Origin of the sequence: Streptomyces sp. NPDC002564, assembly GCF_042889645.1 — a bacterium.
In the GTDB taxonomy this organism is placed as follows: Bacteria; Actinomycetota; Actinomycetes; order Streptomycetales; family Streptomycetaceae; genus Streptomyces.
Map to the genome: position 1 here is coordinate 221,632 of NZ_JBIARE010000006.1, position 55,984 is coordinate 277,615.

49 protein-coding genes and 1 pseudogene (2 of these 50 running past the window's edge) are annotated in these 55,984 nt (G+C 74.2%); 28 read left to right on the forward strand and 22 right to left on the reverse strand.

Translation table 11 applies throughout. From position 1 onward, the window contains the following. The 6 genes in view from ACFYXE_RS22660 to ACFYXE_RS22685 are tightly spaced (each overlapping or abutting the next) and all read right to left on the reverse strand, a layout consistent with a single transcriptional unit that may run on beyond the window. On the reverse strand, positions 1 to 402 hold the 5' portion of the coding sequence (locus ACFYXE_RS22660; protein WP_389315000.1) for a cytochrome P450. It extends 807 nt beyond the left edge of the window; only the first 402 of its 1,209 coding nucleotides appear in the window; its start codon is at positions 400 to 402; its stop codon lies beyond the left edge, outside the window. Then, complete coding sequence (locus tag ACFYXE_RS22665) at positions 399 to 1,658, reverse strand: cytochrome P450 (protein ID WP_361179789.1); 1,260 nt, start codon at positions 1,656 to 1,658, stop codon at positions 399 to 401. Before ACFYXE_RS22665 ends, ACFYXE_RS22660 begins: the two co-directional genes overlap by 4 nt. Further along, a complete protein-coding gene (locus ACFYXE_RS22670) occupies positions 1,655 to 2,308 on the reverse strand; it encodes an ATP/GTP-binding protein (protein ID WP_389315003.1) in 654 nt (217 codons plus the stop codon). The genes ACFYXE_RS22665 and ACFYXE_RS22670 overlap by 4 nt, the downstream gene beginning before the upstream one ends. Next, complete coding sequence (locus ACFYXE_RS22675) at positions 2,289 to 2,645, reverse strand: DUF742 domain-containing protein (protein ID WP_361179787.1); 357 nt, start codon at positions 2,643 to 2,645, stop codon at positions 2,289 to 2,291. Before ACFYXE_RS22675 ends, ACFYXE_RS22670 begins: the two co-directional genes overlap by 20 nt. Beyond that, on the reverse strand, positions 2,642 to 3,088 hold the full coding sequence (locus ACFYXE_RS22680) for a roadblock/LC7 domain-containing protein (RefSeq protein WP_361179785.1): 447 nt from the start codon (positions 3,086 to 3,088) through the stop codon (positions 2,642 to 2,644). Before ACFYXE_RS22680 ends, ACFYXE_RS22675 begins: the two co-directional genes overlap by 4 nt. After that, entirely contained in the window at positions 3,085 to 4,755 is a 1,671-nt protein-coding gene (locus tag ACFYXE_RS22685) for an ATP-binding protein (protein WP_389315006.1), read from the reverse strand. Before ACFYXE_RS22685 ends, ACFYXE_RS22680 begins: the two co-directional genes overlap by 4 nt. A gap of 168 nt (positions 4,756 to 4,923) precedes the next feature. Here ACFYXE_RS22685 and ACFYXE_RS22690 point away from each other — a divergent pair, with 168 nt between their 5' ends. From ACFYXE_RS22690 to ACFYXE_RS22700, 3 genes are all read left to right on the forward strand, one after another. Next, complete coding sequence (locus ACFYXE_RS22690; protein WP_389315008.1) at positions 4,924 to 7,785, forward strand: FAD-binding and (Fe-S)-binding domain-containing protein; 2,862 nt, start codon at positions 4,924 to 4,926, stop codon at positions 7,783 to 7,785. A 917-nt stretch (positions 7,786 to 8,702) separates the two neighbouring features. Then, complete coding sequence (locus tag ACFYXE_RS22695) at positions 8,703 to 9,653, forward strand: SPFH domain-containing protein (protein WP_389315010.1); 951 nt, start codon at positions 8,703 to 8,705, stop codon at positions 9,651 to 9,653. A 25-nt stretch (positions 9,654 to 9,678) separates the two neighbouring features. Next, positions 9,679 to 10,653: a C40 family peptidase gene (locus ACFYXE_RS22700; RefSeq protein WP_389315012.1), complete on the forward strand. Its 975-nt coding sequence runs from the start codon at positions 9,679 to 9,681 to the stop codon at positions 10,651 to 10,653. A 34-nt stretch (positions 10,654 to 10,687) separates the two neighbouring features. On the opposite strand, the gene ACFYXE_RS22705 is transcribed toward ACFYXE_RS22700, so the two are convergent. Then, entirely contained in the window at positions 10,688 to 11,464 is a 777-nt protein-coding gene (locus ACFYXE_RS22705) for a VOC family protein (RefSeq protein WP_389315014.1), read from the reverse strand. A 254-nt stretch (positions 11,465 to 11,718) separates the two neighbouring features. On the opposite strand from ACFYXE_RS22705, the gene ACFYXE_RS22710 reads away from it, so the two are divergent. The 9 genes from ACFYXE_RS22710 (at position 11,719) to ACFYXE_RS22750 (ending at position 21,884) form a co-directional block, all read left to right on the forward strand. Next, positions 11,719 to 12,771 (forward strand): DMT family transporter, encoded by a 1,053-nt coding sequence (locus ACFYXE_RS22710; RefSeq protein ID WP_389315016.1) that lies wholly within the window; start codon positions 11,719 to 11,721, stop codon positions 12,769 to 12,771. Positions 12,772 to 12,785: 14 nt separating this feature from the next. Next, the gene (locus ACFYXE_RS22715) at positions 12,786 to 13,019 is read left to right on the forward strand and encodes a hypothetical protein (RefSeq protein WP_389315018.1); all 234 of its coding nucleotides are present in this window, start codon (positions 12,786 to 12,788) and stop codon (positions 13,017 to 13,019) included. A gap of 309 nt (positions 13,020 to 13,328) precedes the next feature. After that, positions 13,329 to 14,138 carry a TIGR03084 family metal-binding protein gene (locus ACFYXE_RS22720; RefSeq protein ID WP_389315020.1) on the forward strand — a complete coding sequence of 270 codons (810 nt, stop codon included), beginning with the start codon at positions 13,329 to 13,331 and terminating at the stop codon, positions 14,136 to 14,138. 59 nt (positions 14,139 to 14,197) lie between these two features. Then, the gene (locus ACFYXE_RS22725; RefSeq protein ID WP_389315536.1) at positions 14,198 to 15,850 is read left to right on the forward strand and encodes an acyclic terpene utilization AtuA family protein; all 1,653 of its coding nucleotides are present in this window, start codon (positions 14,198 to 14,200) and stop codon (positions 15,848 to 15,850) included. After that, positions 15,847 to 17,451, forward strand: coding sequence for a carboxyl transferase domain-containing protein (locus ACFYXE_RS22730; protein ID WP_361172125.1), 1,605 nt, complete (start codon positions 15,847 to 15,849; stop codon positions 17,449 to 17,451). Before ACFYXE_RS22725 ends, ACFYXE_RS22730 begins: the two co-directional genes overlap by 4 nt. A gap of 32 nt (positions 17,452 to 17,483) precedes the next feature. Next, entirely contained in the window at positions 17,484 to 19,385 is a 1,902-nt protein-coding gene (locus ACFYXE_RS22735; protein ID WP_389315023.1) for an acetyl/propionyl/methylcrotonyl-CoA carboxylase subunit alpha, read from the forward strand. After that, positions 19,382 to 20,560, forward strand: coding sequence for an acyl-CoA dehydrogenase family protein (locus tag ACFYXE_RS22740; protein WP_389315025.1), 1,179 nt, complete (start codon positions 19,382 to 19,384; stop codon positions 20,558 to 20,560). Before ACFYXE_RS22735 ends, ACFYXE_RS22740 begins: the two co-directional genes overlap by 4 nt. Positions 20,561 to 20,571: 11 nt before the next feature. Then, entirely contained in the window at positions 20,572 to 21,306 is a 735-nt protein-coding gene (locus tag ACFYXE_RS22745) for an enoyl-CoA hydratase family protein (protein WP_389315027.1), read from the forward strand. After that, the gene (locus ACFYXE_RS22750) at positions 21,294 to 21,884 is read left to right on the forward strand and encodes a TetR/AcrR family transcriptional regulator (protein WP_361172136.1); all 591 of its coding nucleotides are present in this window, start codon (positions 21,294 to 21,296) and stop codon (positions 21,882 to 21,884) included. Before ACFYXE_RS22745 ends, ACFYXE_RS22750 begins: the two co-directional genes overlap by 13 nt. A gap of 70 nt (positions 21,885 to 21,954) precedes the next feature. On the opposite strand, the gene ACFYXE_RS22755 is transcribed toward ACFYXE_RS22750, so the two are convergent. Next, on the reverse strand, positions 21,955 to 23,055 hold the full coding sequence (locus tag ACFYXE_RS22755) for a citrate synthase 2 (protein WP_389315029.1): 1,101 nt from the start codon (positions 23,053 to 23,055) through the stop codon (positions 21,955 to 21,957). Positions 23,056 to 23,428: 373 nt separating this feature from the next. Here ACFYXE_RS22755 and pdxH point away from each other — a divergent pair, with 373 nt between their 5' ends. Continuing rightward, positions 23,429 to 24,064 carry a pyridoxamine 5'-phosphate oxidase gene (pdxH, locus tag ACFYXE_RS22760; protein WP_389315538.1) on the forward strand — a complete coding sequence of 212 codons (636 nt, stop codon included), beginning with the start codon at positions 23,429 to 23,431 and terminating at the stop codon, positions 24,062 to 24,064. Positions 24,065 to 24,324: 260 nt separating this feature from the next. Here the strand turns inward: pdxH and ACFYXE_RS22765 are convergent, their stop codons facing one another. Both ACFYXE_RS22765 and ACFYXE_RS22770 read right to left on the reverse strand, forming a co-directional pair. Beyond that, on the reverse strand, positions 24,325 to 25,182 hold the full coding sequence (locus tag ACFYXE_RS22765) for an alpha/beta hydrolase (RefSeq protein ID WP_361172142.1): 858 nt from the start codon (positions 25,180 to 25,182) through the stop codon (positions 24,325 to 24,327). Positions 25,183 to 25,801: 619 nt separating this feature from the next. After that, the gene (locus ACFYXE_RS22770; RefSeq protein ID WP_355807864.1) at positions 25,802 to 26,494 is read right to left on the reverse strand and encodes a metal-dependent transcriptional regulator; all 693 of its coding nucleotides are present in this window, start codon (positions 26,492 to 26,494) and stop codon (positions 25,802 to 25,804) included. A 150-nt stretch (positions 26,495 to 26,644) separates the two neighbouring features. Here ACFYXE_RS22770 and ACFYXE_RS22775 point away from each other — a divergent pair, with 150 nt between their 5' ends. Further along, a complete protein-coding gene (locus ACFYXE_RS22775; protein WP_361172146.1) occupies positions 26,645 to 27,409 on the forward strand; it encodes an SIS domain-containing protein in 765 nt (254 codons plus the stop codon). Between the two features lie 14 nt (positions 27,410 to 27,423). Here the strand turns inward: ACFYXE_RS22775 and ACFYXE_RS22780 are convergent, their stop codons facing one another. After that, the gene (locus ACFYXE_RS22780; protein ID WP_389315541.1) at positions 27,424 to 28,680 is read right to left on the reverse strand and encodes a sensor histidine kinase; all 1,257 of its coding nucleotides are present in this window, start codon (positions 28,678 to 28,680) and stop codon (positions 27,424 to 27,426) included. Positions 28,681 to 28,706: 26 nt separating this feature from the next. Further along, complete coding sequence (locus ACFYXE_RS22785) at positions 28,707 to 29,375, reverse strand: response regulator transcription factor (protein ID WP_361172149.1); 669 nt, start codon at positions 29,373 to 29,375, stop codon at positions 28,707 to 28,709. 121 nt (positions 29,376 to 29,496) lie between these two features. Here ACFYXE_RS22785 and ACFYXE_RS22790 point away from each other — a divergent pair, with 121 nt between their 5' ends. Genes ACFYXE_RS22790 through ACFYXE_RS22805 form a run of 4 tightly spaced genes read left to right on the forward strand, consistent with a single transcriptional unit; the run spans position 29,497 to position 33,030 of the window. Continuing rightward, positions 29,497 to 30,003, forward strand: a complete 507-nt coding sequence (locus ACFYXE_RS22790) for a hypothetical protein (RefSeq protein ID WP_389315032.1) — start codon at positions 29,497 to 29,499, stop codon at positions 30,001 to 30,003. Continuing rightward, positions 30,000 to 31,070, forward strand: a complete 1,071-nt coding sequence (locus ACFYXE_RS22795) for a peptidoglycan-binding protein (protein ID WP_389315034.1) — start codon at positions 30,000 to 30,002, stop codon at positions 31,068 to 31,070. Before ACFYXE_RS22790 ends, ACFYXE_RS22795 begins: the two co-directional genes overlap by 4 nt. Next, positions 31,067 to 31,807: an ABC transporter ATP-binding protein gene (locus ACFYXE_RS22800; protein ID WP_361172158.1), complete on the forward strand. Its 741-nt coding sequence runs from the start codon at positions 31,067 to 31,069 to the stop codon at positions 31,805 to 31,807. The genes ACFYXE_RS22795 and ACFYXE_RS22800 overlap by 4 nt, the downstream gene beginning before the upstream one ends. Then, positions 31,804 to 33,030 (forward strand): ABC transporter permease, encoded by a 1,227-nt coding sequence (locus tag ACFYXE_RS22805; RefSeq protein ID WP_389315037.1) that lies wholly within the window; start codon positions 31,804 to 31,806, stop codon positions 33,028 to 33,030. The genes ACFYXE_RS22800 and ACFYXE_RS22805 overlap by 4 nt, the downstream gene beginning before the upstream one ends. A gap of 138 nt (positions 33,031 to 33,168) precedes the next feature. On the opposite strand, the gene ACFYXE_RS22810 is transcribed toward ACFYXE_RS22805, so the two are convergent. From ACFYXE_RS22810 to ACFYXE_RS22825, 4 genes are all read right to left on the reverse strand, one after another. Continuing rightward, on the reverse strand, positions 33,169 to 34,548 hold the full coding sequence (locus tag ACFYXE_RS22810) for a PAS domain-containing protein (protein ID WP_361172163.1): 1,380 nt from the start codon (positions 34,546 to 34,548) through the stop codon (positions 33,169 to 33,171). Between the two features lie 450 nt (positions 34,549 to 34,998). Next, positions 34,999 to 36,615 (reverse strand): transporter, encoded by a 1,617-nt coding sequence (locus ACFYXE_RS22815; RefSeq protein WP_389315040.1) that lies wholly within the window; start codon positions 36,613 to 36,615, stop codon positions 34,999 to 35,001. After that, a complete protein-coding gene (locus ACFYXE_RS22820) occupies positions 36,612 to 37,388 on the reverse strand; it encodes an ABC transporter ATP-binding protein (RefSeq protein WP_361172169.1) in 777 nt (258 codons plus the stop codon). The genes ACFYXE_RS22815 and ACFYXE_RS22820 overlap by 4 nt, the downstream gene beginning before the upstream one ends. A gap of 70 nt (positions 37,389 to 37,458) precedes the next feature. Further along, positions 37,459 to 38,118 carry a bifunctional DNA primase/polymerase gene (locus tag ACFYXE_RS22825; protein ID WP_389315042.1) on the reverse strand — a complete coding sequence of 220 codons (660 nt, stop codon included), beginning with the start codon at positions 38,116 to 38,118 and terminating at the stop codon, positions 37,459 to 37,461. A gap of 339 nt (positions 38,119 to 38,457) precedes the next feature. Here ACFYXE_RS22825 and ACFYXE_RS22830 point away from each other — a divergent pair, with 339 nt between their 5' ends. Then, complete coding sequence (locus ACFYXE_RS22830) at positions 38,458 to 39,846, forward strand: transcriptional regulator (protein WP_361172175.1); 1,389 nt, start codon at positions 38,458 to 38,460, stop codon at positions 39,844 to 39,846. Between the two features lie 159 nt (positions 39,847 to 40,005). Continuing rightward, positions 40,006 to 42,054, forward strand: coding sequence for a hypothetical protein (locus ACFYXE_RS22835; protein WP_389315045.1), 2,049 nt, complete (start codon positions 40,006 to 40,008; stop codon positions 42,052 to 42,054). Between the two features lie 69 nt (positions 42,055 to 42,123). On the opposite strand, the gene ACFYXE_RS22840 is transcribed toward ACFYXE_RS22835, so the two are convergent. Then, complete coding sequence (locus ACFYXE_RS22840; RefSeq protein WP_361172181.1) at positions 42,124 to 43,398, reverse strand: ABC transporter substrate-binding protein; 1,275 nt, start codon at positions 43,396 to 43,398, stop codon at positions 42,124 to 42,126. Positions 43,399 to 43,516: 118 nt separating this feature from the next. Between ACFYXE_RS22840 and ACFYXE_RS22845 the strand changes: the two genes are divergently transcribed. Together ACFYXE_RS22845 and purU are read left to right on the forward strand one after the other, a co-directional pair. Further along, positions 43,517 to 44,017 carry a hypothetical protein gene (locus ACFYXE_RS22845; RefSeq protein WP_361172184.1) on the forward strand — a complete coding sequence of 167 codons (501 nt, stop codon included), beginning with the start codon at positions 43,517 to 43,519 and terminating at the stop codon, positions 44,015 to 44,017. A gap of 57 nt (positions 44,018 to 44,074) precedes the next feature. Then, positions 44,075 to 44,953 (forward strand): formyltetrahydrofolate deformylase, encoded by an 879-nt coding sequence (gene purU, locus ACFYXE_RS22850; protein ID WP_389315048.1) that lies wholly within the window; start codon positions 44,075 to 44,077, stop codon positions 44,951 to 44,953. A 100-nt stretch (positions 44,954 to 45,053) separates the two neighbouring features. On the opposite strand, the gene ACFYXE_RS22855 is transcribed toward purU, so the two are convergent. Together ACFYXE_RS22855 and ACFYXE_RS22860 are read right to left on the reverse strand one after the other, a co-directional pair. Then, entirely contained in the window at positions 45,054 to 46,394 is a 1,341-nt protein-coding gene (locus tag ACFYXE_RS22855) for a zf-HC2 domain-containing protein (RefSeq protein WP_389315050.1), read from the reverse strand. Then, positions 46,391 to 46,972, reverse strand: coding sequence for a sigma-70 family RNA polymerase sigma factor (locus ACFYXE_RS22860; RefSeq protein WP_389315052.1), 582 nt, complete (start codon positions 46,970 to 46,972; stop codon positions 46,391 to 46,393). The genes ACFYXE_RS22855 and ACFYXE_RS22860 overlap by 4 nt, the downstream gene beginning before the upstream one ends. A gap of 269 nt (positions 46,973 to 47,241) precedes the next feature. Here ACFYXE_RS22860 and ACFYXE_RS22865 point away from each other — a divergent pair, with 269 nt between their 5' ends. Next, complete coding sequence (locus ACFYXE_RS22865; RefSeq protein ID WP_361172196.1) at positions 47,242 to 47,616, forward strand: STAS domain-containing protein; 375 nt, start codon at positions 47,242 to 47,244, stop codon at positions 47,614 to 47,616. Positions 47,617 to 47,660: 44 nt separating this feature from the next. Here the strand turns inward: ACFYXE_RS22865 and ACFYXE_RS22870 are convergent, their stop codons facing one another. Then, positions 47,661 to 48,116, reverse strand: a complete 456-nt coding sequence (locus ACFYXE_RS22870; protein WP_389315054.1) for a hypothetical protein — start codon at positions 48,114 to 48,116, stop codon at positions 47,661 to 47,663. Positions 48,117 to 48,299: 183 nt separating this feature from the next. Here ACFYXE_RS22870 and ACFYXE_RS22875 point away from each other — a divergent pair, with 183 nt between their 5' ends. Continuing rightward, entirely contained in the window at positions 48,300 to 48,812 is a 513-nt protein-coding gene (locus tag ACFYXE_RS22875) for an EF-hand domain-containing protein (RefSeq protein WP_361172202.1), read from the forward strand. A 7-nt stretch (positions 48,813 to 48,819) separates the two neighbouring features. Here the strand turns inward: ACFYXE_RS22875 and ACFYXE_RS22880 are convergent, their stop codons facing one another. Further along, positions 48,820 to 50,394 (reverse strand): class I adenylate-forming enzyme family protein, encoded by a 1,575-nt coding sequence (locus ACFYXE_RS22880; RefSeq protein ID WP_389315057.1) that lies wholly within the window; start codon positions 50,392 to 50,394, stop codon positions 48,820 to 48,822. Positions 50,395 to 50,567: 173 nt separating this feature from the next. Between ACFYXE_RS22880 and ACFYXE_RS22885 the strand changes: the two genes are divergently transcribed. The 3 genes and pseudogenes from ACFYXE_RS22885 to ACFYXE_RS22895 all read left to right on the forward strand — a co-directional run. Next, positions 50,568 to 51,710 (forward strand): acyl-CoA dehydrogenase family protein, encoded by a 1,143-nt coding sequence (locus ACFYXE_RS22885; RefSeq protein ID WP_389315059.1) that lies wholly within the window; start codon positions 50,568 to 50,570, stop codon positions 51,708 to 51,710. An 8-nt stretch (positions 51,711 to 51,718) separates the two neighbouring features. After that, the gene (locus ACFYXE_RS22890) at positions 51,719 to 52,558 is read left to right on the forward strand and encodes an acyl-CoA dehydrogenase family protein (RefSeq protein WP_389315061.1); all 840 of its coding nucleotides are present in this window, start codon (positions 51,719 to 51,721) and stop codon (positions 52,556 to 52,558) included. 500 nt (positions 52,559 to 53,058) lie between these two features. Then, positions 53,059 to 53,464 (forward strand): annotated as a pseudogene (locus tag ACFYXE_RS22895) (ATP-binding protein); the annotation flags it as partial. A gap of 616 nt (positions 53,465 to 54,080) precedes the next feature. Here ACFYXE_RS22895 and ACFYXE_RS22900 read toward each other — a convergent pair. Then, the gene (locus tag ACFYXE_RS22900) at positions 54,081 to 55,043 is read right to left on the reverse strand and encodes a cyclase family protein (protein WP_361172214.1); all 963 of its coding nucleotides are present in this window, start codon (positions 55,041 to 55,043) and stop codon (positions 54,081 to 54,083) included. A gap of 84 nt (positions 55,044 to 55,127) precedes the next feature. Between ACFYXE_RS22900 and ACFYXE_RS22905 the strand changes: the two genes are divergently transcribed. Continuing rightward, positions 55,128 to 55,984 carry the 5' portion of an SDR family oxidoreductase gene (locus ACFYXE_RS22905; protein WP_389315063.1) on the forward strand. It continues 55 nt past the right edge of the window, so only the first 857 of its 912 coding nucleotides appear in the window; its start codon is at positions 55,128 to 55,130; its stop codon lies off the right edge, out of view.

A 55,984-nucleotide genomic window follows, 5' to 3' on the forward strand; every position in this document is an offset into this window, starting at 1 on the left:
GACGTCGGCGTCCTTGGGGAGCCGGTCCAGGAGGCCGTCCGTCAGCTCGGCGATGCGCTCGCGCATGCGCTCCACGCGGCGCGGCGTCAGCGCCTGCGCGACCAGCGTGCGCATCCTGCGGTGCTCCTCGCCGTCGACCGTCAGCATGGAGCGGCCGGGGTTGGCGAGGCCGATCAGCGGCCAGTCGGCGGGGATCTCGCCGCGCCGCCAGGCGCCCCAGACCTCGATGTCCTTCACCAGCCGCTTGTCGTTCAGGAGTTGGCGGGCCTCGGCGTGGTGCGTGACCGCCCACACCGGGACGCCGCCGGGCAGCTCCGCCTCCGCGAGCGGGCCCGCCGCGCGCAGCCGGGCGCTCTCGCCGTCGAGGTCGGTGACGAACGGGTCCAGGGCGATGCGCGTCATCTGGATTCTCCAAGGGCTGAGGTCGGGGTCGGGGTGAAGCTCACCGGCAGGTCGGTGAGGCCGCGCAGCCACGGCGAGGGGCGGCGGGTCAGTTCGTGTGCCGGTACCGCGAGGTCGAGGTCGGGCAGCCGGTCGAGGAGGACCTCGATGCCGGTCCGCGCGATGACCTCGGCGACCTCCTGGGCGGGGAAGGGGCAGCGGTGCTCGCCGTGCCCGAAGGAGAAGTGCGCGCCGTTGCCGCCGGTCAGCGCCGAGCCGTCGGTGCGCACCTGCGGGTCGGCGTTGGCGGCGGCGAGGCCGAGCAGCAGCAGGTCGCCCGCGTTGATGCGGCGCCCGCCCAGCTGGGTGTCGCGCGAGGCCCAGCGCCCGGCGACGTTCTGCGTGGGGGTGTCCTCCCACAGGACCTCGTTCATGGCCTCGGCGACGCTGTGCCGGCCGCCGAACAGGGAGGCGGCGAAGCGGTCGTCGGTGAGCATCAGGCGCAGCGAGTTGCCGATCCAGTCGGCGGTCGGCTGGTGGCCCGCGGCCATCATCACCATCAGGTCCTGGGCGATCTCCTCGTCCGAGAAGCCCGAGCCGTCCTCGGCGAGCTGCGTCTCGATCATGTACGAGGCGACGTCCTGGCCGGGCCGGGCGTGCTTGTCGGCGATGAGCCGCATCATCGAACCGCCCAGGTGCTGCTGGCCCGCCAGGGCCCGCTCCCGGCCGTCGATCATGTCGTTCATCGCGGTGACCAGGCCGGGGCCCTGCTCGTCGGAGAAGCCGTAGATGCGGGCTAGGACGCGGACGGGCAGCAGCATCGCGTAGTCGGCGATGATGTCGGTGGCGCCCTTGCCGCAGAACCGGTCGATGAGCTCGTCGGCGAACGCCTCGGCGTGCGCCTTGAGTTCGAAGGCGTCGACCCCCTCCAGGGCGTGCGCGATCATCGCGGCGCGCCGGGTGTGCCGTTCGCCGACGGTGTAGAGGATCGACGGCTGCCGGTGGCCGATCATCGGGAGCAGCGGCCAGTCGGCGGGGATGTTCGGCCACTGGTTCCACAGCTCGGAGTCCCGGCTGTAGAGCACCGGGTCGCCGGTGACCTGGTGCAGTTCGCGGTAGCCGAGCACGAGCCAGGCGGGCACGTCGCCGTCGAGCAGCACGGGGGCGACGGAGCCGTGGTCGCGGCGCATCTCCCGGTAGAGCCGGGTGGGTTCGGTGGCGAACCGCGGTCCGGAGAGCGGTACGGGCGCGGCGGCGCCGGTCACGGGGCAGGTCACTGGGCGGTCTCCTGAGGGGCGCCGCGCTGTGCGGCGTACAGCGACGTGAGGTGTTCCACGAGCGTGATCAGCACGTCCTTGCTGGACTGCCGGGACCGCGCGTCGCAGTCGATGACCGGCACCCCCGGGTCGAGGTCGAGCGCCTCGCGCAGCTGCTCGGGGGTGTGCGCGGGGCCGCCGAAGTCGTTGCGGGCCACGATGAACGGCGTGCCGTGGTGCTCCAAGCGGTCGATCGCGTACCAGGAGTCCTGGATGCGGCGGGCGTCGACGAGGACGACCGCGCCGAGCGTGCCGGAGAAGAGGCGGTCCCACAGGAACCAGAAGCGTTCCTGGCCGGGCGCGCCGAAGAGGTACAGGACGTTGTGGGCGTCCAGCGAGATGCGGCCGAAGTCGAAGGCGACGGTCGTGGAGGTCTTGCCGCCCAGCCCGTCGAGGCCGCCGGTCTCGTCGATGCCCTGGCCGGCCTGCGTCATCGTCTCCTCGGTGGTGAGGGGACGGATCTCGCTGACGGAGCGGACCAGGGTCGTCTTGCCCACGCCGAAGCCGCCGACCACGACGATCTTGAGGCCGTTGTCGGCGGTGGCGGTCAACTCCCGGCGCGCCACGTCGCCTTCCGGTATCTGCGTGCGGTCAGAGATTGCGGAGTCCAACGAGCACCTGCTCCAGGATGTCGGGGTCGGGAAGGCTGTGGTCGGCGGCGGCCCGCGGGTGGCGTGCGCTGATCCGGCCCGCGTCGAGCAGGTCGGACAGCAGGATGCGGGTGATGCTCACCGGCAGGCCGAGCTCGGCGGCGATCTCCACCACGGCGGTCGGCAGGTGGCACAGCCGCAGGATCGCGGTGTGCTCGGACTGCATGCCGGGGACCGGAGCCGACTCGGCGACGACGAGGGTCACCAGGTCGAAGGGGGCGTCGGGCGCCGACCGGCTGCGGCCACCGGTGAGGGTGTACAGCCGGTCGGGGGAGTCGTCCCGGCCGGGGCGGCTCATGAGGCGGGCAGGGGGTGCGGGCCGTCGTCCGCGCGGGGCGCGGCGCGCAGGTGCTCGCCGAGCTGCTCGACCAGCTCGCTCATGGTGTGTCCGACCAGGCCCGCGTCGGCGTCCTCGGCGGCGATGACGGCGAGGTGGGCGCCCTCGCCGGCCTCGACGATGAAGAGGATGCCGCCGTAGAACTCGGCCATGGCGGAGCGGACCCCGCCGCTGCCGTCGCCGAACTCGGCGGACGCGCCGTGCGAGAGGGACTGGATGCCGGCGGCTATCGCGGCCAGCTGGTCGGCCTGGTCGACGGAGAGCTCGGGGGTGCGGCACAGCTTCAGGCCGTCCCGGGAGAGCACGAGGGCGTGCCGGGCGCCGGGGGTGCGCTCCAGGAGGCCCACGAGGAGCCAGGTGAGCTTGTCGTCGGTGGTGCTGCCGGGGGTGGTGCCGGTGGTCATCGGGGGGTGTCGCCTTCCGGGTGCGGGGGAGTTGCGGGGGCGTCCGCGTCCTCGGCCGGACCGGAGGGGTCGGCGGGCGAGGGGCGGACGGCCTGGCGGAAGCTGCTGAAGCGGGCCGCGGTGCTCGCGGCGGTGCCGGCGCGCGGCCGGATGCGGGTCTCGCCCGTGTCGCTGTCGCCGCGGGCCCGTTCGGCGGCGGCGAGGGTCCGGCCGCGGGGGCGCTTGGGCAGGGGCGCCTCGGCGGTGACCGGTGCGGGGGCGGCGGGCGCGGCGGCGGGGGTACCGGGCGCGGTCGTCCCGGGTGCGGGGGTCGTGTGCCGGGCCGGGGCGGGCGCGGGCGTCCCGGGTGCGGGTGACTCGTGCGCGGGCGACTGGTGCGTGGGTACGGGGTCCGGGTCGACGCGGTCGAGGGGTGCCTCGGGGGCGTGCGCGTCCGGGGCCGGCGTGGCGGCCGGTACCGGGACGGGCGGCGGGAGTTCGGCGCCGGGCGGCTCGGGGGCGGCGGGCAGGAGCGGGGCCGGGGCCGGTGCGGCCGGGAGGGTGGCCGGGACCGCCGGGGCCTGCTGCGAGGGGCGGGAGAGCAGCTCCTGGGGTATGAGCAGGAGCACGCCCGTGCCGCCGCGCGCCGAGGGCCGGAACGACACCGTCAGGCCGTGCTTGCGGGCCAGCCTGCCGACCACGGCGAGCCCGAGCCGGGTGCCGGACAGGCCGCCGAGCCCGGTCGCCTCGCCGGACACGGCGTGCTCGGCGCGGCGCTGCTGGACGGTGCCCATCACCAGGCCGCTGTCCTCGACGGAGATGATGACGCCGGCCGCGACCTCCTCGATGTAGACGTGCACTTCGGAGGTGGGCGGCGAGAAGTTCGCGGCGTTGTCCAGGAGTTCGGCCAGGGCGTGCATGACGCCCTCGGCGGCGTGGCCCGCGACGGCGACCTCGCTGGCCGAGTGGACGCGCACGCGCTGGTAGCCGCCGATGCGGCCCATCGCGCCGCGCAGGATCGACTCCATGACGATGGGCCGGGCCCAGCGGCGGCCCGAACGGGCGCCGGTGAGCACGGCCACCGAGTCGGCGATGCGGCCCGCCTGCGCGGTCCTGTGGTCCAGGTGGAGGAGGTCGGTGAGGACGTCCTCGTCGGCGTGCCTGCCCTCCATCTCGCGCAGGTCGGCGAGCATGCCGGTGGCCAGGGCCTGCATGCGGCCCGCGGCGTTGGCGCAGGCGGCGAGGGCGGCGGCGCGCTCGGACTCGGCGGCGCGGGCGCGCACGGTCAGGTCGGTCCGCTCCCGTACGAAGTGCTCGGTCAGGGCGGTCCGCTCGCGGGTGAACTCCTCGGTGCGGGCGGCCTGTTCCCGTACGAGACGTTCGGTGTCCCGGTGCACGGCGGTCACGCCCCGGCGCAGCAGGGCGTTGGCGCGCAGGGTGTGGAAGGCCACCGTCACGGCGGCGGTCAGCGCGAGGGCGGCGGCGCCGGAGCCCCAGGCCACGGCGGTGCGGGCGGAGCCGGGCGCGAGGGCGACGGCGGCTCCGGTCAGCAGCGCGGTGGTCAGGGCGCTCGCCAGCAGGACGAGCACGGTCGGGCGCGGCGGCGGGTTCTCCCACGCTCCCGGCTCCGCTCGGCCGGGGGATTCCCCGTGGGTCCCGGGGGGCGCGACGGGGGTTGGCGCGGTCATCAATCGGGTTCCTCGATCGGAAGCGACACACTTTACTCAAGCTCTGCTCAAGTCGGGATCACTATAGGAGAGTTAATGACCGTGTTGGGAATCTTCCCGTCCGGATCGTGAAAAAACGGGTGAGGCGGGGTGGCCGGGAGGGGCCGCGGCGGAGGCATCCTGGACGGCATGAGCGATCTCGACGCCGCCCCCGGCGGCCCGGCGCGGCACCGGCGGGACCAGGAGCGGGCGGACCAGGACGGCCTCGCGCGCGCCCTGCGCGCGGCGGTGCGCGGCGAGGTGGACCTCTCCGCGACCGCACGCGCCCTGCACACCATGGACGCCTCCAACTACCGCCGAGTGCCCGCCGCCGTGGTGGCCCCGCGCGACGCCGACGACGTGGCCGGCGTGCTCGCCGTCTGCCGGGAGCGGCAGGTCCCCGTCGTCGCGCGCGGCGCGGGCACCTCGATCGCCGGACAGGCCACCGGAGTCGGCGTCGTCCTCGACTTCACCCGCCACATGAACCGCGTCACCTCCCTCGACCCCGCCGCGCGCACCGCCGTCGTCCAGCCCGGCGTGGTCCTCGACGACCTGCGCGCGGCCGCCGCCCCGCACGGCCTCACCTTCGGCCCCGACCCCTCCACGCACAGCCGCTGCACCCTCGGCGGGATGATCGGCAACAACTCCTGCGGCGCGCACTCGGTGGCCTGGGGCACCACCGCCGACAACGTGACGGCGCTCTCCGTCCTGGACGGCACCGGCACGCCCCGCCGCCTCGCCCGCGGCTGGGACGGCGCCCCCGACGGCCTGCGCGCCCTGGTGGAGGGCGACCTGGCGCTGCTGCGCACCGGCTACCCCGACCTGCCGCGCCGCATCTCCGGGTACGCCCTGGACGCCCTGCTCCCCGAGCACGGCACGGACCTCGCCCGCGCCTTCTGCGGCTCGGAGGGCACCCTCGGCCTCCTCACCGAAGCGGTCGTACGCCTGGTCGACGCACCCCGCGCGCGGGCGCTCGCCGTGCTCGGCTACCCCGACGAGAGCGCGGCCGCCGAGGCCGCGGCCGGACTGCTCCCGCACGGCCCGCTGACCGTCGAGGGCATGGCGGCCGACCTCGTGCGCGGCGCCGACGGCCTGCCCGGGGGCGGCGCCTGGCTGTTCGTGGAGACCGGCGGCGACACCCCGGCCGAGGCCCGCGCGCGGGCCCGCACGATCGTGCGGGCCGCCGCCCCGGACACCGTGGACGCCCTGGTCGTCGACGACCCGGCGGGACAGCGCGCGCTGTGGCGCGTACGGGAGGACGCCAGCGGCACGGCCACGCGGATGCGGGACGGCACGGAGGCGTGGCCCGGCTGGGAGGACTGCGCGGTGCCGCCCGAGCGGCTGGGCGCGTACCTGCGGGACTTCCGCGGGCTGCTCGCCGGGCACGGGCTGCGCGGCACCCCCTACGGGCACTTCGGGGACGGCTGCATCCACGTGCGCATCGACTTCGACCTGATCGGCCGCGAGGGTATCGCCCGCTTCCGCCGCTTCTCCGAGGACCTCGCCGAGCTGGTCGTCGCGCACGGCGGCTCGCTCTCCGGCGAGCACGGCGACGGCCAGGCGCGCGCCGAACTCCTGCCGAAGATGTACGGGCCCGGGCTCGTCGGCCTGTTCGGCCGCGCGAAGGACCTCTGGGACCCGGCGGGCCTGCTCAACCCCGGCATGCTCGTCCGCCCCGACCCGCTCGACGCCAACCTGCGCTTCGCGCCCCTGCCGCGCGAACCCGTCGACGTGGTCTTCGGCTATCCGCACGACGACGGCGACTTCTCCGCCGCGGTCCGCCGGTGCGTCGGCGTCGCCAAGTGCCGCACGGCGGCCACCGCTTCGCCCTCCGGCGTGATGTGCCCGTCCTTCCGCGTCACCGGCGAGGAGGAGCACTCCACGCGCGGGCGCGCGCACCTCCTGCACGAGATGCTCGCCGGCGAGATCGTCACGGACGGCTGGCGCTCCACGGAGGTCAGGGACGCCCTCGACCTCTGCCTGTCCTGCAAGGGCTGCCGCTCGGACTGCCCGGTGGGCGTCGACATGGCCACGTACAAGGCGGAGTTCCTCCACCACCACTACGAGGGCCGCCGCAGGCCCGCCGCCCACTACACGATGGGCCGGCTTCCGCGCTGGCTGCGGGCCGTCGCGGTGACCCGCACGGCGCCCCTCGTCAACGCCCTCGCCCGCGTCCGGCCGTTGGCCGCGGCCGGCAAGCGGCTCGGCGGGATCGCTCCGGAGCGGGCCGTCCCCGACATCGCGCCCCGCACCCTGCGGCAGTGGTGGCGCCGGCGGCCGCGGTCCCGGGCCGTGCCCGACGTCGTGCTGTGGCCCGACACCTTCACCGACCACCTCTCGCCGGTCGTGGGCCGGGCCGCGGTCGCGGTCCTCGAGGACGCCGGGCTGACCGTCGCCCTGCCGCCGGACGGCGTCTGCTGCGGCATCACCTACGTCTCCACCGGGCAACTCGACCGCGCCCGCGCCGTACTGCGCGCCACCCTGGAGCGGATGGCGCCGCTCCTCGACGCGGGGACCCCGCTCGTCGTCCTGGAGCCGAGCTGCGCGGCCGCCTTGCGGACGGACCTGACGGAACTGCTCGGCGACGACCCGCGCGCCCACCGGATCGCCGCGTCGGTCCGCACGTTCGCCCAAGCCGTCGAGGAACTGGCCCCGCACTGGCAGCCGCCGCACGTCGGCCGCCCGGTCGTCGGCCAGACCCACTGCCACCAGCACGCGGTCCTCGGCGACGCGGCCGAGCGGCGGCTGCGGGCCAGGGCGGGCCTCACCGGCGACCTGAGCGGCGGCTGCTGCGGGCTCGCCGGGAACTTCGGCTTCGAGCGGGGGCATTACGAGGTGTCGAAGGCCTGTGCCGAGGAGCAGCTGCTGCCCTCGGTGGCGGCGGCCGACGGCGACGCGGTGGTCCTGGCCGACGGCTTCTCCTGCCGGACCCAGCTGGACCAGCTGGCGGGGGTGCGGGGGCGGCACCTGGCGGAGGTCCTCGCGGAGGGGATCGCGCGACGGGAGCGGTGAGGGCGCCGCGGGGGGAGGCGCGTGAGGTGGCACCTGGGACGGCGCGTGGGGCGGAGTGCCCCACGCGGGACCAAAGTCCCGGACATCGGTGACCTTTGCGGGGTGGCGCGGCTGTCCGGTTCCGGCAGGATCGGGATGGTTCATGATCATCTGTCGAGGCGTCAATTGTCGTGCGCCCGCGAGAAGTCTGGTGTGCCGCCGTGCCGGAAGAGCCGCAGGAGTCCGCAGCGGGAAAGGGACCCGTGGATCCCGAAGCCCCGACCGTCCCGGAGGGCCCGAACAGGCCGGCCCCGCGCCCCGGCCCCCGTGTGCCCGCCGCCCCGCCCCGCGAACTCGTCGTCCGCAACCGCCACGACTCGATCCCCATGGACCTGCTCTTCCGCGGGGACACCGTCGAACTCCCGAAGCCGCTGAAGAAGCACGAGCCGACGGCGGGCCCACGCCCCGGGGCGCCGGACCGGGAGGAGGAGCGGGGGTGTTCGGGGGACGGGGGTCTGGGCGGGGGCCTGGGCGGCGACCGGGATGGTGATGATGGCGGGGGCCGGGACGGTGACCATGGCGGGGGCCGGGACGGCGCTCACGGAGCGGACGGCGACCGCGGAATGGACGGCGCTCACGGAGCGGACGGCGACGGTGGCAGGGGGCACGGCGTCGGTGACGGTGGCCGGGATCGGGACGGGGGCAGTAGTCGGGGCCGGGAGCGGGGGCATGGCGGTGACGGTGGCCGGGGACGCGGTGGCGACTGGGATCGCGATGGTGAGGGTGGCCGGGGACGCGGCGGTGGCTCGGATCGCGACCGTGTCGGTGTCGGTGTCGGTCTCGGTGGAGGTGGGGGCGTCGGTGTCGGTGGCGGTGGTGGGGTGTCTGGTCGGGAAGGGGGGCGGGGGCGGGGGAGCGGTGGCGCGGGGGTGTCGGGTGTGGAGAGTCGGTCGCCGCTCTCGCCGCCCCGGCCCGACCGGGATCTCGCCGAGCGGCGGGGGCCGGCCTGTTCCGGCTGGTGGGCGCTGCTCGTCGCGCTGCTTGCGCTCGCGGGCGCGAGCTGGCTCGTATGGTCCGGCGGGCTGCTGCCCGACCCGGTCACCGAGTTCCTGCGGCTGCCCGCGCGCCCGCGCGAGGGGCTGGACGCCGCGCGCTGGGCGGCCGTCGCGGGCTGCGGAATCGTCGCTCTCCTCGCCCTCGGCGGGCTCACCAGGGGCCGGGTCGGCAGCGCCTGGACGCTGACGCTCCTCGGCCGCTACCGGGGCAGCGTGCGCCGCACCGGGCTGGTGTGGATCAGCCCGCTGATGCTGCGCAGGCGCGTCGACGTACGCCTGCGGCACTGGCGCAGCGAACCGATGACGGCCGTCGACGCGCAGGGCGTCGAACTGCGCGTGGTCGTCCTGGTGGTGTGGCAGGTCAAGGACGCGGCGCGGGCCCTCCTCACGATCGACGACCACGCCGCCTACCTGCGCGAACAGGTGGAGGCGGGGACCGCGCGGGTGATTTCGAGGCTGCCCGCCGACTCCTTCCGCGAGCCCGCCGACGACACGCCGACGCTGCGCGACACCGAGGCCGTCGGCGACGCGCTCAGCAGGACGCTCGCGGCGGAGTGCCGGGCCGTCGGCATCGAGGTGTTCTCGGCCCGGCCCACGCGCGTGGAGTACGCGCCGGAGGTCGCGGCCGCCATGCAGCGCCGCCAGATCGCCGCCATCGACGCCAAGCACCGGGACAGCGTGCTGACGTCGGTGCTCGACGCCGTGGACGACACCGTCCGCAGGCTCACCGAACGGGGACTCGTCGCACTCGACGACTACGAACGGAAGGCCCTGGTCAAGGACTTGACCGTGGCCTTCTACACGGCGCGGGGGACCGCCGTCGACACCCACTGAGCGGTACGGAACGAGAGGACCACCCGTGCGGACACCCCGATTCAGCGAAGAGACACCCGCCGACTGCGCGTGCGGACACTGTGCGGCGGCTCCGGCCGTCGCCCACCAGGGGGCGCAGCGGTGCGGCGCCGTGCGCGGGGCCGTGGTGGCCGCCGTCGGCGCGGCCGTGCTCGTGGGCGCCGCGTCCGGCACCGCGGCGGCCGAGCCCGCGCCGAGCCGCGCGGGCTGGGACGGCGCCAGGTACTGGTACAAGGACGCCACCGGCTGGTGGCGCTGGACGTCGCACTACGACAAGTACCGGGCGCGCGGCGGCGCGTCGGACGGCCGGCACGGCTGGTCCGGGACGCGTTCCCCGGCCGCTGCCGCCCCGGCCCGGAGCACGTCCGCCGAACCCACCTTCCGCGGCCGTCAGGGGTGGGACGCCACCGACCGCGTGTACTGGTACCGCAGCGGCGGTCACTGGTACTGGACCAGCCACCAGGACAAGTACGAGCGCCGCACGGGCCGTTCCGGAGGCTCGTCGTCGGCCGGATCGACGCCTGCCGGTTCGTCGTCGGCCGGATCGACGTCCGCCGGTTCGCGGGGGCGGAGCGGTCCCGGCACCGGCACCGGTACTGGCACCGGCACGCCCGGCAGGCACGGCACCGAGGCGGCCGTCTCGTACGCGATGGGGCACCTCGGCGACCCCTACGTGTGGGGCGGCAACGGGCCGCACGGGTGGGACTGTTCGGGCCTGGTGATGGCGGCCTACCGGCAGGCGGGCATCTCGCTGCCCCGCGTCGCCGCCGCCCAGTACCGCGCCACGCAGCCCCTCTCGCGCGACCGGCTGCGCCGCGGCGACCTGGTGTTCTTCAGCGGTGACGGCAGCGCGTCCGGCATCCACCACGTGGCGATCTACCTGGGCGGCGGCCAGTACCTGGAGGCCCCGCGGCCCGGCAGGTCGGTCCGGATCTCGTCCTTCGGCCGGTACGCGCCGAACCTGTACGGGCGGGTGCGCTAGCCGGGCGGCGGGGGCGGTCGGGCCGGTGCGGGGATCAGTGCGGGGAGAGGATGCAGAACTCGTTGCCCTCCGGGTCGGCGAGGACCGTCCACGGGGCGTCGCCCTGGCCGATGTCGAGGTCGGTGGCGCCGAGCCTCCGCAGCCGGTCGGCCTCCGCCCGGCGGTCGCCGCCGGGGTAGGGCCGCAGGTCGAGATGGATGCGGTCGAGGCCCCTCTTCGGCTCGGACGTGCGCAGGAACTCCAGGTAGGGGCCGACTCCCGTGGCCGAGCGCAGGGCGGCCCGCTCGTCGGTCACCTCGTGCACGGTCCAGTCCGTCGCCTCGCCCCAGAACCGGGCCATGGCCCGCGGATCCAGGCAGTCGACGACGACCGCCGCCATCACCCCGGTGTCCCGGTACACGTCCCGGGGCTCCAGGACGCAGAACTCGTTGCCCTCCGGGTCGGCGAGCACCGTCCACGGCACGCCGTCGCCCTGGCCCACGTCGGCGGGTGACGCGCCGAGCGCCGTCAGACGCGCCACCAGCTCGGCCCGGTGGGCCGCCGACGTGGTGGCGAGGTCGACGTGCACGCGGTTCTTCGCCGTCTTGGGGGCCGGGGCGGGGACCGGCCGGGGGTCCGCCCCGGCGTCCGGGGGGCCGATCACGTCGATGCAGAGGGCGGCCGGGTCGGGGTAGGTGGAGCCCGGCTGTTCGACGTTGGTCTCCGGGCCCTTGTCGCCGGTGATCTCCCAGCCCAGCGCGTCCGCCCAGAACCGGCCGAGCGCGGAGTTGTCCCCGGCCTTCATCGAGATCTGCACCAGTCGCGTAGTCATGGCGCCGATCCTAGGCATGATCGTCCCGTCGGCGGCGCTGCTGCTCGGACCCGAGCCGGTACGGGGGCGGGACCCGGTCGTGCGCCGGGTTCCGCCCCCGGTCGCGCGCCGGTGCCCGGCCCCGCTCCGTGGACGCGGCTTGCGTACAGCAGCAAAAGGGCTTCACAATCCTGTCGTAGTGCACTCCCTTGGACGCTGAAGTCCAGAAACCTGAACTCCCGGGTGTGCCGAGGCACACCAGGAAAGGCTCGCCCGTGAACGTCTCCCGCAGCGATCAGGCACCCGGCGCGGCACCCGGCGCGGCGCGCGGACCGGGGCTGCGCGGCCGCGCCGGTTCCCTCGGTCCCGTCGGGCTCGTCCTCGCGGGCGGGATCTCCGTGCAGTTCGGCGGCGCGGTCGCGGTGAGCGTCATGCCGCGGGTCGGCGCGGTGGGCATCGTGGCGCTGCGGCTGCTGTTCGCCGCGCTCGTCCTGCTCGTCGTCTGCCGCCCGAAGCTGCGCGGGCACTCGCGGGCGGACTGGGGCACGGTCGTCGCGTTCGGCGTCGCCATGGCCGGGATGAACGGCCTGTTCTACCAGGCCGTCGCCCGTATCCCGATGGGCCCTGCGGTCACCCTCGAGGTGCTCGGGCCGCTCGCCCTCTCCGTCCTCGCCTCGCGCCGCGCGGTGAACCTGATCTGGGCGGGGCTCGCCCTGTGCGGTGTCTTCCTGCTCGGCGGCGGGGGCGGCTTCGACGGGCTCGACCCGGCCGGTGTGGCCTACGCGCTCGGGGCGGGCGCGATGTGGGCGGTGTACATCCTCTTCAGCGCCCGTACGGGGCGTCGCTTCCCGCAGGCCGACGGACTGGCGCTCGCGATGGCCGTCGCGGCGGTGCTGTTCCTGCCGCTGGGGATCACGGCGGCCGGGGCGAAGCTGGTGGACCCGGGCACGGTGGCGCTGGGCGCGGCCGTCGCGGTGATGTCGTCCGTCCTGCCGTACACCCTCGAACTCCTCGCGCTGCGGCGGCTCCCCGCGCACACGTTCGCGATCCTGATGAGCCTGGAACCGGCCATCGCGTCCGTCGCGGGCTTCCTCGTCCTGAGCCAGGCCCTGTCCGTCGCGGAGGCGCTGGCGATCGCCCTGGTCATCGCGGCGAGCATGGGCGCGGTGCGGACGCAGGTGGGGCGACGCGGCACCGGCCGCGGCGCGGACCCGGTGACGGAGGCGGGCGCGGGCCCGGCGGCGACGGTGGACCCGTCGACCGATACGGGTGCGGGCGCCGGCGCCGGTGCCGGCGCAGATGCGGCAAGGACGCCGACGCAGCCGTAGACACGGACACGGGCGTGGACGCACGTACGGCCACCGACCCCGGTACGGCCACCGACCCCGGTACGGCCACCGACCCCGGTACGGCCACCGACCCCGGCACGGCCACCGACCCCGATACGACCACCGGCCTCACCCCCAAGACCCCCACCCCCAAGACCCCCACCCCCAAGACCCCCACCCCCAAGACCCCCACCCCCAAGACCCCCACCCCCGAGCCCTCCGGCCACGGCCACGCCCCCCGCCCCTGACGCACCCGATCCCGTCGTTTTCTGGCCCCGGCTCCCTCCCAGGGTGGCCCGCCCCCCACGCCCACCCCCGAGGCTTCCGCCCCCGGCTCCACCAGCCCTGACGCCCCCGGACCCCGCTTCCCCGGCTCCCGGGACCGCCCCGGAGCCGTCGGGGAGTCGTCGGGGAGTCGTCCGGAAACTCATGCAAGCACGCTTGCTTGTTTCCATGGGCGCTGCCATGCTCCCTGGCACTTCCCCACGTTCGCGACCGCGGGACGTCCGCGACCGCGAGCGGGGGAGACCTCATTGGTGCCCCGAGGGGAGCGCTCCGTGCCCGATGCCCTGCCCGTGCTCGACGACCTGCGCGACGAGAGCGAGGAACTCGACACGCTCGTCGCGGAGTTGAGCCGGGACCAGTGGTCCCTCGCGACCCCCGCGCCCGGCTGGACGATCGCCCACCAGATCGCGCATCTCGCCTGGACGGACCGCGCGGCCCTGCTCGCCGCCACCGACCCCGGCGCGTTCGCCGCCGAGGTCGACAAGGCCGCCGCCGCGCCCGACTCGTTCGTGGACGAGGGCGCGGCGGAGGGGGCCGCGCTGCCGCCCGCCGAACTGCTCGGCCGCTGGCGGTCCGGGCGCGACGCGCTGGCCCGGGTCCTGGCGAAGGCGCCCGCGGGGACCCGGCTGCCCTGGTACGGGCCGCCGATGGCCGTGCCCTCGATGGCGACGGCACGGCTCATGGAGACCTGGGCGCACGGCCAGGACGTCGCCGACGCGCTCGGCGTGCGCCGCCCCGCGACCGGCCGGCTGCGGCACGTGGCGCGGATCGGCGTGCGGGCCCGCGACTTCGCCTTCGCGGTGCACGGACTGACCGCCCCCGGCGAGGAGTTCCGCGTCGAGCTGACCGCGCCCGGCACGGGTGAGGTGTGGGCGTACGGCCCCGAGGACGCCGCCCAGCGCGTGACCGGACCGGGCCTCGACTTCTGCCTCCTCGTCACCCGCCGGGCCCACCGCGCCGACCTCGCCGTACGCGCCGAGGGCCCCGACGCCGACCGCTGGCTGGACGTCGCGCAGGCCTTCGCGGGCCCGCCCGGCGCCGGACGCGCCCCCGGGGCGGCCACCGAGGGGGCCGGCGCGTGACCGCCCGCCCGCTGCGCATCGGCAACGCCTCCGGCTTCTACGGCGACCGCTTCGACGCGATGCGCGAGATGCTCACCGGCGGCCCCCTCGACGTCCTGACCGGCGACTACCTCGCCGAACTGACCCTGCTGATCCTCGGCCGCGACCGCCTCAAGGACCCCTCGCGCGGCTACGCCAAGACCTTCCTGCGCCAGCTGGAGGAGTGCCTCGGGCTCGCCGGGGAGCGGGGCGTGCGGATCGTCGCCAACGCGGGCGGCCTCAACCCGGCCGGACTCGCCGACGCCGTACGGCAGCTCGCCGGGCGGCTCGGGCTCGACGGGGTACGGGTCGCGCATGTCGAGGGCGACGACGTCGGCCACCGCTTCCCCGGCGCCCTGACCGCCAACGCCTACCTCGGCGGCGCCGGCATCGCCGCCTGCCTGGACGCGGGCGCCGACGTCGTCGTCACCGGCCGCGTCACCGACGCCGCCCTGGTCACCGGGCCCGCCGCCGCGCACTTCGGGTGGGCGATCGACGACCACGACCGGCTGGCGGGCGCGGTCGTCGCCGGGCACGTCCTGGAGTGCGGCGCCCAGGCCACCGGCGGCAACTACGCCTTCTTCGCCGGGCACGGCACCCGCGCCGGGGACCCGGCCGCCCTGCGCCACCCCGGCTACCCCCTCGCCGAGATCCACGAGGACGGCTCGTGCGTCATCACCAAGCACGACGGCACCGGCGGCTTCGTCGACATCGGCACGGTCACCGCGCAACTCCTCTACGAGACGCAGGGCGCCCGGTACGCGGGCCCCGACGTCACCGCCCGCCTCGACACGGCCGTCCTCACCCAGGAGGGCCCCGACCGGGTCCGGATCGGCGGAGTGCGCGGCGAGGCGCCGCCCCCCACCCTCAAGACCGGCCTCAACCGCCTCGGCGGCTTCCGCAACGAGGTCGTCTTCGTGCTCACCGGCCTCGACATCGACGCCAAGGCCGCCCTGGTCCGTACCCAGATCGAGGACGCCCTGGACCGCGCCGACTCCCGCCCCGCCGACGTCCGCTGGGAGCTCGCCCGCACCGACCGCGCCGACGCGCCCACCGAGGAGAGCGCCAGCGCCCTGCTCCGGCTCGTCGTGCGCGACACCGACGCGGACACGGTGGGCCGCACCCTCAGCGGCGCCGCCATCGAGCTGGCCCTCGCCAGCTACCCCGGCTTCCATGTGACCGCGCCGCCCGGCAGGGGCGCGCCCTACGGCGTCTTCGAGGCCGCCCACGTCGACCGCGACAGCGTCGACCACGTGGCGGTCCTGCCCGGCGGCCGGCGCACCCCCGTCCCCTCCGGCACCGTCACCCGCGTACTGGAGGACCCCGCACCCCCGCCGCTGCCCGCGCCGCTGCCGCCGGGGCCCACCCGCCGCGCCCCGCTCGGCCTCGTCGCCGGGGCTCGCAGCGGCGACAAGGGCGGCGACGCGAACGTCGGCGTGTGGGTGCGCACCGACGACGCCTGGCGGTGGCTCGCCCACGAACTGACCGTCGAGCGGCTGCGCGCACTCCTGCCGGAGACCGCGCCGTTGCGGATCGTCCGCCACGACCTGCCGAACCTGCGCGCCCTGAACTTCGTCGTCGAGGGCCTGCTCGGCGAGGGCGTGGCCGCCCGGGCCCGCTTCGACCCGCAGGCCAAGGGCCTCGGCGAGTGGCTGCGCGCCCGCCACCTGGACATCCCGGAGGTACTGCTGTGACCGTCCTCGCCTCCGCGCTCGACCCCGCGAGCGCCGAGTACGCCGAGCACCGCGAGACCATGCTGGAGCGGCTCGCCGAACTCTCCGCCGAGCAGGCCAAGGCCCTCGAGGGCGGCGGCGAGAAGTACGTGGCCCGGCACCGCAAACGCGGCAAGCTGCTGGCCCGCGAGCGCATCGAGCTGCTCCTCGACCCGGACACGCCCTTCCTCGAACTGTCCCCGCTCGCCGCCTGGGGCAGCGACTACCCCGTCGGCGCCTCCATGGTCACCGGCATCGGCGTCGTCGAGGGCGTCGAGTGCCTGATCACCGCCAACGACCCGACCGTCCGGGGCGGCGCCTCCAACCCCTGGACGCTGAAGAAGGCCTTCCGGGCGCACGAGATCGGGCACGCGAACCGGCTGCCGTCCATCCACCTCGTCGAGTCCGGCGGCGCCGACCTGCCCTCCCAGAAGGAGATCTTCATCCCGGGCGGCGCCCTGTTCAAACACCTCACGCAGTCCTCCGCCGCGGGCATCCCCACCATCGCCGTCGTCTTCGGCAACTCCACGGCGGGCGGCGCCTACGTGCCCGGCATGAGCGACCACGTGATCATGGTCAAGGAGCGCGCGAAGGTCTTCCTCGGCGGCCCGCCCCTGGTCAAGATGGCCACCGGCGAGGAGAGCGACGACGAGTCGCTCGGCGGCGCCGAGATGCACGCCCGCACCTCCGGCCTCGCCGACCACCTCGCCGAGGACGAGCGGGACGCGCTGCGCCAGGCCCGCCGGGTGGTATCCCGGCTCAACTGGCACAAGGCGTACGCCGATCCGGACCCGGTCGCCGTCGTGCCGCCCCGGTACGACGAGGACGAGCTGCTCGGCATCGTCCCCGGCGACCTGAAGAAGCCCTTCGACCCGCACGAGGTCATCGCCCGGATCGTCGACGGCTCCGACTTCGACGCGTTCAAGCCGCTGTACGGGAGTTCGCTGGTCACCGGCTGGGCGCGGCTGCACGGCTACCCGGTCGGCATCCTCGCCAACGCGCAGGGCGTGCTGTTCAGCGAGGAGTCGCAGAAGGCCGCCCAGTTCATCCAGCTGGCCAACCAGCGCGACATCCCGCTGCTGTTCCTGCACAACACCACCGGCTACATGGTCGGCAAGGAGTACGAGCAGGGCGGCATCATCAAGCACGGCGCCATGATGATCAACGCGGTGTCCAACTCGAAGGTGCCGCACCTCTCCGTCCTGATGGGCGCCTCCTACGGCGCCGGGCACTACGGCATGTGCGGCCGCGCCTACGACCCCCGCTTCCTCTTCGCCTGGCCGGGCGCCAAGTCCGCGGTGATGGGCCCCCAGCAGCTCGCGGGCGTCCTGTCGATCGTCGCCCGCGCCTCCGCCGCCGCCAAGGGGCAGCCCTACGACGACGAGGCCGACGCGGCGCTGCGCACCATGGTCGAGCAGCAGATCGAGTCCGAGTCCCTGCCGATGTTCCTGTCCGGACGGCTCTACGACGACGGGGTCATCGACCCCCGTGACACCCGCACCGTCCTCGGCCTGTGCCTGTCCGCGATCCACACCGCCCCCTACGAGGGCGCGCGCGGCGGCTTCGGCGTCTTCCGGATGTGAGGACCTTCCCCGATGGACGTGAGGAACTCCGCATGATTACTTCCCTGTTGGTGGCCAACCGGGGCGAGATCGCCTGCCGTGTCTTCCGTACCTGCCGCGAGCTGGGCATCGCCACCGTCGCCGTGTACTCCGACGCCGACGCGGACGCCCTGCACGTGCGCGAGGCCGACACGGCGGTACGGCTGCCGGGGGCCACGCCCTCCGACACGTATCTCCGCGGCGACCTGGTCGTGAAGGCCGCGCAGGCCGCGGGCGCGGACGCGATCCACCCCGGCTACGGCTTCCTCTCCGAGAACGCGGCGTTCGCCCGGTCCGTCCTCGACGCGGGCCTGGTGTGGATCGGGCCGCCGCCCGCCGCGATCGAGGCGATGGCGTCCAAGACCCGCGCCAAGGAACTGATGGGCATCGCGCCCCTGGGCGAGGTCACCGCGGCCGACCTGCCCGTCCTGGTCAAGGCGGCGGCGGGCGGCGGCGGCCGCGGCATGCGCGTCGTACGGGACCTGCACCGTCTCGACGACGAGCTGGCCGTCGCGCGGGCCGAGGCGGCGAGCGCCTTCGGGGACGGCGAGGTGTTCGTCGAGCCCTACCTGGAGGCGGGCCGGCACGTCGAGGTGCAGATCATGGCCGACGCGCACGGCACCGTGTGGCCGCTCGGCACCCGCGACTGCTCCCTGCAGCGCAGGCACCAGAAGGTGATCGAGGAGTCCCCGGCGCCCGCACTCGCCCCGGAGCTCGTCGCCGACCTGCACGCGCAGGCCGAGCGCGCCGCCCGCGTCACCGACTACCTGGGCGCGGGGACCGTCGAGTTCCTGGTCGCCGACGGGCGCGCCCACTTCCTGGAGATGAACACCCGCCTCCAGGTCGAACACCCCGTCACCGAGGCCGTGTTCGGCCTCGACCTGGTGGCGCTGCAGATCCGGATCGCCGAGGGCGAGGCGCTCCCGGCCGAACCGCCCGCCGCCCGCGGCCACGCCGTCGAGGCCCGCCTGTACGCCGAGGACCCGGCCGCGGACTGGGCCCCGCAGACCGGCACCCTGCACCGCCTGGACGTGCCCGGCGACGTGCGCCTGGACACCGGCTACGGCGCGGGCGACACCATCGGCGTGCACTACGACGCGATGCTCGCCAAGGCCGTCGCGTACGCCCCCACCCGCGCCGAGGCCCTGCGCAAACTGGCCGGCGCCCTGGAACGCGCCGCCGTGCACGGCCCGGTCACCAACCGCGACCTGCTCGTGCGCTCCCTGCGCCACCCCGAGTTCACCGCCGCCCGGATGGACACCGGCTTCTACGACCGGCACGCCGACCGGCTCGCCGCCGCCACCCCCGACCCGCACGCGCCCCTGGCCGCCGCCCTCGCCGACGCGCACGGCCGCTCCCGCTTCGGCGGCTGGCGCAACCTGTCCTCCCAGCCCCACCTCAAGCGCTACCGCACCGAACCCGACGGCACCGAGCACGAGGTCCGCTACCACCACACCCGGCAGGGCCCCGCCGCCGACGGCGTCACCGTGCTCAGCGCGACGAGCTCGCTCGTCGTCCTCGAAGTCGACGGCGTACGGCGCACGTTCACCGTCACCCGGTACGCCGACCGCGTGCACGTCACCGGCGCCCGGGGCGACACCGCCCTCACCCCGCTGCCGCTGCTCCCCGAACCCACCGCCCGCCGCGCGCCCGGCTCGCTGCTCGCCCCGATGCCCGGCACCGTCGTCCGCGTCGCCGACGGGATCGCCGAGGGAGCGCCGGTCACGGCCGGGCAGCCCCTCGTCTGGCTGGAGGCCATGAAGATGGAGCACCGCATCTGCGCCCCCGCCTCCGGCACGCTCACCGCCCTGCACGCCGTCCCCGGCCGCCAGGTCGAGGTCGGCGCGCTGCTCGCCGTCGTAGAGGCCGCCGACCAGGCCGCCGACCCGCTCGTACAGGAGGAACAGTCAGCATGAGCACCGCTCGCAGCACGGTCCTCGAAACCGAGGAGCACCAGGCCCTGCGTTCCGCCGTCGCCGCCCTCGGCCGCCGGTACGGCCGCGACTACCTGGCCCGGGTCGCCGCCGCCGGCGGCCACCCCGACGAGCTGTGGGCGGACGCCGCCAAGCTCGGCTACCTGGGCGTCAACCTGCCCGAGGAGTACGGGGGAGGGGGCGGCGGCATCGCCGAACTCTCCATCGTCCTCGAAGAGCTGGGCGCCGCGGGCTGCCCGCTCCTGATGATGGTCGTCTCGCCCGCGATCTGCGGCACGGTCATCGCCCGCTTCGGCACCGAGGAGCAGAAGCGGGCCTGGCTGCCCGGACTCGCCGACGGCTCGCGCACCATGGCGTTCGGGATCACCGAGCCCGACGCGGGCTCCAACTCGCACCGCATCACCACCACCGCCCGCCGCGACCCCGACTCCGGCGACTGGCTGCTGACCGGCCGCAAGGTCTTCATATCCGGCGTCGACATCGCCGACGCGACCCTCGTCGTGGGCCGCACCTCCGACGCGCGCACCGGCAACCTCAAGCCGTGCCTGTTCATCGTCCCGCGCGACGCCCCCGGCTTCCGGCGCCACCGGATCGACATGGAACTCCAGGCCGCGGAGAAGCAGTTCGAGCTCGTCCTCGACGACGTGCGGCTGCCCGCCGACGCGCTGGTCGGCGACGAGGACGCCGGCCTGCTCCAGCTCTTCGCGGGCCTCAACCCCGAACGGATCATGACGGCCGCGTTCGCCCTCGGCATGGGCCGCCACGCGCTCTCCCGCGCCGTCGCGTACGCCAAGGAACGCAGCGTGTGGAAGACCCCGATCGGCGCCCACCAGGCCATCGCGCACCCCCTGGCGCAGTCCCACGTGGAGATCGAACTGGCCCGCCTGATGATGCAGAAGGCCGCCCGGCTCTACGACGAGGGCGACGACATCGGCGCCGGGGAGGCCGCCAACATGGCCAAGCTCGCCGCCGCCGACGCCTGCGTGAAGGCCGTCGACCAGTCCGTGCACACCCTCGGCGGCAACGGCCTCACCAAGGAGTTCGGGCTCGCCTCGCTCATCGTGGCCTCCCGGGTCGCTCGGATCGCCCCCGTCAGCAGGGAGATGATCCTCAACTACGTGTCCCACCAGACGCTGGGCCTGCCCAAGTCCTACTGAGGAGGACCCCGATGACCCTGGACGTCTCCGCGCCCGCACGCGGCATCGTCACCCTCACCCTGGACTTCCCCGAGCGCCGCAACGCGCTCTCGGCGGACCTGGTGGGCGCTCTCGCCGGCGCGCTGGACGACCTGGGCAAGGACCCCGCCGTCCGCGCGGTCCAGCTCACCCACACCGGCACGACGTTCTGCTCGGGCGCCGACCTGAAGGCGCCGCCCGACCCCGCCGACCTCGTCCGGCTGCTGCGGCGGATCGTGGAGCTGCCCAAGCCGGTGGTCGCCCGGGTGACGGGCCATGTGCGGGCGGGCGGGCTCGGCCTGCTCGGCGCGTGCGACATCGCGGTGGCGGGCCCGGAGGCGTCCTTCGCCCTCACGGAGGTGCGCATCGGCGTCGCCGCCGCCGTGATCTCCCTGACCCTGCTGCCCCGCCTCGACCCGAGCGCCGCCGCCCGCTACCACCTCACCGGGGAGCGCTTCGACGCGGCGGAGGCGGCGCGCATCGGCCTCGTCACGGCGTACGCGCAGGACGTCGACGCCGCCCTCGTGCCGATCCTCGACGGGCTCAGGGCGGCCGCGCCGCTCGCCCTGGCCGAGACGAAGAAGCTGCTCACGGCTAGGGTGCTCGACGCATTCGACCACCACTCGGACGCCCTCATGGCCCTGTCCGCCCGCCTCTTCGGCTCCGAGGAGGCGCGCGAGGGCATGACGGCGTTCCTCGAACGACGGGAGCGCCCATGGGTGCTGTGACCGCCGCGGACCGCTCGCCCAAGCAGGACCGCAGCCGCGCGACGCGCCGGAAACTCCTGGAGGCCGCGGTGTCCTGCCTCGCCGAGCACGGCTGGGCGGGCTCGACGGTCTCCGTGGTCGCCGAGCGGGCGGGCGTCTCGCGGGGCGCGGCACAGCACCACTTCCCCACCCGGGAGGACCTCTTCACCGCGGCCGTGGAGTACGTCGCCGAGCAGCGCTCCACGGCCCTGCGGGACCTTCGCGCGCAGGACAGAGCCGCGGTCGTCGCGGCCCTCGTCGACCTCTACACCGGCCCGCTGTTCCGCGCGGCGCTCCACCTGTGGGTCGCCGCGTCGAACGAGCCGCAGCTCGGTGCGCGCGTCACGGAACTGGAGGCCCGCGTGGGCCGCGAGACGCACCGCATCGCGGTGGAGCTCCTGGGCGCGGACGAGTCCCGCCCCGGCGTCCGCGAGACCATCCAGGGCCTCCTGGACATGGCCCGGGGCCTGGGCCTCGCGAACCTCCTCACGGACGACGGGGCACGCCGGGCGCGCGTGGTCGCGCAGTGGACGGAGCTGCTGGAGTCGTCCCTGGCCTGACACACCCGGCCCGGCAGTGCGCGATCGGCCCGCCGGTGGGCGAGCGACCCGTCGGTGGGCGAGCGACCCGTCAGCGGGCGATCGACCCGTACCCCTCGATCGCCTGCGGCGCGCGGCTCGCGGGGCCCACGTACCGGGCCGAGGGGCGGACCAGCCGGCCCGTCCGCTTCTGCTCCAGGATGTGCGCCGACCAGCCCGCGGTCCGCGCGCAGGTGAACATCGACGTGAACATGTGCGCCGGCACCTCCGCGAAGTCGAGGACGATCGCCGCCCAGAACTCCACGTTCGTGGCGAGCACCCGGTCGGGGCGGCGCGCGTGCAGCTCGTCCAGGGCCGCCTTCTCCAGCGCCTCCGCGACCTCGAAGCGGGGCGCGCCCAGCTCACGGGCGGTGCGCCGGAGCACCCTGGCCCGCGGGTCCTCGGCCCGGTACACCCGGTGCCCGAAGCCCATCAGCCGCTCGCCCTTGTCCAGCGCCTGCTTCACGTACGCGACCGCGTCGCCGGTGCGCTCGATCTCCTCGATCATGCCGAGGACCCGTGAGGGCGCCCCGCCGTGCAGCGGCCCGGACATCGCGCCGACCGCCCCGCTGAGCGCCGCCGCCACGTCCGCGCCGGTGGAGGCGATGACGCGCGCGGTGAAGGTGGAGGCGTTCATGCCGTGCTCGGCGGCCGACGTCCAGTACGCGTCGACGGCCTGCACGTGCTTGGGGTCGGGCTCGCCCCGCCACCGCTTCATGAACCGCTCGACGACCGTGTCGGCCTTGTCGATCTCGCGCTGCGGCACCATCGGCAGGCCCTGCCCGCGCGCCGACTGGGCGACGTAGGACAGCGCCATGACGGCGGCGCGCGCCAGGTCCTCGCGGGCCCGCTCCTCGCTGATGTCGAGCAGCGGCCGCAGGCCCCAGACGGGCGCGAGCATGGCGAGCGCGGACTGCACGTCGACACGGATGTCGCCGGAGTGCACCGGGATCGGGAAGGGCTCGGCGGGCGGCAGACCGGGGTTGAAGGCGCCGTCGACGAGCAGGCCCCACACGTTCCCGAAGGAGACGTGGCCGACCAGATCCTCGATGTCGACTCCGCGGTAGCGCAGCGCGCCACCTTCCTTGTCCGGTTCGGCGATCTCCGTCTCGAACGCGACGACTCCTTCAAGTCCGGGTACGAAGTCGGACATCGGGCGGCTCCTCGTGATGGGTTCGACATGATGGTTTCGAGAGACAGGGGTGCGATCAGCTCATGACCATGCGTCAAAAGTGGGCGTTGTCGGTCCGGATCCACGGTCGTGTCCGCCGATGTCCGGCGAATCCGGCGACTCGCGGTCCGGAACTCATCCCGGTGATGCCCCGTGCGGCTGGTGGTCACCCAACCGATACGGCAGCAGGACGATATCCCTTGGTGCCACCTTTGGCGATGGAATGCGGCACTCAGTGCCACACGTCACCTCTCCGTGGCACCGTGCGCCCCCGCATGAGCCCCGTCCGGCGCGGCAAATACGGCAAGATGACCGCGTGACCGACTCCAGTGCCGCCCTCCCGGAACCGGCCGACATGCGCGAGCAGTACGCCACCGCGGGGCTCTCCGAGGCCGAGCTGCCGGCCGACCCGATGGACCAGTTCGCCCGGTGGTTCAAGGAGGCGGCGGCCGACGGGTGCGCCGTCCACGAGCCGAACGCGATGGTCGTCTCCACGGCCGACGCGGAAGGCCGCCCCAGCTCCCGCACGGTGCTCCTGAAGGGCTTCGACGAGCGGGGCTTCGTCTTCTTCACCAACTACGGGTCCCGCAAGGCCCGCGAGCTCGCGGCCAACCCGCACGTCTCGCTGCTGTTCCCCTGGCACGCGACGGCCCGCCAGGTGATCGTCTCCGGCGTCGCGGAGCGCGTCGCGCGCGCGGAGACGGTGGCCTACTTCCGCACCCGTCCGCACGGCTCCCAGCTGGGCGCCTGGGCCAGCGCCCAGTCCTCGGTGCTTGCCGCGCGGGCGGACCTGGACCGCGCGTACGCCGACCTGGCGGCCCGCTACCCCGAGGGCGAACAGGTCCCGGTCCCCCCGCACTGGGGCGGCTTCCGGGTCACCCCGCACGCCCTGGAATTCTGGCAGGGCAGAGCGGACCGCCTCCACGACCGCCTGAGGTACACCCGCAGACCCCCGTCCACGACCTGGCACGTGGACCGCCTGAGCCCGTGACGCATTCAAGCCCGTCCGGCGTTCGAGGACGAGTGGGCCGAAGGCCGCGATGGCTGGGTGCGCTACGTGCAGGGCAAGGTGAGGGCGGCGGATTCAGCCTGTCCGGCGCTTGAGGACGAGTGGGCCGAAGGCCGCGATCGCTGGGTGCGCTGCGTGCAGGGCAAGGTGAGGGCGGCGGATTCAGCCCGTCCGGCGTTTGAGGACGAGTAGGCCGAAGGCCACGACCGACGGCGCCCCAAGGACACGGCGCCGACACCCCGTCAAAGGACCCCGTCCAGAAACGGTTCGATCGCGGCCCGCCACGCCTCCGGCTGGTCATAGTGCACAAGGTGCCCCGCGTCGGCCACCTCCGCGTACTCCCCGCGGGGCAGGACGCGGACCATCTCCTGGGACTCGGCCCGGCCGAGCTCCCCGTCCAGGCCGCGCACGACGAGCGCGGGGCAGCGGACCTGGATCAGCTCCTCCCAGTGCGCGTCGTGCACCCACGTCTCGCGGGACTCCAGCATCTGGGCGCGGTCGAAGACGGGCCGCCAGCCGTCCGCCTCCTCCGTCATCACCTCGGCGAAGAACTCACCGCGCGCGGGGTTGGGCCGCTCCACCCAGGGGTCGTCCTCGCCGAACCACTTGCGGACGTCGGCGAGCGTCGCGAACGGCACCGGCCAGGACGTGAACCAGCCCTCCCACTCGCGCTGGGACGCCGCCCCGAGCGCGGAGGCCCGCATGTCGCAGATGATCAGGCCCCGGACGAGGTCGGGGCGGCGCGCGGCGAGCTGCCAGGCGGTGAGCGCCCCCATGGAGTGGCCGATGAGGACGGCGGGGGCGAGGCCCAGCTGGACGAGCGCGGCCTCGGCGTCGTCCACGTAGGCGTCGCGGGTGTAGGGGCCGTCGGCGGGCTTCTCGCTCCTGCCGTGGCCGCGCTGGTCGAGCGCGACCGCGCGGTGCCGCTCGGCCAGCCAGCGGGCGGTGCCGGCCCAGTGCGAGGCGCGGCCCATCAGGCCGTGCAGCAACAGCACCCCGCCGGGCGGCCCCTCGGCCTCCCTGAGCTTGGGAGGGTCGGCGTACTCCCAGGCGGCGAGGCGAACGCCACCCGTGCCCGTCACGTCGATGCGCCGCACCATGATTGCTGGCACCCCCCTTGATTCCGCTCGGGATCCACGGCTGGTCCTGCTGCACACCCCCGCACGCTATCGAACCCGCATTCGAAAGCGGCCGGATCGCCGGTAACACCCCTCATTCGGGTGACCACACTCAAGGATTGACCGGCGCGGCCGAGGGGAGATCTTCAACGGGAGGCGGACCGCTCGGGGAAACCGGTCCGAGGGGAATGACCCTGGGAGCTCGGGGCTCCGGGTCAGCACAGGGGAGGACAGGCCCCGGCGCTCCAGGGCGCCGGGGCCCTCGCCGTCCGCTCCCGGGCGGCGGGGCGCCCGCAGGCGCTCGCCGGGCGGGCGGTCCCGCTCACCAGACGGGCACATCTCCAGCCCCCTCTCCGGCCGTGCGGCCAGACCTGGCGCCGACACGGTCAAGAGCCCTCAGGTCATATGCCTCTCGCGACAGCCTCGCACGCAAAACGCTCGGGCGCTGCGATTCCGCACACTGAATCTTGGACTCCGCGAGATCTCGCGAAGATCGTGAAGTCCCGTCAACTGCCCCTCCGGCAACGGGAGTTGACCGCAGTGCGCCCTCGGGGGCCGAAAGCCCCGGCGCCCGGCGGTGCGGGGCCGGGCGGCCCGGCGCTCAGCGCTTGGCGACGAACACGTGCGAGGCGACCTCCGCGGTGAGCTCGGCGGCCTCGCCGCTGCTGCCCACCAGGACCCCGCCCGCCGACTCCGTCACGCTCACCACGGAGCCCGGCTGCACGCCGGCCCGCCGCAGCGTGTACATCAGCTGGGCGTCCGTCTGGATCGGCTCGCCGATGCGGCGCACCACGACCGTCTTGCCCTCGGAGCCCGGGTCGAGCTCCGTCAGGGAGACCATGCCCTCGTCCAGGAACGGGTCCGCGCCGTCCTTCTCGCCCAGCTCCTCCAGGCCCGGGATCGGGTTGCCGTACGGCGACTCGGTGGGGTGGCGCAGCAGCTCCAGCACGCGGCGCTCCACCGCCTCGCTCATCACGTGCTCCCAGCGGCACGCCTCGGCGTGCACCTGCTCCCACTCCAGCCCGATCACGTCCACGAGGAGGCACTCCGCGAGGCGGTGCTTGCGCATCACACGGGTCGCCAGGCGGCGGCCCTCCTCGGTGAGCTCCAGGTGGCGGTCGCTGGCGACGGCCACCAGGCCGTCGCGCTCCATGCGCGCCACCGTCTGGCTCACCGTCGGTCCGCTCTGGTCGAGCCGCTCGGCGATCCGGGCGCGCATGGGGACCACACCTTCCTCCTCCAGCTCGAGGATGGTGCGCAAATACATCTCAGTGGTGTCAATCAGCCCCGACATGGGTGCCCCTCAGAATTAGCTCGTGCGCTGGCCCTGCCCTCAATTCTGACGCATACCACTGACAACCGTGTCGCGCCGCCGGAATTCCCGCCCAGTACCGGCCTGCGACGGTGTTGACAGGGCACTGGTCCAGACCGCAACGTGATGCGAATGAGCTCGAAGAGCGAGAGCAAGTTGGCAGGTCAGTACTTCGACGCCGCGATCGGCCTGCTCCAGCGGGTCCGCGACGAGGAGGCCGGGAACGTCGCCGATGCGGGCACCCTGCTCGCCGACGCCGTCGCGTCCGGCGGGCGGCTCTTCGCCTTCGGCGCCGGGCACTCCTCCCTCGCCGCGCAGGACGTCGTCTACCGCGCGGGCGGCCTCGCCCTCATCAACCTCCTGGCCGTGCCCGGCGTGGTCGGCGTGGACGTCATGCCCGCCACCCTGGGCTCCGCCCTGGAGCGGGTCGACGGCCTCGCGGGCGCCGTCCTGGACTCCTCCCCGGCCCGTCCCGGCGACGTCCTCGTGATCATCTCGCTCTCCGGGCGGAACTCCCTGCCCGTGGAGATGGCCATGAACGCCCGCGCGCTCGGCCTCAAGGTCATCGGCGTCACCTCCGTGGCGTACGCGAGCGAGACCCGCTCCCGGCACGTCTCCGGCACCTTCCTGAAGGACCACTGCGACGTCGTGATCGACTCCAAGATCGCGGTGGGCGACGCGGAGCTGACCCTGGACGGGGTGGACGCGCCCTTCGGCCCCGCCTCCAGCGTCGTCACCAACGCCCTGATGCAGGCCATGACCGCCACCGCCATCGAACAGCTGGCCGAGCGGGGCATCCAGCCCCCGCTGCTGCGCTCGGGGAACGTGGACGGCGGCCACGACTGGAACGGACGCGTCTTCCAGGAGTACGGCGACCGCATCTTCTACCGCCACTGAACCCCCCCGGGGGGCTACCCGTCCTCCGCCGCCCCCGCCCCCGGCCCCGCGGCGGGCGGGAACCCGACCCGTACGGTCAGCCCGCCGCCCTCCTCGCGCGCCCGCGCCACCACTTCCGCGCCGTGCGCCCGCGCGATCGCCGCCACGATGGAGAGACCGAGCCCGGCCCCCTCGCCCCGCGCGTGCGTGCGCTCCTGCAGCCGCCGGAACGGCTCGAAGAGCTCCTGGACCGTGTCGGCGGGCACCTCGGGCCCGGTGTTGGACACCGTCAGGACGCCGTCCGCCGACGTCGTCACGTCCACCCGGCCGCCCTCGACGTTGTAGCGCACCGCGTTCGCCACCAGGTTGTGCACCAGCCGGTCCAGGAGCACCCCGTCGCCCGCCACCGTCAGCGGCCGGGCCCGCACCGACACCGTGACCCCGCGCCCGGCCGCCTCCTCTGCCAGGCCCTCGGCGACGGCCTGCGCGAGGACGTCCACCGCGACCTCCTCGTACCGCTCCAGATCCTGCTCCGACGCGGCGAGCAGCAGCAGCCCCTCGATGAGGTGCTCGCTGTCGTCGGCGACGGAGATGAGCTTCGTACGGATCCGCGCGACCTTCTCCCACGCCCGCGAGTCCGCCCCCGCGGGCGCCGACCCGATCTCGTCGAGCACCCCCGCGAGGCCGATCTCCGCGGCCGCCCGCTGCACGGCCAGCGGGGTGCGCAGCTCGTGCGCCGCGTTGGCCGCGAACCGCTGCTGCGCGCCCACCAGCCGCTCTATCCGGTCCAGCATCCGGTCGAAGGTGTCCGCGAGCTCCTTCAGCTCGCCCGGCGGCGCCTCCAGCGCGATCCGCTCGTGCAGATTCGCCCCCGACAGCCGCCGCGCCGTCCCGGTGATCACCGCGACCGGGCGCAGCACCCGCCCCGCCATCCACCACGCCAGCGCGATCGACAGGACCGCGTACACGGTGAAGACGACCACCGAGACCGTCAGCAGCCGGTTCAGCGCGGCCTCGCCCGCCAGATCGCTGATCTTCGTCACGGCGAGGCTCTCGTCCAGGTCGAGCGGCATGCCCTGCACCCGCCGCGCGGGCATCGCCGAGGCCATCGGCGCCGGCACGGCCCGCCACGGCGGCATCGGCCCGCGCGGCACCGCCGTGGTCACCGCCGAGCTGATCGACGTGTAGAGCCCCTGCTGCACGATCAGGTACACCAGCCCGGTGAGCAGCGCCCCGGCCAGCACGAGCAGCCCCCCGTACAAGGTGGTCAGCCGGGCCCGCTCGCCGCTCATCCGCACCCGCAGCGGCGCCCGCCCGCTCACAGCGAACGCCCCGCGATCCGGTACCCGGCCCCGGGCACCGTCTCCACCACCGGCGGCTCGCCCAGCTTCGCGCGCAGCTTGGACAGGGTCACCCGGACCGCGTTCGTGCGGTAGCTGGTGTCCTCCTCCCACACCTGCTCGATCAGGTCCTCGCCGCTGACCACCGCCCCGTCCGCGCGCAGCAGCGCCTCCAGGACCGCGAACTCCTTGCGGGACAGCGCCAGATGGCGGCCGTCCCTGCTGGCCTGGCGGCGCGCGGTGTCCAGGACGAGACCGGCCCGCTCGATCACCGGCGGCAGCGCGGGCCTGGCCCGCCGGCCGAGCGCGAGCACCCGCGCCAACAGCTCGTCGTACGCGAACGGCTTGGTCAGATAGTCGTCCGCGCCGAGCCCCAGACCCGCCACCCGGTCACGCACCGTGCCCGACGCCGTCAGCATCAGCACCCGGGTCAGCAGGCGCTGCTGGACCACCCGGCGGCACACCTCGTCGCCGTGCAGCCCCGGCAGATCACGGTCGAGGATCAGCACGTCGTACTCCCCGAGCTGCAGTTTCCGCAGCGCGGTCAGCCCGTCGGCCGCCACGTCGACGGCCAGCGCGTCGCGCCGCAGCCCGTCGGCGATCATCTCCGCGAGGAATTCCTCGTCCTCCACCAGCAGTACGCGCATGCCGCCCTGTGTACCCGAGAGTGACCTTTCGCCGGTGTAAGCGTCCCCGGTGAGAGAAACGAAACCCCGCCCCCCGCCAGCCTGTGCGCGTCACCCACGCCACATGTGAAGGGGAAGCCCCATGAGGACCGTCCGCCCGACCCGCACCCGCTCGGTGGCGCTCGCGTCAGCCTTCGCCGCACTCGCCCTGTTCGCCGGCGCCTGCTCCGAGGACTCCGGCGGCGCCGAGGACTCCGGCCCCGCAGGCAGCGCCGACGGCGGCAAGGGCGCCGACGCCGACAAGGCCTTCAAGGAGCGCGAGTGCCTGCGCAAGAACGGCCTGGACGTGCCCGAGCCCAAGACGGGCCAGGACAGCCGCGGCATCACCATCGGCGGCGACCTGAGCAAGGAGAAGATGGAGGCCGTCATGAAGAAGTGCGGCATGGGCGGCGGCTCCAAGGGCGGCGGAGTCTCCCAGGCCGACAAGGACAAGATGCTCAAGTACGCCCAGTGCATGCGCAAGAACGGCTTCAACATGCCCGACCCGAAGTTCGACGGCGGCGCGATGCAGGCCCAGCCCATGCCCAAGGGCGCCGAGGCCAAGAAGATGGAGAAGGCCGCCGAGGCGTGCAAGGGCATCGTCGGATGAGGCGCCGCACCGCGGTCCTGTCCACCGTCGTCGCCCTGCTCGCCGTGACCGGCGGCGGCATCGCCGTCACCGCCCTCGCCGACTCCGGCGGCACCGAGGACTCCGCCCACCGCGACGCCGGCCTGCCGCCCGCCACCGCCCCCGTCGACCGCGGCGACCTCAGCAGCGGCACCCAGGTCGACGGCACCCTCGGCTACGCCAAGGAACGCAAGGTCAACGCGGGCGGCACCGGCACCCTGACCTGGTCCGCCGAGTCCGGCTCGACCATCGGGCGCGACGGGCGCCTCTACGAGGTCAACGGCGTCCCCGTCCGCCTCATGTACGGCACCGAGCCGATGTACCGCACCCTCAAGAGCGGCGACAAGGGCAACGACGTGCGCCAGCTGGAGGAGAACCTCGTCGCCCTCGGCTACGGCACCGGCCTCGCCGTCGACGACACGTACACCGACGGCACGGCCGCCGCCGTCAAGCAGTGGCAGAAGGCCCACGACCGCAAGCAGACCGGCCGCGTGGGCCCCGAGCAGATCGCCTTCCAGCCCGGCGCGCTGCGCGTGAAGTCGACGGCGTCGACCGTCGGCGACCAGGTCGCGCCCGGCAGACCGGTGCTCTCCGCCACCGGCTCCGAACGCGTCGTCCGCGTCCAGCTCGACGTCTCGGACGGCGAACTCGCCAAGAAGGGCACCGAGGTCAGCGTCTCGCTGCCGGACGGCACCACCGCAGGCGGCAAGGTCGCCTCCGTCGGCAGGACCGCACGGCCCGGCGACGACCCCAACGACAAGACCCCCAAGATCCCCGTCACCGTCACCTTCGACGACCCCGGCAAGGTCGACGGCTTCGACCAGTCCCCGGTCACCGTCGACCTCACCGGCGAGACCCGCAAGAACGTCCTGTCCGTCCCCGTCAACGCGCTCCTCGCGCTGCCCGCCGGCGGCTTCGGCGTCCAGGTCGTCGAGGGCGGCCGCACCCGCGACGTCGAGGTCGAGCTCGGCATGTTCGGGCAGGGCAGGGTCGAGGTGCGCGGCGGCGGGCTGCGGGACGGCATGAAGGTCGGGGTGCCGAAGGCATGAACGACCGTGATGCGGCCGGACCCCCCGCCGCGGACCACCGCCCGCCGGCCCCCGCCGTCGTCGAACTCGGCGGCGTGACCAAGGAGTACCCCGGCGGGGTCGCCGCCCTGCGCGGGGTCGACCTGACCGTCGCCGCGGGCGAACTCCTCGCCATCGTGGGCCCCTCCGGCTCCGGCAAGTCCACCCTCCTGCACATCGTCGGCACCCTCGACCGGCCCACCGCCGGGTCCGTCGCCATCGCCGGACACGACGTCGCCGCACTCACCGACCGCAGCCTCTCCGCGCTGCGCGCCCGGCACATCGGCTTCGTCTTCCAGGCCTTCCACCTCGTCCCCGGCATCAGCGCCCGCGACAACGTCGCCGAGGGCCTGCTCTACTCCGGCCTCTCCCGCGCCGAACGCCGCCGCAGGGCCGCGTACGCCCTGGAGCGCGTCGGCCTCGCCGACCGCATGAAACACCGGCCGCACGAACTGTCCGGCGGACAGAAACAGCGCGTCGCCATCGCCCGCGCCGTCGTCGGCGAACCCGACCTGCTGCTCGCCGACGAACCCACCGGCGCGCTCGACTCCGAATCCGGCGAGGCCGTCATGGCCCTGCTGCACGACCTCAACGCGGAGGGCGCGACCATCGCCGTCATCACCCACGACACGGACATCGCCGAACGGCTGCCGCGGCAGGTACGGATCAGGGACGGACAGGTCGTCGCGGACACGCGGGCGGCGGAGGTCGCGGCATGAGCCGGCGCGACGGCGGGGGCCGGCGGCGCGGCAGCGGGCTCAAGGCCGCGCGGCTCAGCCCCCGTGACGTGCTGCACGTCGGCTCCGCGGGGCTGCGCAGCCGCCCCGTCCGGGTCGTCCTGTCCGCGCTCGGCATCGCCATCGGCATCGCCACGATGGTCGCCGTCGTCGGCATCTCCTCCTCCAGCAAGGCCCAGCTCATGCGGGAACTCGACTCCCTGGGCACCAACATGCTCGTCGCCTCGCCCGGCGAAGCGGTCTTCTCCGGCGAGAAGGTGACCCTGCCGCGCGACGCCGCGGGCCGGGTCGGGCGCGTCGAAGGGGTCGAGGACGTCGGCGCCACCGGCGACCTCGAACGCTCCGTGCGACGCAGCGAGAAGATCCCGAAGGACGAGACGGGCGGCATCTCCGTGAAGGCCTCCACCGAGGGGCTGCTGAAGGTGCTGCGCGGGAGGACGGGCAGCGGCAGCTGGTTCAACGCGGCCAACAGCCGCTACCCCTCGGTCGTCCTCGGCCACGTCGCCGCCAAGCGGCTCGGCATCACCTCGCCGGGACAGCAGGTCTGGATCGACGACCGGTACTTCACCGTCATCGGCATCCTCGACCCGCTGCCGCTCGCCCCCGACATCGAACGCTCCGCGCTCACCGGCTGGGACGCGTCGCGCAAGCTGCTCGGCTTCGACGGGCACCCGACATCGGTGTACGAGCGCTCCACCGACGCGAGCGTGGGCTCCGTGCGCAAGCTGCTCGCCGCGTCCATCGACCCGGAGAACCCGCGCAACGTCCAGGTCACCGACCCCTCATCGGCGCTGCAGGCCAAGGCGGCGACCGAGGGCGCGTTCTCCACGCTGCTGCTCGGCCTCGGCGGCATCGCGCTGCTCGTGGGCGGGGTCGGCGTCGCCAACACCATGATCATCTCGGTGCTCGAACGCCGCTACGAGATCGGCCTGCGCCGTTCGCTCGGCGCGACGCGGGGCCAGATCCGCGTGCAGTTCGTGACCGAGTCCCTGATGCTGTCCGGCCTCGGCGGGATGGCGGGCGTGGCGCTCGGCGCGGCGGCGACGGCGGCGTACGCGGTGTCCGGCGGGCTGCCGTGGGTGGTGCCGCCGTGGGCCGTGGCGGGCGGGTTCGGCGCGACGCTGGCGATCGGCACGGTGGCGGGACTGTACCCGGCGGTGAGGGCGGCCCGGCTGTCCCCGACATTGGCGCTGCACGCGGTGTAGACGCGGCCCCGGCTCCGGCGGGTGGGCGGGAGACATCCGCCGCCCGGCGGCGGACCTGCCGGAACCGGCGGCCCACGACGGACCCCGCCCACCCCCTCCCACCGAGCACACCGCACCGCCGCCCGGCGGCAGGACCCCTCAGGCCCCGTCCAGGGCCTGCGCCAGATCGAGGGACGCGGCGACGCGCGACGCCACGCTCTCCGCGTACGCCGCGTCCGCCCGGTCGAACTGCCCCCGCCCCGCCCCCCGCAGAAACGTCACGACGCCCAGCGTCCGCCCCCGGCTGCGCAGCACCACGCACAGCGCGTGTTCGGTGTCCTGGGGCCACTGCCGGCCCGCCGCCCACTCCCGCACCCGCTCCGGCGAGGCCCCCGGCCCCGCGCTGGCCCGCACCGAACCGGTGCGCTCCACGCACTGCGGGGCGGGATGCCCCTCGGGATAGCGCACGGGGATGCCCGCCATGGCGACCGGCAGGCAGGGCCCGGGCGGCCCCGCGGGCGTCGCGGCCACCCGTACGAGCCGTACGGGACCCTCACCCGCCAGCAGGTCCACCAGCGCGTGGTCGGCGAACCCGGCGAGCGCGAAGTCCAGCTGCACGGTCGCCGCCTCCGTGGGGTCCTCGCACTCCGCGGTCGCCCGCGCCGCCCGGTGCAACTGCTGGGACCGGAACCGCAGCTGCGCGGCCACCTGCTCGGTCTGCCTGGCCTCCGTGACGTCCAGGAAGAGCCAGCCGACACCGAGCGGCACCGGCTCCTCGGCGAGCGGCGAGGCCAGCCGCAGGAAACCGCTGCGCCAGCACCGCCGGCCGCCCCCCTCCTCCTGCCCCGCCGCCGCCCGGACCGACACCCACAGCTCGGCGGGCGCGGGCGGGGTCCCCTCGGCCAGCACATGGGTCAGCGCGCTCTCCAGCTCCTGCACGCCCTGCCCGAGCAGATCGGCCAGCGGCCGACCGAGCAGGGCGGTACGGCCCACGCCGAAGGCCCGGGCCGCGTGTTCGTTGACCACGGCGGGCCGCAGGTCCGCGTCGACGAGCACCACACCCCACGAGGCGTCCTCGAAGAGGGCCTCGCTCAGGGCGATGGACCGCTCCAGGTCGATCTGCGCGTGCACCTCGCTGAAGGCGCAGTACACCCCGGAGGGCTTGCCGTCGCCGCCCCGCACGGACGCCGACTGCATCCGTACGAGCACCCGCCCGCCGTCCTTGGTCACCAGCGCGAACTCGTGCACCTGCCGCCCCGGCGCGTCCATCGCCGACAGCAGCCGCCCCTCGACGTCCCCGGCGTCCGCGGCCCGCACCGCCCACCCCGAGAACCCCCGCCGCCCCACGGCCTCCGCCGCCGACCACCCGAGGATGCGCTCGGCCTCCCGGTTCCAGTGCGTCACGACGCCGTCCGCGTCGAACGCGCACAGCGCGGCGTCCATCCCGTCGAGCAGCGCCGCGAGCAGCTCCGCGCCGCCGGGCTCGGGCTCTTCGGGACCGAGTTCGTCAGTAGTTCCGCTCTGCCGCGAAGCACTCACCTGGAACCCCCTGCAGGCCGTGTCCTCGTCCTCATGAGCCGCCTGTACTGCATGAGCTGCGCGACCTGCCTGTGTCGCACGTCAGATCATTCAACTGGAACGTGACGCACCCCACAGGAAGTTCCCGGAAGTCGGTGAGAAATCGTTGTGCGCGAAATTCGGTTGTGCGGTCCATGGGGCGGTTCCTAGGGTGGCGTGCACACGAGAAGGGAGGTGGTTCGGCCGATGTATGGAAACCGGACGCGTGAGGTGACTGCGGGCTAGCGGCCCGTCGTCGCAACTCGAATTCGGCGCCGGACCAGCACGTGCGATCTGCGTGCAGCCGGCCCTATTCCCAAGCAGTCACCCGACCCGCGAGCCGCCGGTGCGTCCGGCCGGCTTCCTCCGCCGCTGGCGGCAGGGACCACGGCTCGCGGGTCGTCTGCGTGCGAGGGGTGCCCGCCCGCGCCGTCAGCCCCTGCTCACCGCCGTGAGGATCTCCGGCAGCCGTCCCGCAAGGCGCGGGGCCGCGAGGCGCAGGCCCAGTTCCGCGACCGCCGCCCCGTAGGCCGCGCCGAGCGGCAGCAGCAGCCAGCTCCAGGAGCCCGCGCCCGAGGCGTGCAGCCAGATCGTCAGGGCGAGGACCGGGGCGCACAGCAGGGCCGCCGCGACCATGCCGCCGAAGAGGGAGATCCAGGCGAGTCCCGCCTGGCCGGGGGCCACGTTCTTGTAGCCCTCCTGCGGGATCGAGTAGGGGAAGCGGACCGAGGACCACGCGCCCGCGGCCAGCATCGCGCCGAGGAGGGCCAGGGAGAGGCCGAGGACCTCCGCCAGGGCGGGCCAGTCGCCGAGCAGCGCGGTCGTCAGGACGGTGACGAGCGTGGCGTAGGGCAGCGTGACGAGCAGCAGCGCGAGTGCCCGGCCGCGCAGCTCCACGTACGCGTCGCGCGGTGTGGAGATCGTCGTCGCGACCATCCAGAAGGCCGAGGTGTCCTGGCCGAACTGGTTGTACATGAGGATGCCGAGCATGCCCGCCGCGAAGCAGCCGAAGTAGACGGAGCCGGTGCCCTGGAGGGCGTTGAAGACGGGCACGATCAGGCCGACGGCCAGGGATGTCACCCAGGCCGCCTTGGTCTTGGGGTCGCGCCAGGCGTAGCGCAGGCTGCGCTCCATGACGGTGCCGGTGCGGCCCGCGGGCAGCAGTCCGCCGAGGGCGCCCGCGGTGCGGGAGGCGCCCTTGTCCGGTTCGGCCGCCGCGAGCGTGGAGCCGTCGGGCGTCGTCATCAGGCGGGTCAGGCTGCGCTGCCAGAGGGCGAGCAGCGCGAGCAGGGCGGCGACGGAAAGGGCCAGTTGGGCCGCGCCCCGCGCGTACGCGCCCTCGCTCACCGAGTCCACCGCGCCGAGCGCCGCGGCCGGCGGGATCCAGCGGACCACGTGCGCGGCCGGGGCGAGCGTGTCCAGGCCCGAGGAACCGAGCCTCTGCGCGCCGAAGTTGACCACCTGCGCGCCGATCGCGACGACCAGGCCGCTGAGGACCGCGAGGTCGCGGCCCTTGCGGCTGGTGAGCAGGCGGATGTTGGCGGCGGCGACCGCGCGGGCCAGCGCCACGCAGATCAGCAGGGTGAGGGCGACGGCGAGGACGCCGGTGACGGCCGCCGCGGCCCCGTGGGCCAGGGCGACGGCCGCGCCGAGCGCGAGGCAGAGCGTGAAGAGCGGGCCGATGCCGACGAGGGAGGCGACGAGCAGGGCGCGGACGAGGGGCCGCGGGCGCAGCGGCAGCATCACCAGGCGGGTGGGGTCCAGGGTCTCGTCGCCGCTGGGGAAGAACAGCGGCATGACCGCCCAGCCGAGGGCGAGCACCCCGGTGAGCAGGACGCAGACGGTGCCGGCGTGCTCGTTGCCGCGCAGGGCGACGAGGCCGATGAGCTGGAGCGCGGCGACGAGCAGGGAGACGGCGACGGAGGCGATGTAGGCGGCGCGGCGGCCCGCGGACTGGCGCAGGCCGTTGCGCAGGAGGGACAGTTTGAGGCGGACGAGGACGGCGGTGATCGCGGTGGGCCGCGCGGCGGTGCCGGTGCTGGTGGTCATCGGGGGCCGCCGCCCAGCCAGTCCAGGTCGGATCCGGTGTCGCGGCCGTGCGCGCCGACGAGTTCGAGGAACGCCTGTTGCAGCGAGGGCGCGGCGCCCCGCACCTCGGCGAGGGTGCCGTGCGCGCGGATGCGGCCCGCGGCCATGACGGCGACCCAGTCGCAGAGCGACTCGACGAGTTCCATGACGTGGGAGGAGAAGACGACCGTGGCGCCGGAGGCGGTGTAGCGCTCCAGGACGCCGCGGATGATCTGCGCGGAGACGGGGTCGACGCCTTCGAAGGGCTCGTCGAGGAAGAGGACTTCGGGGTTGTGCAGCAGCGCCGCGGCCAGGCCGATCTTCTTGCGCATGCCGGTGGAGTAGTCGACGACCAGCTTGTGCTGGGCGCCCGCGAGGTCGAGGACGTCCAGGAGCTGGGTGGCCCGCTTGTCGACCTCGGTGCCGGGCAGGCCGCGCAGCCGTCCGGTGTACGCGAGGAGTTCGCGTCCCGAGAGTCGCTCGAACAGCCGCAGGCCCTCGGGGAGCACGCCGATGCGGGCCTTGACCTGGACGGGGTCGCGCCAGACGTCGTGGCCGACGACCTCGACGGTGCCCCGGTCGGGTCTGAGGAGTCCGGTGACCATGGAGAGGGTGGTGGTCTTCCCGGCGCCGTTGGGCCCGACCAGGCCGATGAACTGGCCCGCGGGCAGGCTCAGATCGATCCCGGCGACCGCGATCTGTTCGCCGAACCGCTTCCAGAGCCCTTGGATCCGTACCGCCGCCGCCTCGGTCACCGTGCCGCCCTTCGCCGCTTTCGCCGTGTCCGCACGATACGACGGCGGCGGCGCCGCGGTGGTCGGCCGGTCAGCGGCGCGCTTCCCTGCCGCACGCGTACGCCAGCGGGGAGATGATCTCCTCGGCGTCCGGCAGCCAGCGGTTGGCGGCGGTGGGGCGGCAGGCCCACTGGACGGCGCCCTTGCCGCCGTAGCGGGTGGGGGGCGCGGCGACGTAGGTGCCTTCGCCGAAGCAGATCAGGTCGATGGCGGCGGGGGGCCAGCCGAGCTTGCGCACGAGGTCGGGCACCTTGGCGGCGGCGCCGGGCAGCACGAAGAACTGCATGCGGCGGTTGGGGGTGCAGGTCACCGGGCCGAGGGTGAGCTCCATGCGCTCCATGCGCGCCAGGGCGAGGAATCCGGCGCTCTCGGGCACGTCGATCGCGTCGAAGGTGCGTCCGGTGGGGAGCAGGATGGAGGCGTCCGGCTGCTTCTGCCAGAGCCTGCGGGCCACGGTCGCGCTGCCGGTGGCCTGGGTCGCCCAGTCCTCGCGGGCGGGGTGTGCGCCGGGCGCATCGCACGCGGCCTCCCCGCACGAGCAGCGTTCGACGCCCTGGACGGATTCCAGCCAGGTTCCCGGGAACACGTCCCAGTGACGCTCCTCCGCGTATCGCACGGCCGTGTCCAGCAAGGCCTCTCCGCGCTGCTTCGGGATCTGCGCGGCTGACGTGACTCCGATGGTCTCTTCCACGAACTTCTCAACTCCCGGTGCCACCTCGGGTTACGGGCGCACGCGAGGGCGGAGGAGGAGCATCGATCCTGCGGCCGGGGCGCATGGGTGCACGGGCGGGGGCGCGCATGGGGATTGGCGGCCGGGTGCGGGTAGCCAGGTCACGGGCAATCAGAGGACGCCTCGGAGGAAGCCCGGGGACCGACAGGTCCGTCCAGATTCACATGTTTAGTTGTTAATGGCTTCTTTTGCTTCTTTTGTGGCGCATCTTCCCTTGCCCCAAGGGCATTGATCATCGTGAGGCGGTCCCCGGCGGCCGCCCCGTATCCGATGGTCCACGGTGCACACAGGGGGTACGCCATGGCCGCCAGGCCTCTCGTCGCGCGACAGCCCAACGAACGGCTGCAGGCGCTCATCCAGGAAGCCGGCTGCTCCAACGCCGGTCTGGCCCGCAGGGTCAACATGTGCGGTGCGGAACACGGCCTCGACCTGCGCTACGACAAGACGTCGGTGGCCCGCTGGCTGCGCGGGCAGCAGCCGCGCGGCCGGGCGCCCGGCATCATCGCGGAGGCGCTCGGCCGGAAGCTGGGCCGCACCGTGACCATCGACGAGATCGGCATGGCGAACGGCAAGAACCTCGCCTCCGGGGTGGGGCTGCAGTTCTCCCCGACCGTGCTCGGCGCCATCGAGCAGGTCTGCGAGCTGTGGCGCAGCGACGTGGGGCGGCGCGACTTCCTCTCCGGTTCGTCGGTGGCCGCGTCCGCGCTGGTCGAGCCCAGCCGCGACTGGCTGATCTCCTCGCCCGACCAGCAGGTCGGCCGCAGCGCCGGGCCGCGCGTGGGCATGTCGGACGTGGCGGCGGTCAAGGCGATGACGCAGGCGCTGACCGAGCTCGACCACCAGTTCGGCAGCGGCCATGTGCGGCCGGTCGTCGTGCACTACCTGAACTCCGTGGTGTCCGGGCTGCTCGCGGGCTCCTACCGGGAGGCGGTGGGCCGCGAACTGTTCGCCGCGGTCGCCCGGTTGACCGAGCTCGCCGGGTACATGGCCGTCGACACCGGCCAGCCGGGCCTGGCCCAGCGGTACTACATCCAGGCCCTGCGCCTGGCCCAGGCGGCCGGGGACCGGGGATACGGCGGATACGTCCTGGCCGCGTCGATGAGCCACCTCGCCGCCCAGCTCGGCAACCCGCGCGAGATCGCGCAGTTGGCGCGGGCCGCGCAGGAGGGCACCCGCGGCCGGGTCACGCCCCGCGCGGAGGCGATGTTCTACGCCGCCGAGGCGCGCGGCCACGCGCTGCTCGGTGACGCGCGGGCCACCCAGGTCGTGGCGGGCCGCGCGGTCGAGGCGATGGACCGGGCGGCAGGCGAGGCCGGCTCCGGCGACGACCCGGTGTGGATCCGGCACTTCGACCATGCGTATCTGGCCGATGAAATGGCGCATTGTCACCGGGACTTGGGCCAGGCCGACGCGGCCGCGCGCAGCGCCCAGGAGTCCCTGGACGGGCACCCCGAGACCCGGGCGCGGCGGCGGGCCATCGGCCTGGTCCTGCTGGCCACGGCCCAGGTGCAGCGCCGCGAGGTCGAACAGGCCTGCCACACGGGCCTGAAGGCCGTCGAACTGCTCGGCACGCTGCGCTCGAACCGCGGCGCGGAGTACCTGGAGGACTTCCAGGAGCGCCTGGAGCCCTACCGGGAGGAGCCGGTGGTACGGGAGTTCGGCGCGCGTGTCGACATCCAGGCCGCGTGAGGAGGACGGCGGTCCGGCCGTGAACAGCGCCGGGGCGGGAGGTTTTGTTACTGCCGCCGCCTTGCGGAGGGCACCGTTCTGAGCTGCGTGGCAGAGGGATGTGGCGACCCGGTAGCGTGACCCGACGGTTCCGTAGGTCCCCCATGTGTAGGAGTCCCGGTGACGCAGCAGAGCGGTCAGGGCGCTGCTTCCTCCGATCCGCAGCCCGCGGCCCGGCCCGCCCACGAGGGTGTCGTGCTGCCCGCGGACGGCGGCGAGCCGCTGTTCCCCGGCACCACCGGCCGGCACCCGGCCCCGGCGGGCGGCAGCCCGTGGGGCGAGCCCTGGGGGCCCGACGCGGCGGGACCGCCGCCCGGCCAGGGCCAGGAGTGGGGCGCACCGCCCCCGCGGACGCCCGCCCAGCCGCTGCCCGCGGAGGGCACCGGCGTGCCGTCCGACGCCGGGTACGCCCCGCAGCAGTACGGCGGCCACGCCCCGCAGGGCGCCCCCGACGCCTCGTACGGCGGCCCGCAGGGGTACGGCGGCCAGGAGTACGGCGGCCGGGGCTACGGGGACCAGGGGTACGACAACCAGGGCTACGACAGCCAGGGGTACGGCGCGCAGCAGCCGGGGTACGGCGGGCAGCAGCCGGACCAGGGCGCGTACGGCGCGCACGGCGCCCATGCCGGGTCGCCGGGGCGGGACGACGCCGGATACGGCGACGACGCCGGATACGGCGCGCGGCCGGGCCAGGGCGCACACAGGGCGCAGCCGGCGCACGGCGCCCACGCGGCACCGCAGCAGCCGCAGCCGGCCCACCAGCCGCAGCCGCCGCACCAGCAGCACCAGACGCACGGCGCGCACGCCGCACCGCAGCCCCAGGCGCAGCTCCCGCACCAGCCCGCCTCCGAGCAGCCGCAGCAGCCGCAGCAGCAGTCCCGGCGCAGACACGGCGCGCCCGCCGCGCCACAGCAGGGTCACGGCGCCCGGCCGCTGCCGCCCGCCGCGCAGGCGCAGCAGCTGCCGCCCGCCGCCGGACCGCGCAGCATGCCGCTGCCGCCCGTCGCCGCCCCCGGCGGTTCCGACGGCGACGCCACGCAGTTCATCGCCCCGGTGCCCGCGGGCCCCGACGAGGGAGCCACCCAGTACATACCGCCCGTGCCCGCGGGCGGCGACGAGGGGGCGACGCAGTACATACCCCCGGTGGGACCCGGCGCCCTGCCGCCCGAGGCTCCCGCCTCCGACGCCACGCAGTTCCTCGGCCGCACGGCCGCGCACGGCGCCGCACCCGGCCCGCTGCCCGGTGCCGCGTCCGACAGCGACCCCACGCAGTTCATCGCCCCGGTCCCCGGCGGCAGCGCCCCCGCGGGCCACGGCGCCCCGCCGGAGCCCTCCAACGCCCCCTACGGCATACGCCCCGGTGCCCCCGGCGACCGGCAGCCGCCCGCCGAGTTCGACAGCCTCTTCCGTACCGAGGCGGCCCCCGAGGGCCCCGCGTCCACCCAGCAGATGCCCCGCGTCCAGGCTCCCGGCCCCGAGCCGGTCCCCGAGCCCGCGGGCGGCGGTCACGGCGGCGGCCGGGGCGGCGGCGGGCGGCGCGGCGGCACCGGCTCGAAGGTCCCCCTGATCGCCGCGGTCGGCGTCGGCATCGCCGTGCTCGGCATCGGCGCGGGCGCCCTGCTCAGCTCCGGCGGCGACGACGAGAAGAAGGACGACGGCAAGCCCGTCTCGGCCTCCGCGGAACCCGACGAGCGGCCCTCGCCGAGCGCCGACCCCGCCAAGGAGCAGGCCGTCGCCCTCGACAAGCTCCTCGCCGACAGCAACAACAGCCGGGACACGGTCATCGCCGCCGTGCGCAACGTCGGCAAGTGCCAGAACCTCGGCGAGTCCGCGAAGGACCTGCGCGGTGCGGCCCGGCAGCGCAGCGGCCTCGTCACCCGCCTCGCCGCCCTCAAGGTCGACAAGCTCCCGGCCAACGACCACCTGACGGCGGCCCTCAACAAGGCCTGGAAGGCGTCCGCCTCGGCCGACAACCACTACGCCGCGTGGGCGGACCAGGTGGCCGGCAAGAAGGGCTGCCGCAAGGGCCACGCCCGTCCCACCTCGCAGACCGTGGCGGGCAACCGGCAGAGCAACCTGGCGACGACCTCCAAGGGGCAGGCCGCCGACCAGTGGAACGCGATCGCCCGCAAGTACGGCCTGACCGAGCGCAACAAGACCCAGCTCTGACGCCCGTGACGCCGACGGCCCCGCCACCCGCGACCGGGTGACGGGGCCGCCGCCGTGCGGACCGGGCCGCTACGCCGTCTGCTCCAGCGTCTTCTCCACGTCCACGAAGCCCTTGCGGGCCGGGACGAGCCGCCCGTCCCGCACCACCTGGAAGGTCACGCCCGAGTTGATCAGGCGCGGGTAGTCGCTGGCCGCGAGCAGGTCCTCGAAGCGCCAGCTCAGCGGCGGCGTCAGACCGCCCGTCTCGACCCGCACCCCGCCGTCCAGGGCCCGGCGCAGCGTGCGCGCCGACACCTCGCCGCCGTCCAGCGACTCCACGACCTGCTTCAGGACGGTGTACGCGACCCACGTGGTCTGCACGCCCGCGTCCGCCGGGTCGACCCGGTTGTCGCCGAAGGCCTGCTCGCGGACGGCCTTGCGCATCGGCGCCCACCGGGGGTCGCTCGTCGCCGGGTACCAGCCGGTGACGTACGCCCCTTCGTAGGGGCCGCTCGCGCCGCCGGTGCGGTCGATCAGGGACTGGTCGATGCTGCCGAGCACGGCGGAGATCCGGACCGGCGGATAGTCGGCGCGGGTGCGCCGGAACGCGTCGTAGAAGGTGTCGGTGCGCGCGCCGAGCGCGGCCGTCACGCAGCCGTCCTTCGCGCCCGCGTCCCGCAGGGCCCGCTCGGCCTGCGGGGTGAGGTCGGTGCCGTCCTCGGCGGCCCGGATGTCGGAGACCGGCCGGTGGTGGCCGTCGGCGAGGCCCTGGTTGAGCAGCTTGGGCAGTTCGTCGCCGGCCAGCGTGTCGGGGCGCACCAGGGAGACGCGCTCGCAGCGGGCGGCGAGCTGGCGGCCGTTGCCCGCCATCAGGGCCGGTTCGCCGCCGTTGACCGGGTAGGACAGCGGGCTGCTGAACTCGTCGTCGGTGATGCCGTAGCCGCCGATGTAGGGGATGCCGGCGACCTCCAGCGGGCCGAGGAAGGACTGCCCGTGCTGGCTGTAGGCGCCGACGACCGCCGCCACGTCCTGCTCGACGGCCTCGCGCGCGCACTGCGTGGCGCCCGCCGGGTCGTTGTGGTCGTTGCAGGTGAGGACCTTCAGCTCGCGGCCGTCCAGGCCGCCGTGCGCGTTGACCCAGCGGGCGTAGGCCTGCGCCATGGCGGGGACGCCCGGCTTGTTGGTCGCCTCGGTCTTCTCGGGGGCCCAGGTCATCACGGTGATGGGGCCGTCCCCGGAATCCCCCGTGGTCCCGGGGATGACCCCGCAACCGGACATCAGGGACGTGCACGCCGCCACGGCGGCCGCGGAGAGCACCGCGCTGCGGGAGGGGCGGGGGAGGAAGGTGCGTCGCCGGCCGGTCATGTCCCCGCACGATTCCGTGGGGCGGCCAACCGTGGAGTGATGCCCGCTCAACGGACAGTGACAGGAAAGTGAACGGGCGGGGTCCGGTTCGGGGGCGACGGGTGGGAACGTACGATCCATGACCGTGCAAGGTTCGGAGAAGTCTTCCCGTCGCGGCCGTCGCTCTAGCACCATGGGCGGCATGCCGACCAACGACATGCCGTGGTGGCGCTGGCGCAGCAACGTGCGCTCGGCGCTGCACATGCTCTCCGACCCGCACTTCCAGCGGGAGTGCTGGCTCGCCGGGCGCGAGGAGTACGGGGACGTGACCGACGCCGTCTACCGGCTCGTCGAGGACACCTGGCTCGACAACTGGTCCGCGGAGAAGTACGTGGGCACGATCTTCCGCGACCCGCAGGAGGCGGCCCTCGTCGACACGGCCGTGCTGCGGGTCCTGCGGATCATGCACGAGGTCGGGCCCGACGCGCTGGTCTCCGTCTATCTGGAGCACCCGGGCTGGCCGGAGGCGGTGCACGCGGCGCGCGACGCGCACGTGCGCCTGGCGGCGGGTGACGGCGAGGACCCCGACGTGCCGCCGAGGACCCTGGAAGTGCTGCGGATCCTGACCCGGTCCGCCTGAGTCCGGCGCGCGGAACGCCTGCACGCGACGGCCGCCGCGTGTGGGAACCTTGGCTCCATGAACGAGCAGTCCGCCGCCGCCGCCCCCGCTGAGCAGTACGTCCTCACCCTTTCCTGCCCCGACAAGCAGGGCATCGTGCACGCCGTGTCGAGCTACCTCTTCATGACCGGCTGCAACATCGAGGACAGCCAGCAGTTCGGCGACCACGACACCGGGCTGTTCTTCATGCGGGTGCACTTCTCGGCCGAGGCCCCGGTGACCGTCGACAAGCTGCGGGCGAGCTTCGCCGCGATCGGCGACTCCTTCCAGATGGACTGGCAGATCCACCGCGCCGAGGACCGGATGCGGGTCGTGCTGCTGGTGTCGAAGTTCGGGCACTGCCTGAACGACCTGCTGTTCCGCTCGCGGATCGGCGCGCTGCCGGTGGACATCGCCGCAGTCGTCTCCAACCACACGGACTTCGCCGAGCTCGTCGGCTCGTACGACATCCCCTTCCACCACATTCCGGTGACCCGGGAGAACAAGGCGCAGGCCGAGGCCGAGCTGCTGGAGATCGTCCGCTCGGAGAACGTGGAGCTGGTCGTCCTCGCCCGCTACATGCAGGTGCTCTCCGACGACCTGTGCAAGCAGCTCAGCGGGCGGATCATCAACATCCACCACTCGTTCCTGCCGAGCTTCAAGGGCGCCAAGCCCTACCACCAGGCGCACGCCCGCGGCGTGAAGCTGATCGGCGCCACCGCGCACTACGTGACGGCCGACCTCGACGAGGGGCCGATCATCGAGCAGGAGGTCGAGCGGGTCGGCCACGGCGTCACCCCCGACCAGCTGGTCGCGATCGGCCGTGACGTGGAGTGCCAGGCGCTGGCGCGCGCCGTGAAGTGGCACGCGGAGCGCCGCATCCTGCTGAACGGCCGCCGCACGGTCGTCTTCGCCTAGGGGGCGTCCCCCAGGGCGTGTTCCGAACGTCCCGTCCGCCCGGCGGGCGGACGACGCCGCTCTCGCGCCACGCCCCGGGGGCCGTCTCCGGCACCCCGGGCTACATCCGGCTCAGCGAGGCCGCCGCGAACAGCACGTCGCGGATCGCCTCGCGGTCGCCGTCCTGTCCCGCGGCCGCCTCCTCGGGCGAGACGTGGCCCGCCGCGAGCCGGCAGAACTCCACGCCGTCCAGCGCGACGTGCGCCACCTCGTGCTCGCGCGAGGCGGCCGCTGCCGGGGAGTCGAGCGGGATGAGCCACTCGCCGCCGCCGAGCCCCTCGATCTCCAGGCGCAGACTGCGGCCCGGACTGCCCGCGGCGACGAGCCGCCGGGCCGGGGTGGCGAGCCCCGAGCGGCGCCGCTCGGCGAGCGTGCCGGGCAGCATCCGGGCGGCGAGGTCGATCATGCGGTGGAGGTGCCGGGGCGAGGGCGGCTCGTAGGGGTAGTCGACGGCGTCGGCGATGTCGCCCGCGTGGATCCAGCACTCGAAGGCGCGGTCCACCATCGAGTCCCGCAGCGGCAGCTCGGGCGCCGGACCGGCAGCGGGCCCCGCGCCGCCGTCGGCCGCGGGCGGGCCGTAGGGCACCGGGAGGCGGCCGGAGCCGCCGCCCGCGAAGGACACCGTGCGCACCAGCTCGTGCGTCTGGTCGCGCCAGGGGCCGCGCACGGCGCGGGTGGGCGGGAAGTAGGAGGCGCGCCAGAACGCCTCGGTGCGGCGCGCGGGGTCGCGCGGGACGCGGACGTCCGCGCCGAGCGGGTCGTCGAGGCCGAGGGCGAGCCCGACCATGCCGTCGACCGCGAGGAGGTGCGCGATGACACCGGCCACGGTCGTCTTCTTGCTGACCGGACGGTCCTCGTCGAACCAGCGCAGCCGCACCGGCGCGTGCCACTCCGAGTCGCCGATGTCCTGCAGCAGCGCGTCCAGGCGGGCGGTCTCCGCGTCGTAGGGGACGGCCCATTCGGGCACCGGGATGCGCGGCGGGCGGCGGCCGAGGCAGCTCTCCAGGACGCGGGTGCGCAGGCCCGGGTCGAGGTCGAGGCTCTCCTCGGGGTGCAGCAGGCCGACCGCGTCGCGCAGCCGCAGCGCCTCCTCGGCGCAGGGGCCGCAGTCGCCCAGGTGCTCCTCGACGGCGGTGGCCTCCTCGGCGGAGCAGGCGGACAGGGCCCAGGCGCCGAGCAGGGACTTGAGGACGGGGTGCTCCAGGACGAGGGGACCGGGGGCGGGCGGCGGGTCCGGCACGGGGCGGCCGGTGTCCTCCGGCGAGGTGCGCGGCAGCGGTATGCGGGGCGCGGTCGCCGCCTCCTGGCCCTCCGCGCCGTCCGCGCGCGGGTCCTGCGGGCGCTCGGTGCCCTCGGGGCCGTCCGGCTCCTCCTGCGGCCCGGGGCGCTGGGCGCCGCTCACAGCCCGGCCCCGGAACCGGGCGCGGTGCCGGTGGCGCCGCCGGCGTCGTTGGCCGTGGACAGCAGCTGCAGGCCCAGGCGGAGCCTGCGCCGGGCCTCGTCCTCGGTGACGCCGAGGTCGGCGGCCGTCTGGCGGTAGTCGCGCCGCTGGAAGTACGCGAGTTCGAGCGCGGCCCGCAGCGGGGTGGGCATCGCCGTGACGATGTAGTCCGCGCGGGCGGCCACGGAGGCGCGCCGGACCTTGCGCTCCAGGTCCTCCTCGGTGCCCTCGCCGCCGCGCTCCAAGGCCTCCGTCTCGGTCTCGCGGAGCCTGCGGACGGCCTGCTGGTGGGTGAGGCCGGCGAGCCAGGAGCGCAGCGGGCCCTGCCGCGGGTCGTAGGCGTCGGGGTTCTCCCAGACGTGGCCGAAGACCTCGCGGGTGACGCGGTCGGCGGCGCTCTCGTCGCCGAGGACGCGGTGGGCGAGGCCGTGCACCAGCGAGGCGAAGCGGTCGTAGAGCTCGCCGAGCGCGGCGGCCTCGCCGTGCACGAGCCGCTGCTGCATCCGGCGGTCCCAGCGCCGTGGCGCTTCCTTCGGCATGCGGCCCCCTCGTGCGCTTGCCCTGATCTGCCTGCCCGAACGGTACTTCGCCTTCCCGGTCCTCCCACGAATGTAGTCGGGACCACCGACGACGCACTCCTGTTTGCGGCAAAGCGTGCGCGGCGGCGGAGGCCGGATGATATTGACGGTGGGCCGCTGGTGTTTCATGGGGGACGTGGTGGGCAGTCGCAGCTGAACGAAACGTAAGGACTGCTTCCGGATTTGCTCCGGGGCCACGGGACAGGCAGGTCGAGCGAGAGGCGTGGCGCGTGACGCTCAAGGTGACGGTGGACGAGGAGTCCGGCTGGGCCGTGCTGTGCGTCTCCGGTGAGATGGACCTCCTCACTTCGCCCGTGCTGCGCCAGGGGGTGCACGACGCCGTGGCCGACGGCCGCCGCCGGATCGTCCTCGATCTGTCCGGCGTCCTCTTCTGCGACTCCAGCGGGGTCGGCGTGCTGATCGCCACCCGCCGCCTCATCCGCTCCTTCCAGGGCCATCTGCGGCTGATCCTGCCCGCGCAGGGCGCCGAGGACGGCTCGCACGTCAACCGCGTCCTCGCGGCCCTCGGGGTGCGCAGGCTCTTCGAGGTCTTCCCCGACGTGCCGGCGGCGCTGGACGACGAGGCGACGCCGCTGTCGGCGTAGTCGGCGTAGTCGGTGTAGTCGGTGTATGCGGTGTAATCGGCCGCTCAGCCGACGTGCTGCTTGGCGGCCGCCACGAAGGAGTTGATGGCCTCGCGCGAGACCCGCCGCCGCTCGGCGAGTTCGCCGCGGTCGTCGGTCTGGTGCACTTCGGCGACCACGTCGAGCGTCTCCCAGGCGAGCCGCACCAGTTCGTCGTCGCCGGTCAGCAACTGCACGCGGAACAGCGCCTCCTGGGCCTCCGAGCGCATCTCGTACGAGCGCAGGCGCAGCTCGTCGCTCTCCCGCCGTGCGGGCTCCGTCCGGCCGAACCAGCGGTCGACCAGGGTGCGGCGGTAGTTGACCAGCGCCCCCGCGTACGCGCAGTAGGCGTCGATGCGCTCCTGGCGCAGCCGCTCGGCCCGGGTGAAGCGTTCGGTCCGCTCGATGGAGCGCCGCTGGAAGGAGTGGGTGACCCCCGCGCCCAGCAGGGTTCCCAGCACCGCTATGAGACTTGCCGCCACCGCTTCCACCCGCACAGTGCAGCACATCACACCCGTGGCACACCCTTGTCCCGGAATTCCGGCGGTCTTGCCACAAGCGTCGCTTTCCCGCCTGCGGGTACGTGTTCAGGACGTACGCTCGCAGCCGGGGAAACAGCCCCTCGAGCAAGCAGTCAACCGCGGAAGTGAGGCGGCCCGAGAATCATGGACAGTGCCGAGTACGAGCGTAGGATCGCGGCCCGGTTCGCCACCTTCGACCAGGACGGCAACGGCTACATCTCCCGTGAGGACTTCAGCACGGCGGCCGCCGCGCTGTGCACGGAGTTCGGGGTCACCGCGCGGTCCGAGAAGGGGCAGGCCCTCTACATCGGGGCCGAGGCGTTCTGGCAGGGCATGGCCGGGATCGCGGACCGCGACGGGGACCAGCGGATCACCCGGGACGAGTTCGTCGGCGGCGCGGTGAAGCGGCTGCGCGACAACCCCGAGCGGTTCGCCGAGATCGCCCGCCCGTTCCTGCACGCGGCGATCGACGTGGCCGACGGCGACGCGGACGCGGCGGTCACCCCCGCCGAGGCCGGACGCGCGCTCACGGCGCTCGGCGTGCCCGAGGACATCGCCTCGGGGGCGGCCGCCGCCCTGGACGCGGACGGCGACGGCCGGGTCGCCGAGCAGGACGTCGTGCAGGCCTTCGCGCAGTACTTCACCGTCCCCGAATAGCCCCGGCTCAGTCGGAGAAGCGCTCCCGCAGCTTGTACTTGAGGACCTTGCGGAGCGTCTCGTTGCGGGGAAGCGCCTCGACCAGCTCCAGCTGCTCCGGCAGCTTGTAGGTGGACAGGCCTTCCCCGCGCAGGTACGCGGTGAGGTCTTCGAGCGTCAACGCGCCGGTGCCCGCGCGCTGTTCGACCACCGCGCAGACCCGTTCGCCGCGCTCGGGGTCGGGCAGGCCGACGACGGCCGCCTCGCCCACGGCCGGGTGCTGGTGGAGCAGGTCCTCGATCTCCTTGGCGGAGATGTTCTCGCCCTTGCGGATGATGATGTCCTTGGCCCGACCGGTGAGGACCAGGTGGCCGCTCTCCCTGAGGTGGCCGAGGTCACCGGTGATCAGGAAGCCGTCGGCGTCGAAGACGGCCGCGCTCTGGTCCGGGTCCACGTACCCCTGGCAGACCGCCTCCCCGCGCAGCCGCACCTCGCCGTCCGTGCCGGGCGGCAGTTGCTTGCCGTCCGCGTCCGTCACCCGGATCTCCATGCCCTCGGGGGGCCGCCCCTCGGTGGTGGCGAGGTTCTCCGTGGTGTCGTCGGGGGCGCCCATCGTGATCATCGGCACCTCGGTCATGCCGTATCCGTGGGTGAGCTGGCAGCCCATCTCGCGGACCACGGCGTGGTAGACCTCCGGGGGCTTGGGCGCGCCGCCGCCCGCGAGCAGGCGCAGCGTGGGGATGACCTTCTGTCCCTCGGGGAGCTGGCGCTGTTCGGTGAGGAACATCGAGTAGAACGCCGTGGACCCGCCCGCCACGGTCACGCCGTGCCGCCGGTAGCCGTCGAGTGCGGCGGGCAGCGCGAAGTGCTCGAACATGACCGCGGGGAAGCCGTAGAGCAGCAGCATCACGGTGTAGTCGGGCCCGGCGATGTGCGCGAAGGGGAACGCCATCGAGCCGATGTCGGACGCCTTGAGCTGCAGGGCGTGCGCCAGGCACGAGCCGCCCGCGATCAGCGAACGGTCGGTGTGCAGCACGCCCTTGGGGTCGGAGGTGGTGCCCGACGTCCAGTAGATCCAGCGCACCGAGGTCCCCTCGGCGGGCGGCGGGGGCAGTACGGCCGGGTCGCCGTCGGGCAGCGTGCCGTACGCGTCGAAGACGGTGAAGTCGCCGCCCGCGCCCAGCCGGTCCGCCATCTCGGCGTGGTCGAAGCCGCGCCAGACGCCGGGGACGGCGAAGAACTCGGCCTTCGACTCCCGCAGCGCGAAGCCGACTTCGCGGTCGCGGTGGAAGGGGATGATCGGCGACTGGACGGCGCCGATGCGGGCGAGCGCGAAGGAGAGCAGCGCCGTCTCGATGCGGGTGGGCAGCTGCCAGGCGACGACCGTGCCGGGGCGCACGCCCAGGTCGTGGAGGCCGGCGGCGACGCGCTCGGCGCGGTGCCGCAGCCCGCCGAAGGTGAGCAGGCGGTCGTCGGGGGCGTCGGCCGCGGCCTGGATGAGCACGGGCCGGTCGGGGGTGAGGTCGGCGCGGCGCGCGATCAGCTCCCAGAGCGTGCGGGACTCACCCAGTTGGTACGCGGTCTCGTTCCGAGCGGTCCTCATGTGGTCCCCTCCCGGTCGCACGGCCGGAGCTGACGGACAGTCAGATCACGCCGAGAGCGTAAGGCCCGGCGCCTTGTCGGTCCAGGGGTGCGGGGCTAGCCTGCCTCTGACGATCCGTCAGATCACGGCGGCCGTGCACGGCACCCCGACCGACCCGGACCCGTAGGAGCCGCATGGACCTCACGTACACCGACGAGGAGGAGGCCTTCCGGGCCGGGCTGCGCGACTGGCTCGCCACCGCGCTGCCGGGGCTGCCCGCCAAGCCCTCGCCCCAGGACTGGCCGGGCCGCCGCGCCTACGACACCGCCTGGCAGCGCATGCTGTACGACGCGGGCTACGGAGAGGTCCACTGGGACGCCTCCCCGACCCAGCGCCTCATCTTCCTGGAGGAGACCGAGAAGGCGGGCGCCCCCTACGTCGGCGCCAACTTCGTGGGCCTGCTGCACGCCGGTCCGACCATCGCCTCCGAAGGCACCCCCGAGCAGCGCGCCCGGTGGCTGCCGCCCGTGCTGCGCGGCGACGAGATCTGGTGCCAGGGGTTCAGCGAGCCCGACGCCGGGTCCGACCTCGCGTCGCTGCGCACGCGCGCGTGGCGCGACGGCGACCACTACGTGGTCAGCGGCTCCAAGATCTGGACCTCGCACGCCGAGGTCGCCGACTGGTGCGAGCTCCTGGTCCGCACGACGCCGGTCAGCGCGAGCGTCCCCAAGCACCGCGGCATCACCTGGCTCGCGATGCCGATGGACGCCCCCGGCATCACGGTCCGCCCGCTGCGCACCCTCGCCGGGTCCACGGAGTTCGCGGAGATGTTCCTCGACGAGGTGCGGGTGCCCGTGTCCCACCGCGTCGGCGAGGAGAACGACGGCTGGCGCGTGACGATGGTGACCCTCTCCTACGAGCGCGGCACCGCCTTCGTCGGGGAGGTGGTGGCCTGCCGCCGCGTCCTTGCCGAGCTGGCCCGCGAGGCCCGCGGCAACGGCCGCTGGGACGACCCGGCGCTGCGGCGCAGGCTCGGGCGGCTGAGCGCGGAGTTCTCGGCGCTGTGGCGGCTCACGCAGTGGAACGTGAGCGAGGCGCAGGCCACGGGCGGGGTGCCCGGCGTCGGCGGCTCGGTCTTCAAGCTGCGCTACTCCCACGCCCGCCAAGAGCTGTACGACGCGGCCGCCGAGGTCCTCGGCCCCGGCGCCCTGGACCTGTCCCACGCCTGGACGCTCGACCGCCTCTCGTCGCTCTCGTACACGATCGCCGCGGGGACCTCGCAGATCCAGCAGAACATCGTGGCCGAGCGGATACTCGGCCTTCCGAAGGGGCGGTGAGGGTCCGCATGGACTTCCAACTCACGAAGGACCAGCGCGCCTTGCGGGACGGGATGCGCCGGCTCCTCACGGGGCGGTTCTCCCTGCGGGACGCCACGGAGCGCCTCGACCGGGCGCTCTGGCGCGAGCTGGGCGACGCGGGCTTCTTCTCGCTCGCCCTGTCCGAGGCGGACGGCGGTGTCGGACTGGGCCTGCCCGAGGCCGTGTTGGTCTTCGAGGAGGCGGGGCGCGCCCTGCTGCCGGGACCCGCCGTGGCGTCCTTCCTGGCCGCCGGGGTCGTGCCGGGCGCCGCCGGGGGCGACGTCGTGGTGACCGCCGTCGACGGCCCGCTGGTGCCGTGGCTGGCGGAGGCCGACGTGGTCCGGGGCGACGTGAGCGGCGCCGTGCCGCTGCGGTCCGTCGACCCGCTGACCCCGCTGCACCGGGTCCCCGACGCCGGACACCTCGACCGGGGCGCCCTCCTCTACGCCGCGGAACAGCTCGGCAGCGCCGCCCGCACCTGCGGGACCGCCGTCCAATACGCGCGCGAGCGCGAACAGTTCGGTCAACCGATCGGTGCCTTCCAGGCCGTGAAGCACCTCTGCGCGCAGATGTTCGTACGCGCCGAACTCGCCCGCGCCGCCGTCTACGCCGCCGCGGTCACCGGCGACCCGCTGGAGGCCCGCGCCGCCAAGCTGCTCGCCGACGACGCGGCGGTGCGCAACGCCCGGGACTGCCTCCAGGTGCACGGCGGCATGGGGTTCACCTGGGAGGCCGACGTCCATCTGCACCTCAAGAGGGCCTGGGTGCGCGCCGAGCTCGGGCAGTCGGCGCGGGACGCGGAGGAGGACCTCGCCGCGGCGCTCTGAGGGCCGCCGACGCGCGGCGCCGGCCACCGTCCGGCGATCCCCCGGCCACGGTCCGTGAAAATTGGTCTGTCCGATATCAGGTGAATTGTCACGGTGTTTCGTGAGGAGACGCCTGTGAGTCGTGAGACTACGGAGCGTCGATATCGGGTTGTGTCCTCCGCGTGACTCGTCACGGCACGGAGTCGGTGTCCGGCTCGGGTACCTTGTGTGGGATGCGAGTGGTTCAGAGTCCGAGCCATGCCGGTGCTGCCCGAGTGGCGGCGCCGGGCCCGGCGATGCGTGCCGCTCGCAGCACAGGGCGGGGCGAAGTCGCCGCCTGTTCGACCCCCTGCGGTGCGCGTCGCACAGTATGCAGCACGCGTACTCCTTCGCGCTGGAATATGCCCGAAGCGCTTGTTGGGGTGACTGAACGTCAATCATGCTGTCTCCTAAGGGGATCACGTTCCGTGACCCTGTGGAGTCGCGAGGCGATGTGTCCGCCGGTTCGGATGGTGTGAGCGGTGCAGGTGCTTCAAGTTCAGCTGGAGGTCGGGGCCGACCCCGCAGAGGTGGGCCGGGCCAGGCGGTGGGCCCGTTCACGGCTCGCGGGCTCGGGGATAGAGGCCGACGAGCCGGTTGCCGAGACGCTGATCCTGCTGATCTCGGAACTGGTCACCAACGCCGTTGTGCACACCGGCTGTCCGGCCGTGCTGCGCATGCTGCTCCCCGGCGTCCCCGCCGACGCGCCCGGTACGGTCCGGGTCGAGGTGGCCGACAGCAGCGCCCGCCCGCCGGCCCAGCGGCACGCCGACGGCGACGACACCAACGGGCGCGGCCTCGAACTGGTCGACGGCCTCGCCGACCGGTGGGGCTGGCAGCCCGAGGGCGCGGGCAAGAGCATCTGGTGCGAGGTCGACCGGTGCGAGTCCGGCGTCGCGCCGGTCGCGTTCGAGGGCACGACCCACGACGGGGCGGCCTACGACCGGGGGGCCTGCGACTCCGCGTACGACCGCCAGGCGTACGACCGGGTGGCCTACGGCAGCGGGGCGTGCGGCAGCGCCCCGCAGAGCGCGACCTGCGGCGTCGTCCCCGACGGGAAGCTCGCCGACGTGACGCCCCGCGGCATGACGGCCTGCGACGGCGCGGCGTACGACCGTGCGAGCTGGAACGGCACGGCCTACGGCGACATGGACTTCGCGTACGAGGCTGTCTGAACCCGCCGCGTACGCTGCGGTCCGAGCCCGTATGCGCCGTCGCGTGCCCCTGTGCGCGCGCCTGTGCGCGGGCCGCGCGAAACGGGCATAGTTCGCCAATCCCCGGTGCGGTGTTGACGTACCGTGTCCGATTGATCACGCTTGTGTGCAGCGATTCGCCGCGAGGGGACGTCGAGGGTGCTCGGTGACGGAGGTCCTTGACGAGGTGTGGGTCGCGAGTTCGGCGTCCTTCGCGGCCTCACGGGACGGGCGCCGGAGCCGGACGGCGGCGTGCGCGGCGGCGCGCTCGGGGCGGAAGCCGACGCGCCGCCGTCCGGAGTGCCGCGCCACTACAGCAGGGCCACCGGGGCGACCGGCGTGCCCGTGCCGCCGATGAACGGCTCGGGCATCGCGGACAGCAGGAAGGAATGGCGCGCACGTTCTGCACAGGCTGTGGACAACTTTTCCAGATCCCAGTTCTGGCCCTGCAGCATCCCCATCTCGACCAGGTGCAGCGCGTGCACCGGCAGCCACAGGTTCTCGATCTCCGGCGGGAAGATCTCGAAGGTCAGGGTGTCGTTCGCGACCGCCGCCACGTCCCGTGCGTGGAACCACTCGGGCGTGCGCACCGAGAGGCCCGGCGACGGATAGCCGTACGCGTGCTTGTCGCCCGCGAGGTACACCCGCACCTGGCCCGTGCGCACGAGCACGATGTCGCCCGCGCGGACCGTCACCCTCCCGAACTCCGCCGCCTCGTCCAGGTCTTCGGGGGTCACCGCGTGGTCACCGGGCAGCCGGTCCACGCCCTTCGCGCGCGCCACGTCCAGCAGGACCCCGCGGGAGACGACGTGCAGCGCCTTGTCGATGCCGCTGAACCGCGCGCCGGTGTGTGCCGCGATGGAGTCCGCGGGGCGGCCGTTGTAGATCCGCCCCGAGTGCGACACATGCGTCAGGGCGTCCCAGTGCGTGGCCGTCTGCAGCCCCATCGTCACCGCGTCGTCGCTGGTCGCGACCGTGCCGGGGCCGAAGAGCTCCTGGTTGATCTGCACCATGGTGTGCAGCGGATTGATCCGGCCGGGGATCAGCCCCGTCTGGACGCCGTCCTCCTTGAGCGGCAGCGCGAGCGGGACGCGGTGCCCGGTGCGCACCTCGGCGGCGGCCGCGCGGACGACCTCGTCGGTCACGAGGTTGAGCGTGCCCCGCTCGTCCTCCGAGCCCCAACGCCCCCAGTTGTTCACGCGTTTGGCGATGTCGTGGAACTCGGCGGGCAGGGCGGAGGGGGGCGGCCCGGCGGCCGTGTTCGAGTCTGACATGAGTCCTCCGCGGGGCTTGTCTTCCGGTATCTGACGGGTCATAGAATCTAACGGTCCGTCAGAAACCGCGGGAAGGGGCCGGACGTGGGGAACTTCTTGGCAGGCAAGGTGGTGGCCGTGACCGGCGCCGGGCGCGGCATCGGCCGGGCGGTCGCGCTGGCCGCCGCCGCCCAGGGGGCGAAGGTCGTCGTCAACGACTACGGCGTCTCCATGGAGGGCGCCGAGCCGACCAGCGAGATAGCCGACGCCGTGGTCAAGGAGATCCGGGCCGCGGGCGGCGAGGCCGTCGCGGTCGCCGACGACATCTCCACCATGGCGGGCGGGCAGCGCATCGTCGACGTGGCGCTCGCCGAGTACGGGCGGATCGACGGGGTGGTCTGCGTCGCCGGGATCCTGCGCGAGCGGATGCTGTTCAACATGTCCGAGGAGGAGTGGGACCCGGTCGTCGCCACCCACCTGAAGGGCACGTTCACCGTCTTCCGGGCCGCGTCCGCGGTCATGCGCAAGCAGGGTGCGGGCACCCTCATCGGCTTCACCAGCGGCAACCACCAGGGGTCCGTCGCGCAGGCCAACTACAGCGCGGCCAAGGGCGGGATCATCTCGCTGGTGCGGAGCGCCGCGCTGGGCCTGCACAAGTACGGGGTGACCGCCAACGCGGTGGCGCCCGTCGCGCGCACGCGGATGTCGGCGAACGTGCCGATGGAGCTGAAGGAGATCGGCGAGCCCGAGGACGTCGCCGCGCTCGTCGTCTACCTGCTGAGCGACCGCGCCCGCGACGAGCGGATCACCGGGCAGGTCTACACGATCGCCGGCCCCAAGATCGCCGTGTGGGCGCAGCCGCGTGAGCTGCGCGCGGGATACGCGGACGGCGCCTGGACCCCCGAGAAGATCGCGGACTTCCTGCCGGGCACGGTGGGCACCGATCCGATGCCGTTGCTGGC

What these genes read in the sequence shown, in the direction of transcription:
- ACFYXE_RS22675 (WP_361179787.1), bottom strand. Translation starts at nt 2,645, where the DNA reads ATGAGCCGCCCCGGCCGGGACGACTCCCCCGACCGGCTGTACACCCTC.
- ACFYXE_RS22890 (WP_389315061.1), top strand. Translation starts at nt 51,719, where the DNA reads ATGGACTTCCAACTCACGAAGGACCAGCGCGCCTTGCGGGACGGGATG.
- ACFYXE_RS22900 (WP_361172214.1), bottom strand. Translation starts at nt 55,043, where the DNA reads ATGTCAGACTCGAACACGGCCGCCGGGCCGCCCCCCTCCGCCCTGCCC.
- ACFYXE_RS22725 (WP_389315536.1), top strand. Translation starts at nt 14,198, where the DNA reads ATGCGCGAGATGCTCACCGGCGGCCCCCTCGACGTCCTGACCGGCGAC.
- ACFYXE_RS22800 (WP_361172158.1), top strand. Translation starts at nt 31,067, where the DNA reads ATGAACGACCGTGATGCGGCCGGACCCCCCGCCGCGGACCACCGCCCG.
- ACFYXE_RS22745 (WP_389315027.1), top strand. Translation starts at nt 20,572, where the DNA reads ATGACCCTGGACGTCTCCGCGCCCGCACGCGGCATCGTCACCCTCACC.
- ACFYXE_RS22750 (WP_361172136.1), top strand. Translation starts at nt 21,294, where the DNA reads ATGGGTGCTGTGACCGCCGCGGACCGCTCGCCCAAGCAGGACCGCAGC.
- ACFYXE_RS22780 (WP_389315541.1), bottom strand. Translation starts at nt 28,680, where the DNA reads ATGAGCGGCGAGCGGGCCCGGCTGACCACCTTGTACGGGGGGCTGCTC.
- ACFYXE_RS22885 (WP_389315059.1), top strand. Translation starts at nt 50,568, where the DNA reads ATGGACCTCACGTACACCGACGAGGAGGAGGCCTTCCGGGCCGGGCTG.
- purU (WP_389315048.1), top strand. Translation starts at nt 44,075, where the DNA reads ATGAACGAGCAGTCCGCCGCCGCCGCCCCCGCTGAGCAGTACGTCCTC.
- ACFYXE_RS22815 (WP_389315040.1), bottom strand. Translation starts at nt 36,615, where the DNA reads ATGACCACCAGCACCGGCACCGCCGCGCGGCCCACCGCGATCACCGCC.
- ACFYXE_RS22755 (WP_389315029.1), bottom strand. Translation starts at nt 23,055, where the DNA reads ATGTCCGACTTCGTACCCGGACTTGAAGGAGTCGTCGCGTTCGAGACG.
- ACFYXE_RS22690 (WP_389315008.1), top strand. Translation starts at nt 4,924, where the DNA reads ATGAGCGATCTCGACGCCGCCCCCGGCGGCCCGGCGCGGCACCGGCGG.
- ACFYXE_RS22875 (WP_361172202.1), top strand. Translation starts at nt 48,300, where the DNA reads ATGGACAGTGCCGAGTACGAGCGTAGGATCGCGGCCCGGTTCGCCACC.
- ACFYXE_RS22880 (WP_389315057.1), bottom strand. Translation starts at nt 50,394, where the DNA reads ATGAGGACCGCTCGGAACGAGACCGCGTACCAACTGGGTGAGTCCCGC.
- ACFYXE_RS22840 (WP_361172181.1), bottom strand. Translation starts at nt 43,398, where the DNA reads ATGACCGGCCGGCGACGCACCTTCCTCCCCCGCCCCTCCCGCAGCGCG.
- ACFYXE_RS22735 (WP_389315023.1), top strand. Translation starts at nt 17,484, where the DNA reads ATGATTACTTCCCTGTTGGTGGCCAACCGGGGCGAGATCGCCTGCCGT.
- ACFYXE_RS22740 (WP_389315025.1), top strand. Translation starts at nt 19,382, where the DNA reads ATGAGCACCGCTCGCAGCACGGTCCTCGAAACCGAGGAGCACCAGGCC.
- ACFYXE_RS22705 (WP_389315014.1), bottom strand. Translation starts at nt 11,464, where the DNA reads ATGACTACGCGACTGGTGCAGATCTCGATGAAGGCCGGGGACAACTCC.
- ACFYXE_RS22805 (WP_389315037.1), top strand. Translation starts at nt 31,804, where the DNA reads ATGAGCCGGCGCGACGGCGGGGGCCGGCGGCGCGGCAGCGGGCTCAAG.
- ACFYXE_RS22860 (WP_389315052.1), bottom strand. Translation starts at nt 46,972, where the DNA reads ATGCCGAAGGAAGCGCCACGGCGCTGGGACCGCCGGATGCAGCAGCGG.
- ACFYXE_RS22680 (WP_361179785.1), bottom strand. Translation starts at nt 3,088, where the DNA reads ATGACCACCGGCACCACCCCCGGCAGCACCACCGACGACAAGCTCACC.
- ACFYXE_RS22795 (WP_389315034.1), top strand. Translation starts at nt 30,000, where the DNA reads ATGAGGCGCCGCACCGCGGTCCTGTCCACCGTCGTCGCCCTGCTCGCC.
- ACFYXE_RS22685 (WP_389315006.1), bottom strand. Translation starts at nt 4,755, where the DNA reads ATGACCGCGCCAACCCCCGTCGCGCCCCCCGGGACCCACGGGGAATCC.
- ACFYXE_RS22765 (WP_361172142.1), bottom strand. Translation starts at nt 25,182, where the DNA reads ATGGTGCGGCGCATCGACGTGACGGGCACGGGTGGCGTTCGCCTCGCC.
- ACFYXE_RS22770 (WP_355807864.1), bottom strand. Translation starts at nt 26,494, where the DNA reads ATGTCGGGGCTGATTGACACCACTGAGATGTATTTGCGCACCATCCTC.
- pdxH (WP_389315538.1), top strand. Translation starts at nt 23,429, where the DNA reads ATGCGCGAGCAGTACGCCACCGCGGGGCTCTCCGAGGCCGAGCTGCCG.
- ACFYXE_RS22845 (WP_361172184.1), top strand. Translation starts at nt 43,517, where the DNA reads ATGACCGTGCAAGGTTCGGAGAAGTCTTCCCGTCGCGGCCGTCGCTCT.
- ACFYXE_RS22790 (WP_389315032.1), top strand. Translation starts at nt 29,497, where the DNA reads ATGAGGACCGTCCGCCCGACCCGCACCCGCTCGGTGGCGCTCGCGTCA.
- ACFYXE_RS22785 (WP_361172149.1), bottom strand. Translation starts at nt 29,375, where the DNA reads ATGCGCGTACTGCTGGTGGAGGACGAGGAATTCCTCGCGGAGATGATC.
- ACFYXE_RS22775 (WP_361172146.1), top strand. Translation starts at nt 26,645, where the DNA reads ATGAGCTCGAAGAGCGAGAGCAAGTTGGCAGGTCAGTACTTCGACGCC.
- ACFYXE_RS22830 (WP_361172175.1), top strand. Translation starts at nt 38,458, where the DNA reads ATGGCCGCCAGGCCTCTCGTCGCGCGACAGCCCAACGAACGGCTGCAG.